The organism is Bartonella sp. B1099 (genome assembly GCF_944801835.1).
Classification (GTDB): Bacteria; Pseudomonadota; Alphaproteobacteria; order Rhizobiales; family Rhizobiaceae; genus Bartonella.
This window is the reverse complement of record NZ_CALYLN010000001.1, coordinates 115,343-173,013: the sequence shown is the minus strand read 5'-3', so window position 1 is coordinate 173,013 and position 57,671 is coordinate 115,343. Positions and strand designations below refer to the sequence as shown.

At 37.8% G+C, this 57,671-nt stretch carries 48 protein-coding genes (1 of these 48 cut by a window edge); 34 read left to right on the top strand and 14 right to left on the bottom strand.

What is annotated here, in order from left to right; translation table 11 throughout:
- Positions 1–534: 534 nt before the first annotated feature.
- On the top strand, positions 535–1,890 hold the full coding sequence (locus NNJ73_RS00765; RefSeq protein WP_254492277.1) for an L-cystine transporter: 1,356 nt from the start codon (positions 535–537) through the stop codon (positions 1,888–1,890).
- Positions 1,891–1,897: 7 nt separating this feature from the next.
- Here NNJ73_RS00765 and NNJ73_RS00760 read toward each other — a convergent pair whose 3' ends face one another.
- A complete protein-coding gene (locus tag NNJ73_RS00760) occupies positions 1,898–2,776 on the bottom strand; it encodes a methyltransferase domain-containing protein (RefSeq protein WP_254473027.1) in 879 nt (292 codons plus the stop codon).
- A 197-nt stretch (positions 2,777–2,973) separates the two neighbouring features.
- On the opposite strand from NNJ73_RS00760, the gene NNJ73_RS00755 reads away from it, so the two are divergent.
- On the top strand, positions 2,974–3,762 hold the full coding sequence (locus tag NNJ73_RS00755) for a ComF family protein (RefSeq protein WP_139412882.1): 789 nt from the start codon (positions 2,974–2,976) through the stop codon (positions 3,760–3,762).
- Between the two features lie 46 nt (positions 3,763–3,808).
- Entirely contained in the window at positions 3,809–4,063 is a 255-nt protein-coding gene (gene grxC / locus NNJ73_RS00750; RefSeq protein ID WP_254492276.1) for a glutaredoxin 3, read from the top strand.
- A 38-nt stretch (positions 4,064–4,101) separates the two neighbouring features.
- Here grxC and ubiG read toward each other — a convergent pair whose 3' ends face one another.
- On the bottom strand, positions 4,102–4,845 hold the full coding sequence (ubiG, locus tag NNJ73_RS00745) for a bifunctional 2-polyprenyl-6-hydroxyphenol methylase/3-demethylubiquinol 3-O-methyltransferase UbiG (RefSeq protein ID WP_254492275.1): 744 nt from the start codon (positions 4,843–4,845) through the stop codon (positions 4,102–4,104).
- Positions 4,846–5,034: 189 nt separating this feature from the next.
- Between ubiG and NNJ73_RS00740 the strand changes: the two genes are divergently transcribed.
- Positions 5,035–6,291: an aspartate kinase gene (locus NNJ73_RS00740; RefSeq protein WP_254492274.1), complete on the top strand. Its 1,257-nt coding sequence runs from the start codon at positions 5,035–5,037 to the stop codon at positions 6,289–6,291.
- 541 nt (positions 6,292–6,832) lie between these two features.
- Entirely contained in the window at positions 6,833–7,492 is a 660-nt protein-coding gene (tmk, locus tag NNJ73_RS00735; protein WP_254492273.1) for a dTMP kinase, read from the top strand.
- Positions 7,493–8,070: 578 nt separating this feature from the next.
- Here the strand turns inward: tmk and nhaA are convergent.
- Positions 8,071–9,432 (bottom strand): Na+/H+ antiporter NhaA, encoded by a 1,362-nt coding sequence (gene nhaA / locus NNJ73_RS00730; RefSeq protein WP_254492272.1) that lies wholly within the window; start codon positions 9,430–9,432, stop codon positions 8,071–8,073.
- A gap of 148 nt (positions 9,433–9,580) precedes the next feature.
- On the bottom strand, positions 9,581–11,287 hold the full coding sequence (locus tag NNJ73_RS00725; protein WP_254492271.1) for a hypothetical protein: 1,707 nt from the start codon (positions 11,285–11,287) through the stop codon (positions 9,581–9,583).
- Between the two features lie 355 nt (positions 11,288–11,642).
- Here NNJ73_RS00725 and NNJ73_RS00720 point away from each other — a divergent pair, with 355 nt between their 5' ends.
- The 8 genes from NNJ73_RS00720 (at position 11,643) to NNJ73_RS00685 (ending at position 20,117) form a co-directional block, all read left to right on the top strand.
- On the top strand, positions 11,643–13,415 hold the full coding sequence (locus NNJ73_RS00720) for an SLC13 family permease (RefSeq protein WP_254492270.1): 1,773 nt from the start codon (positions 11,643–11,645) through the stop codon (positions 13,413–13,415).
- A 577-nt stretch (positions 13,416–13,992) separates the two neighbouring features.
- Positions 13,993–14,664: a tetratricopeptide repeat protein gene (locus NNJ73_RS00715; protein ID WP_254492269.1), complete on the top strand. Its 672-nt coding sequence runs from the start codon at positions 13,993–13,995 to the stop codon at positions 14,662–14,664.
- 4 nt (positions 14,665–14,668) lie between these two features.
- On the top strand, positions 14,669–16,093 hold the full coding sequence (der, locus tag NNJ73_RS00710; protein ID WP_254492268.1) for a ribosome biogenesis GTPase Der: 1,425 nt from the start codon (positions 14,669–14,671) through the stop codon (positions 16,091–16,093).
- Positions 16,094–17,431: 1,338 nt separating this feature from the next.
- Entirely contained in the window at positions 17,432–17,866 is a 435-nt protein-coding gene (locus tag NNJ73_RS00705; protein ID WP_254492267.1) for an AtpZ/AtpI family protein, read from the top strand.
- 7 nt (positions 17,867–17,873) lie between these two features.
- Positions 17,874–18,632 (top strand): F0F1 ATP synthase subunit A, encoded by a 759-nt coding sequence (locus NNJ73_RS00700; protein WP_254493181.1) that lies wholly within the window; start codon positions 17,874–17,876, stop codon positions 18,630–18,632.
- Positions 18,633–18,686: 54 nt separating this feature from the next.
- A complete protein-coding gene (locus NNJ73_RS00695; RefSeq protein WP_005773968.1) occupies positions 18,687–18,917 on the top strand; it encodes a F0F1 ATP synthase subunit C in 231 nt (76 codons plus the stop codon).
- Positions 18,918–19,044: 127 nt separating this feature from the next.
- Positions 19,045–19,611 carry a F0F1 ATP synthase subunit B gene (locus NNJ73_RS00690; RefSeq protein ID WP_254492266.1) on the top strand — a complete coding sequence of 189 codons (567 nt, stop codon included), beginning with the start codon at positions 19,045–19,047 and terminating at the stop codon, positions 19,609–19,611.
- An 11-nt stretch (positions 19,612–19,622) separates the two neighbouring features.
- Positions 19,623–20,117 (top strand): F0F1 ATP synthase subunit B, encoded by a 495-nt coding sequence (locus tag NNJ73_RS00685; RefSeq protein ID WP_254492265.1) that lies wholly within the window; start codon positions 19,623–19,625, stop codon positions 20,115–20,117.
- Between the two features lie 774 nt (positions 20,118–20,891).
- Here the strand turns inward: NNJ73_RS00685 and glyS are convergent.
- From glyS to NNJ73_RS00665, 4 genes are all read right to left on the bottom strand, one after another.
- A complete protein-coding gene (glyS, locus tag NNJ73_RS00680) occupies positions 20,892–23,114 on the bottom strand; it encodes a glycine--tRNA ligase subunit beta (protein WP_254492264.1) in 2,223 nt (740 codons plus the stop codon).
- On the bottom strand, positions 23,114–24,055 hold the full coding sequence (locus tag NNJ73_RS00675; RefSeq protein ID WP_254492263.1) for a glycine--tRNA ligase subunit alpha: 942 nt from the start codon (positions 24,053–24,055) through the stop codon (positions 23,114–23,116). Before NNJ73_RS00675 ends, glyS begins: the two co-directional genes overlap by 1 nt.
- Before the next feature lie 97 nt (positions 24,056–24,152).
- Positions 24,153–25,847, bottom strand: coding sequence for a tetratricopeptide repeat protein (locus tag NNJ73_RS00670; protein WP_254492262.1), 1,695 nt, complete (start codon positions 25,845–25,847; stop codon positions 24,153–24,155).
- Between the two features lie 94 nt (positions 25,848–25,941).
- A complete protein-coding gene (locus tag NNJ73_RS00665) occupies positions 25,942–26,958 on the bottom strand; it encodes a polyprenyl synthetase family protein (RefSeq protein ID WP_254492261.1) in 1,017 nt (338 codons plus the stop codon).
- Between the two features lie 205 nt (positions 26,959–27,163).
- Between NNJ73_RS00665 and NNJ73_RS00660 the strand changes: the two genes are divergently transcribed.
- The 7 genes from NNJ73_RS00660 to NNJ73_RS00630 all read left to right on the top strand — a co-directional run bounded on the left by NNJ73_RS00660 (position 27,164) and on the right by NNJ73_RS00630 (position 34,103).
- Entirely contained in the window at positions 27,164–27,952 is a 789-nt protein-coding gene (locus NNJ73_RS00660) for a tRNA1(Val) (adenine(37)-N6)-methyltransferase (RefSeq protein WP_254492260.1), read from the top strand.
- A gap of 190 nt (positions 27,953–28,142) precedes the next feature.
- On the top strand, positions 28,143–28,988 hold the full coding sequence (locus tag NNJ73_RS00655; protein WP_254473000.1) for a S49 family peptidase: 846 nt from the start codon (positions 28,143–28,145) through the stop codon (positions 28,986–28,988).
- A gap of 242 nt (positions 28,989–29,230) precedes the next feature.
- A complete protein-coding gene (locus tag NNJ73_RS00650) occupies positions 29,231–30,139 on the top strand; it encodes a 4-(cytidine 5'-diphospho)-2-C-methyl-D-erythritol kinase (protein WP_254492259.1) in 909 nt (302 codons plus the stop codon).
- Between the two features lie 247 nt (positions 30,140–30,386).
- Positions 30,387–31,061: a ribonuclease HII gene (locus NNJ73_RS00645; RefSeq protein ID WP_371923227.1), complete on the top strand. Its 675-nt coding sequence runs from the start codon at positions 30,387–30,389 to the stop codon at positions 31,059–31,061.
- Positions 31,058–32,020 carry an L-threonylcarbamoyladenylate synthase gene (locus NNJ73_RS00640; RefSeq protein ID WP_254492258.1) on the top strand — a complete coding sequence of 321 codons (963 nt, stop codon included), beginning with the start codon at positions 31,058–31,060 and terminating at the stop codon, positions 32,018–32,020. The genes NNJ73_RS00645 and NNJ73_RS00640 overlap by 4 nt, the downstream gene beginning before the upstream one ends.
- Positions 32,021–32,022: 2 nt before the next feature.
- Positions 32,023–33,432, top strand: coding sequence for an FAD-binding oxidoreductase (locus NNJ73_RS00635; protein ID WP_254492257.1), 1,410 nt, complete (start codon positions 32,023–32,025; stop codon positions 33,430–33,432).
- Positions 33,433–33,575: 143 nt separating this feature from the next.
- Positions 33,576–34,103 (top strand): DUF6101 family protein, encoded by a 528-nt coding sequence (locus NNJ73_RS00630; RefSeq protein WP_254492256.1) that lies wholly within the window; start codon positions 33,576–33,578, stop codon positions 34,101–34,103.
- A gap of 914 nt (positions 34,104–35,017) precedes the next feature.
- On the opposite strand, the gene purD is transcribed toward NNJ73_RS00630, so the two are convergent.
- A complete protein-coding gene (purD, locus tag NNJ73_RS00625) occupies positions 35,018–36,292 on the bottom strand; it encodes a phosphoribosylamine--glycine ligase (RefSeq protein ID WP_254492255.1) in 1,275 nt (424 codons plus the stop codon).
- Between the two features lie 90 nt (positions 36,293–36,382).
- On the opposite strand from purD, the gene ubiA reads away from it, so the two are divergent.
- On the top strand, positions 36,383–37,387 hold the full coding sequence (gene ubiA / locus NNJ73_RS00620) for a 4-hydroxybenzoate octaprenyltransferase (RefSeq protein ID WP_254492254.1): 1,005 nt from the start codon (positions 36,383–36,385) through the stop codon (positions 37,385–37,387).
- Positions 37,388–37,930: 543 nt separating this feature from the next.
- Here ubiA and pdxH read toward each other — a convergent pair.
- Positions 37,931–38,554, bottom strand: a complete 624-nt coding sequence (gene pdxH, locus NNJ73_RS00615; RefSeq protein ID WP_254492253.1) for a pyridoxamine 5'-phosphate oxidase — start codon at positions 38,552–38,554, stop codon at positions 37,931–37,933.
- 330 nt (positions 38,555–38,884) lie between these two features.
- Here pdxH and NNJ73_RS00610 point away from each other — a divergent pair, with 330 nt between their 5' ends.
- The 8 genes from NNJ73_RS00610 to NNJ73_RS00575 all read left to right on the top strand — a co-directional run bounded on the left by NNJ73_RS00610 (position 38,885) and on the right by NNJ73_RS00575 (position 47,513).
- Positions 38,885–39,787, top strand: a complete 903-nt coding sequence (locus tag NNJ73_RS00610; protein WP_254492252.1) for a DnaJ C-terminal domain-containing protein — start codon at positions 38,885–38,887, stop codon at positions 39,785–39,787.
- A 127-nt stretch (positions 39,788–39,914) separates the two neighbouring features.
- Positions 39,915–40,733 carry an enoyl-ACP reductase FabI gene (fabI, locus tag NNJ73_RS00605; RefSeq protein ID WP_254492251.1) on the top strand — a complete coding sequence of 273 codons (819 nt, stop codon included), beginning with the start codon at positions 39,915–39,917 and terminating at the stop codon, positions 40,731–40,733.
- A 147-nt stretch (positions 40,734–40,880) separates the two neighbouring features.
- Positions 40,881–41,969: a chorismate synthase gene (gene aroC / locus NNJ73_RS00600; protein WP_254492250.1), complete on the top strand. Its 1,089-nt coding sequence runs from the start codon at positions 40,881–40,883 to the stop codon at positions 41,967–41,969.
- Positions 41,970–41,984: 15 nt separating this feature from the next.
- The gene (gene ribB / locus NNJ73_RS00595; RefSeq protein WP_254492249.1) at positions 41,985–43,088 is read left to right on the top strand and encodes a 3,4-dihydroxy-2-butanone-4-phosphate synthase; all 1,104 of its coding nucleotides are present in this window, start codon (positions 41,985–41,987) and stop codon (positions 43,086–43,088) included.
- A gap of 7 nt (positions 43,089–43,095) precedes the next feature.
- Entirely contained in the window at positions 43,096–43,350 is a 255-nt protein-coding gene (locus tag NNJ73_RS00590) for an exodeoxyribonuclease VII small subunit (protein WP_254492248.1), read from the top strand.
- 245 nt (positions 43,351–43,595) lie between these two features.
- Positions 43,596–45,503: a 1-deoxy-D-xylulose-5-phosphate synthase gene (gene dxs / locus NNJ73_RS00585; protein WP_254492247.1), complete on the top strand. Its 1,908-nt coding sequence runs from the start codon at positions 43,596–43,598 to the stop codon at positions 45,501–45,503.
- A gap of 16 nt (positions 45,504–45,519) precedes the next feature.
- Entirely contained in the window at positions 45,520–46,263 is a 744-nt protein-coding gene (locus NNJ73_RS00580; protein WP_254492246.1) for a TlyA family RNA methyltransferase, read from the top strand.
- Positions 46,260–47,513, top strand: a complete 1,254-nt coding sequence (locus NNJ73_RS00575) for a class I SAM-dependent RNA methyltransferase (RefSeq protein ID WP_254492245.1) — start codon at positions 46,260–46,262, stop codon at positions 47,511–47,513. Before NNJ73_RS00580 ends, NNJ73_RS00575 begins: the two co-directional genes overlap by 4 nt.
- Before the next feature lie 551 nt (positions 47,514–48,064).
- Here the strand turns inward: NNJ73_RS00575 and tldD are convergent.
- The gene (tldD, locus tag NNJ73_RS00570) at positions 48,065–49,486 is read right to left on the bottom strand and encodes a metalloprotease TldD (protein ID WP_254492244.1); all 1,422 of its coding nucleotides are present in this window, start codon (positions 49,484–49,486) and stop codon (positions 48,065–48,067) included.
- A gap of 110 nt (positions 49,487–49,596) precedes the next feature.
- Positions 49,597–50,172 (bottom strand): invasion associated locus B family protein, encoded by a 576-nt coding sequence (locus NNJ73_RS00565; RefSeq protein ID WP_254492243.1) that lies wholly within the window; start codon positions 50,170–50,172, stop codon positions 49,597–49,599.
- A 402-nt stretch (positions 50,173–50,574) separates the two neighbouring features.
- Here NNJ73_RS00565 and cyoE point away from each other — a divergent pair, with 402 nt between their 5' ends.
- The 4 genes from cyoE to rnhA all read left to right on the top strand — a co-directional run bounded on the left by cyoE (position 50,575) and on the right by rnhA (position 54,178).
- Positions 50,575–51,510 carry a heme o synthase gene (gene cyoE / locus NNJ73_RS00560; protein WP_254492242.1) on the top strand — a complete coding sequence of 312 codons (936 nt, stop codon included), beginning with the start codon at positions 50,575–50,577 and terminating at the stop codon, positions 51,508–51,510.
- 180 nt (positions 51,511–51,690) lie between these two features.
- Positions 51,691–52,746, top strand: coding sequence for a 4-hydroxy-3-methylbut-2-enyl diphosphate reductase (gene ispH, locus NNJ73_RS00555; protein WP_254492241.1), 1,056 nt, complete (start codon positions 51,691–51,693; stop codon positions 52,744–52,746).
- On the top strand, positions 52,746–53,705 hold the full coding sequence (locus NNJ73_RS00550; RefSeq protein WP_254492240.1) for a homoserine kinase: 960 nt from the start codon (positions 52,746–52,748) through the stop codon (positions 53,703–53,705). The genes ispH and NNJ73_RS00550 overlap by 1 nt, the downstream gene beginning before the upstream one ends.
- A gap of 5 nt (positions 53,706–53,710) precedes the next feature.
- The gene (rnhA, locus tag NNJ73_RS00545) at positions 53,711–54,178 is read left to right on the top strand and encodes a ribonuclease HI (RefSeq protein WP_254492239.1); all 468 of its coding nucleotides are present in this window, start codon (positions 53,711–53,713) and stop codon (positions 54,176–54,178) included.
- Positions 54,179–54,206: 28 nt separating this feature from the next.
- Here the strand turns inward: rnhA and NNJ73_RS00540 are convergent, their stop codons facing one another.
- Positions 54,207–55,085: a protein-disulfide reductase DsbD domain-containing protein gene (locus NNJ73_RS00540; RefSeq protein ID WP_254492238.1), complete on the bottom strand. Its 879-nt coding sequence runs from the start codon at positions 55,083–55,085 to the stop codon at positions 54,207–54,209.
- A 71-nt stretch (positions 55,086–55,156) separates the two neighbouring features.
- Here NNJ73_RS00540 and NNJ73_RS00535 point away from each other — a divergent pair, with 71 nt between their 5' ends.
- Complete coding sequence (locus tag NNJ73_RS00535) at positions 55,157–55,741, top strand: YqgE/AlgH family protein (RefSeq protein ID WP_254492237.1); 585 nt, start codon at positions 55,157–55,159, stop codon at positions 55,739–55,741.
- 409 nt (positions 55,742–56,150) lie between these two features.
- Here NNJ73_RS00535 and NNJ73_RS00530 read toward each other — a convergent pair whose 3' ends face one another.
- Positions 56,151–57,671, bottom strand: the 3' portion of a protein-coding gene (locus NNJ73_RS00530) for an EAL domain-containing protein (RefSeq protein WP_254492236.1). It continues 1,365 nt past the right edge of the window; the window shows 1,521 of its 2,886 coding nt (coding positions 1,366–2,886); the start codon falls outside the window, past its right edge; it ends in the stop codon at positions 56,151–56,153.

Here is a 57,671-nt window from a genome sequence, read left to right as displayed (position 1 = left end):
TTCTCCAAAAGCTTTCATTGAGAGTAAAGAAAGAATGTCTTACAGGTATTTTCAATAAATAAATTATATTTGAAGGTGTGATAAAAGCTTTTGAGAGTGCTGTCCGTAAAATTGGCAAGAGGAGCTTGATAGTTTATTTTTCAGAAAATTCATGAATGTTCGTTTGTTAATGAATCATTTTTAAAGAAAGCTTTTCTTAATTCAGAAGGCAAAAGAGAGTGATAAGGACTTTGATAGAGTAAGCTAGGTTAGAATTATTCAATATTAAAATGTAATGAAGGGTTTATATTGTTCTTTTTAAACTATCTTATAAGCTCATCAATTTTAAAGAGTAGAGAAATAAATTTCTTTATTTTCTTTAAACAGTTATTCGTAGATAAAAAATTCTCTTTTAGTCTATAAATTAAAAAAATAATGAATTTTTAAAAGCCTTGTAAACTTTATACTTTAATTTTAAATATTATGTATTGATTTTGAATGATATATTATTCATTATCAATTATAAAAATAGTGGATATAGACTGGGCATAGACAATGACATTTAATTTTTTCATCAATTTATTTCTATTTGTTATTTTTTTATTGTGGATTGCCCAAAGTAAGAGAATGCAATGGAGTCTTTCACTCCGTGTCATGCTGGGGCTTATCTTTGGCTTGATTTTTGGTGGTGTTTTGCAGTTTTTTTATGGAGAAGGTGAAGTCACTTTGTTGAAATCCGTTGAATGGTTTAACATTGTTGGAAATGGTTATATCTTGTTACTCCAAATGATTGTTATGCCATTGGTTTTTATCTCTATCGTTTCAGCGGTTGCTCATTTGCATTCTGTTTATGCTGTTGGAAAAATGAGTATAATGACCATTTCAATATTACTCTTTACAACGGCTCTTTCAGCGTTGGTTGGCGTTTTAGTCGTGAATGCCTTTGGTTTAACCGCAAATGGTTTGGTGCATGAAGGGCAAAATGTTTCTACTGTTCTTGGAGATCGTATTTCTCAACTTGGAGATATGAATATTCCAAAGATGATTTTATCCTTGATTCCTAAAAACCCCTTTGCTGAGTTAAGTGGTTCCAAGCGTACATCAATTATCAGTGTTGTTATTTTTGCGTCATTTTTAGGGGCTGCGGTTCTTCTTTTGAAGAAAGATGAGCCAGAAAAAGGGGAAAAAGCACTTTTATTTATTCAAATAGCACAAGCTTGGATTATGCGGTTAGTTCGTCTTGTGATTGCTTTGACGCCTTATGGTATTTTTGCACTTATGACAAAAGTAGGTGCATCTTCGCATGTTGCAGATATTTTAAATTTACTCGTTTTTATCATTGCCTCTTATGTCGGTATTATTTTAATTTTTGGCATTCATGGTGTGTTGCTCGGCATTTTTGGGATTAATCCCTTCCGTTTTTTTAAAAAGGTTTTGCCGGTTTTAACATTTGCTTTTAGCAGTCGTTCAAGCGCTGCAACTATTCCTTTGAATATTGAAGCGCAAACACAGTGGGTCGGTGTACCGCAATCCATTGCGAGTTTTGCAGCTTCTTTTGGGGCAACAATTGGACAAAATGGGTGTGCAGGTCTTTATCCAGCGATGCTTGCGACCATGATTGCACCGACTATGGGGATTAATCCTCTTGATCCTACTTGGATTGCGACGCTTGTTGGGATTGTAACATTGAGTTCCATTGGTGTTGCTGGTGTGGGGGGAGGGGCTATTTTTTCAGCATTGATTGTGTTACCAATCATGGGGCTTCCTGTGACTTTGGTCGCTGTCCTTATCTCTATTGAGCCGCTGATTGATATGGGACGTACCGCTTTAAATGTGAGTGATTCAATGATAGCAGGAACAATCACCAGTCAAATATTACAAACAACGGATAAAAGTATTTTTGAAAAATAATTTTGGGTTATATTTTTTTGGGTTTTAAAACCTCTGTAAGAGATATTTGCCCAGAACCAGGGTGTAGAGGTTTTTGTTGGTTGGGGTGAGGAGCCCAACCAGAGAGCCAGATGAAAGAAAAATGGGCACGAATACGTCCATCAGGATCGCTAAATTTTTGTGCATAGATTTCAGCAGCGCGGAGAAAAAAGCGTTTGGAGACAGGGCGTCGTGAGCGATTGATGAGGGCATTTTGCATTCCCATTGCTTTAAGATCGTGCATAAGGTCAAACATTGTATTATAACGTATTGTAATCTCTTCAACGTCTGCTACAGGAAGAGCAAATCCAACACGCTGTAAAAGAGCGCCTGCATCACGAATGTCGACAAAAGGATAGATCCTAGGGCTTGCTCCACCATAAATTTCAATTTCAGCCTCTAGGAGACATTCACGTAATTCTTTGAGTGTCCCCGCTCCTGTCATAACAGCTAGAAATAAACCATCTGGTTTAAGGGTGTTTTTTATCTGGCTTAGAACACCTGGGGTATCATTCGTCAATTGTAATGAAAGAAGTGAAACAATAAGATCACAATAGTTTTGAGGGAAATCAAGAAATTCTCGATGACGTAAATGAAATTTTTTATCATGGCTTTGATAAAGCGTATCGGTTTCAATACGTTCTATAGAACAAACCCTTCCAGATTTTATGAGAGCTTGTGTGGCAAGATCTGTATGGCTGTGTAAATCAAGGGCTAATGTAAAGATACGTTCAACAGTGCTAAGACGTTGATAGAGATCTTCTGCCGTGAGAGAGAGTAAAAAGTCATATCCTTTTTTTGCTTTTTGGAAGGCGCGTTTGCGGAATTGTTCAATGCAGTTATGATCAAAAATTAAAGGATACGGCATATTATGGAACACTTTCGATCTATGAAAGAATATATTTTGAAAAGGTTCATGTTTGTGCGCGCTCTGTCAAGTTTATAATGTGAAAGAAAAATAAGTTTATAGAAGCTTAAGAGTTTTTAAAGAAATTAAATTTATAAATTGAGGAAATACAAAGGAACTTTTGTTCTACGGGGAACTTGTAAAAGCCTAAATTTATAATGTTTTACTTTCGAGAAGCGGCTTTAAATAGCGGGGATGTACTCAGTCAATTCATTGAGCGCTTTAAAACGATGCTTTATCCACCAATTTGTCCTGGATGTAAGCAAAATGTCTCTACTTATGGTACGATTTGCTCTGAATGTTGGAAAGACCTCCAATTTATTACGAAACCTTATTGTCCTGTTATGGGGACACCTTTTGTTTGTGATATGGGGGATGGTTTTCTCAGTGGTGAAGCGCTGCGTAATTCTTACCCTTTTTCACGTGTTCGCTCAGTCATTGTTCATAAAGGTCTTGCACGCACTTTGGTAACGCGCTTAAAATATGGTGATCATATAGAATTGGCCTCTTTTATGGCAAATTGGATGATATCTGCTGGACGTGAGGTTATCGATGAGTGTGATGTTATTATTCCCATTCCATTGCATTTTCGTCGTTTTTGGGAGAGGCGTTATAATCAATCTGCTGAGCTTGCGCGTTATATTGCAGCATCACAAAAAAAGCTTTTAAAACCCAGTTGGCTTGTTCGTTGTCGGCATACGCGCCCGCAGGTTAGTCTTTCTTCAAGAGAAAGAAAACTTAACGTAAAAAATGCTTTTAAGGTTTCGCATAAAGTTAAAAAATATCTCAAAGGATGTTCCGTTTTACTGATTGATGATGTATTTACAACGGGTGCAACAGTTACGGCAGCTGCTGCTGCACTAAAATATGCAGGTGCACGACGGGTTGATGTGCTAACATTTTCGCGTGTCCTTAAAGAAGATTCTATATTTCCTTCTTCTCAATAGGAATTTAAAGTGGATATTATTAAAAAATACTTGGAGGATAATACTTATGAAAGAGATAATTATTTATACACGTCCTAATTGTCCTTATTGCACAAAAGCACGTAATTTGCTTGATAAAAAAGGCGTAAAATATACAGATATTGATGCCTCCACGTCCCTTCGTCAAGAAATGGTACAGCGTGCGAATGGACGTAATACGTTTCCACAAATTTTTATAGGTGATTATCACGTTGGTGGTTGTGATGATCTTTACGCTTTAGAAGGTGAGGGAAAACTCAATTCTTTATTGCAAGGCATATAATCGCTGTAAATGACATACCCTTAAGATTCTTATATCCCTTAAGAGCGTTTTGCGAGAAGGAGATAGTTAACATCCATGTCTTTTGAGCGATTCCAGCTGTCGTTTAATGGATTATAAGTGATCCCTATCTCATCAATGACAGACAGAGCGTTTTTTGATAAGAAATTTTTAAGCTCTTGAGGTTTTAGGAATTTTTTATAATCATGGGTTCCTTTAGGGAGCCAACGGAGGATATATTCAGCGCCTACAATAGCAAGCCCCCATGCTTTCCACGTGCGGTTGAGTGTTGCAACAAACATCAACCCTTGTGGTTTTAGCATTTTTGCTGTTGCTTTTATGAAGAGATTAACGTCAGCGACATGTTCAACAACTTCCATATTAAGGATGATATCAAATTTTTCTCCTTCATTGGCGAGTGCTTCTGCCGTTGTCGTGCGATAATCAATTGAAAGGTTATTTTGGGCTGCATGGATTTTTGCAACTTCAATATTCGTTTGTGAGGCATCAACGCCCACAACAATAGCGCCAAGACGTGCCATGGGTTCACACAACAAGCCTCCCCCACAGCCAATATCAAGAATTTTCAAATTATCAAAAGGCGTCAGTGAAACAGGGTCACGATTAAATTCTAAACAGATTTTTTCTCTGATGTAAGCAAGACGTGTTGGATTAAATTGATGAAGAGGTCGAAATTTTCCTTGTGGATTCCACCATTCTGTAGCAATACGTGAGAAGTGATCAATTTCACTTTGATCAATAGTTGTTTGTGCTTCATCTATCATGTTGCTTTCCTTTTATTTTTAATGATCAAGTCCAGTAGATTTTATACAAAGTCAAGAAAAATTAATATAATCATAATGCAACTTGCACAAATGATAGATATTCGCTATGTCGAGAAAATGGTTAGTTGATAGAGCATCTTATTCTCATTATCGTTTGAGATAAAAGATGTAAAGGTAAGAGTGTTATTAATGGCGCGCATTGTCATGAAATTTGGTGGAACGTCTGTCGCAAACATTGAATGTATTCATAATGTTGCTCGGCATGTTAAAAGAGAGGTTGATGCAGGCCATGAAGTTGCCGTTGTAGTCTCTGCGATGGCTGGTAAAACCAATGAACTTGTTCAGTGGACGCGTGATGCTTCGCCTATCCATAGAGATGCTCGTGAATATGATGTTGTGGTTGCTTCTGGTGAACAGGTTACTTCAGGTTTGCTGGCTTTAACTCTTCAAGAAATGGGTGTTGATGCACGTTCATGGCTTGGCTGGCAGATCCCTATTCATACAGACAATGCGCATGGTCGTGCACGTATTACTGATATTGATGGATTTTTTTTAATAGAGCGTTTTCAGAAAGGTCAGGTTGCCGTTATTGCTGGTTTTCAGGGGTTAGCTCCGGATAATCGGATTTCTACCTTAGGACGTGGGGGATCAGATACAAGTGCTGTTGCTATAGCAGCGGCTGTACAAGCTGATCGCTGTGATATTTATACCGATGTGGATGGTGTTTATACAACGGATCCACGTATAGAACCAAAAGCCCGCCGCTTACCAAAAGTAGCTTTTGAAGAAATGCTGGAAATGGCTTCTCTTGGAGCAAAAGTTTTACAGGTTCGTTCTGTTGAATTGGCCATGGTTCATAAAGTTCGTACTTTTGTACGTTCAAGTTTTGAGGATCTTGATGCATTAGGCATGGAGGATCCAATGAGTTCTTCTGGAACACTTATTTGCGATGAGGATGAAATCGTGGAACAACAAAATGTTACGGGTATTGCTTTTGCTAAGGATGAAGCACAAATTTCGCTGCGTCGGCTTGCCGACCGTCCAGGGATTTCGGCAGCAATTTTTGGTCCCTTGGCTGAAGAGTGCATTAATGTTGATATGATTGTGCAAAATATTTCTGAAGATGGCTCAAAAACGGATATGACTTTTACGGTCCCATCAGCCGATGTAGAAAAAGCCGTTGCACTTCTTGAGAAAAATCGGAAAGAAATTGGATTTGATGTTCTCCAATTTGAAAGTGATCTTGCCAAAATATCTGTGATTGGTATTGGAATGCGCAGCCATGCAGGTGTTGCGGCGACAGCTTTTAAGGCTTTAGCTGAAAAGGGTATTAATATTCAAGCAATCACGACTTCTGAGATTAAGATTTCTGTTTTGATTGATAGCGCTTATACTGAACTTGCGGTGAGAACATTACATGCTGTTTATGGACTGGATAAGAGTTAAGTATTTTTAAACGCTCAGTTTCAGGAACATAAAGTTTTCATATGTATGAATGATTAGCTTTATAAGTATAATTTATATTTTTAATTTAATAAGAATAATGAATACAGTGAAGTTCTTTCATTGAAAATTTTCTTATGATGAAGAAAAAAACTATTTTCATGCGTATTATAAACAAGATTAGCATAGTAATAAAAACAATTTAAGAGACGACATAAAATACTTCTATAAATCTTCTAAATATAATATAAAGGAGAGTTGCTTATAAGAGATGATTGAGAGAGAAGAAGAATGCACTTGTGTTATGAAAGTGGATTTATACTTTAGAATTAATAGTATAAAACTTGCAAAATTTTCTTTTTATTTGATTCAAAATTAAAAATATTATCCTAGCTACAAATAATTTATAAAAATTTCAAGCTCCTCCATTGAAGGGGAGGGGGCTCTTGATATCATACTTCTGATGTCAAGAGATAAAATTCCTTATCTGTAAACAAGAAGATTTTGGATGTAAAATGATGTAAATTATATGGATGGAGAGAAAATGTATCTTAATAAAGATGTTTATAATTCCATGTGGTCTCTAAAAAAATATTCTGGCTCTTTTATTGCTTTATGTGGATTTGATGGGAGTGGAAAAACAACTCAAACAAAAGAAATTTCTCGCCATTACTCACAAGAAAGACATATAATACAGACTTTTCAGCCTAGTAATTGGTATAGAAATAAACCAGAGGTTAGAGATTATTTAGAGAGTGGAAAACAGATTGATCCATTGCTTTTAGCTCTTTTAGCTGCAACAGATAGACGCAAACATACGCTTGAAATTATCGAACCTTCTTTAACTTCATCGCAAAATTTATTAATCAGTGATCGATATGTTTATTCTAGCCTTGCTTATTTCTATGCTAGAGGGCTTTCTGTTGAAAGTGTGATAAAATTAAATCAGTCTATTCTAAGGCCTAATATCACATTTTATCTTCATTTGCCGCCTGTTGCTCTTATCGAACGGTTGCAAAAAAGGGATAGTTTAGCCTTAAAATACGAAGAAAAACGCTCATTTATTGAAAAAGTTTATGAAGTATATCAACTTTTATCAGAAATAGACGAACGATTTATCGTCATTGATGGAACTGCCTCTGTTTCTTTAATCCATAATCAAATACGACACCATATAGACAAGGCTTGTTTTGATAATAAATAAAATATACCCATTTATGAATATCATTTAAAAATTTATCTGTGATCTATTCTCCTTTATGATCTAGTTTCTATGTGAGATCTAGAGTTTTAAAGGTTTTCTCACGATAATTTAAGAGTACTGAAAAAAATATTATATATCTTAATATTTTAATTGAGACGATTGGTAATCATTAAATTGTAACGTACTTTTTTAAAAAGTTTGGAAGAGGAAAACTCTTCCAAAAAGATTATTAATCTCTGCTGTGAAATGATATTTTCATTCTTGTAGAGACGAATATAGCGATATAAGAACGATCTGTAGAGATATATTCAAGCATGTTTGAGGGCAGCAAATAAGCTAAGGACAGAGGCGATAATAACAGCAACTTTTTTTGAGACTTTAATATTCTTATCTCTGATAAATGAAACAACAAAAAGCAATTTTTAACGTTTTTATGGAGTTTTTCAAATTGTTCATTTAACCAACAAGAACGTAAGATAAAAATATCTTATCAAGCAGATACGTCCATTTCAAGGACTGTAGACAAAATCTTGGTTATGCTCAAAAATCAGTTCAACAAAGCAGATGATTGTTTGGTTTTATTCGGAACTATGAGAGATGTCTTTATTGCGCTTAATATAAATAAAGCCATATCCCAGACCAATAAGAGCAGATAAACCAGAGCCACAAAGGACACCAATTTTTGCAGCATCAAGCAGGATAATATCTTTAAAGGCGAGCATTGAAACAAAGATAGACATTGTAAAGCCAATTCCTGCTAAAAAACCAATCAGTAAAATACCGGCCCATGTCATTTGAGGAGGAAGACGACATAGTCCTGATTTTACGGCTAGATAACTGGCAGTGATAATACCAAGAGGCTTTCCAACAAAAAGACCAATGACAACACCAAGAACAATTAAGAATGATTTGTCAGAAGAAAGGTCAAAGTTTGCAAAACTTACACCTGCATTTGCAAAGGCAAAAATCGGCATGATACCGTATGCAACCCATGGATGCAGCGCCTTTTGAACACGTGTTACCGGCGCAATCATGGCTCGTTGTCCTTTACGCATTTTTTTCAATGCAGTTGAAATATGATGGAGATCTGTTTTTGTATTTTTTTCTTGGAGAATTTGCATAGCGTTGCTGAGCATGGTCAGTGGCGCTACAAGAGTGCGTGTAGGAAAAACGGGAGTCATCATGCCTAAGATGACACCAGCAAGGGATGGATGAACGCCTGTTACCAATAAACCCCACCAGATGATTGCGCCAGGTAAAGTGTACAGCCATGCTGATGCAAGCCCGATCCATTGAAAAAAGAGTACCAGCGCAATACCCGCTCCTGCAATTATTAAACCACTAGGATCAATGTTTGTTGAATAGAAAAAAGCAATAATAAGAACAGCGATAATATCATCAATAATCGCTAATGAGAGAAGAATGATATGAAGATTAGAAGGAATTTTTTTTCCAAGAAGAGCCAGAATACCAAGAGCAAAGGCAATATCTGTTGCGGTTGGCACAGCCCAACCGCGGATATGCCCACCGTTAGAGTTGAAGATGAAATAAATAATTGCAGGGATACAAACGCCCCCTATTGCAGCAATAATTGGTAAAATTGCTTGTTTAAAATCGGCAAGAGCACCTTCATGAATTTCGCGTCGAATTTCCATTCCTGCAACGAGGAAGAAAATAGTCATAAGGGCATCATTAACCCAAAAATGTAAATCCCATGAAAGAGTGAAATGTCCCAAATTAAAGCCAAGAGGTGTATGCCAGAAAGCTTCATAGAGAGTAGCATATTGAGAATTAGCAAAAATGAGTGCAGAAGCAGCAGCAAGTAAAAGAACAATACCACTAAGAGCTTCAATATGGAGAAAACGCTCGATAGCGGAAAGCGCTTGATTGGTGACACGAGAAGCGCGATTAGGCAAGCGATTTGAAGATAAATCAGACATGAACAACTCCAACTATCGACAATTTTATGTTTCTATATTCTCTGTGTAAGCGACTCTATCATGATATTTTCTGTATCATATAAAAGCAAAAAGAGGAATAAAGTTCTTGATTTATAGACAAGATCATCATCTCTAAAACGCGATATGTTTAAGGCGATGCTTCATTTTTAATAGCGAGGTCTACTTTGCCTAAAGCCTTGGATAGATCATTTTGTAAAGCGGATTCGAGATCAACCATTGTGAGCCCTTTATTATCTTTTGCTTTAATCTTAACAATTAATGTTTGTGGATTTTTAGCAAATTCACCTAAGGATTTTGAAATTTTTTCTGCTTCGTCATGATTTTTTAGCAGCATTTTGGGGGTTTGCGTCATCATTAAATAGAAATCGTCATAGAGTTCTTTTTTAAGATCATGCTGGCTGTCATTAAGATTTTTTGCAAGATAAGAAAAAAGCTTATCAATAAAACCTGCATCCCGATATTGTATATCAATTTCATTGAAGCCAAGGTTTTGAGAAGCAGCTATCATGACATTTTGTTGACCAGAAAAAAGCTTTTCATCAACATCAATAACTTTAGCTGATATGTTACCAGATCCAACATCTTTCATATTGAAAGACATTGCGTCAAGAAAGAGCATATGTTTTTTTTCATCGTAAGAAATATCAAGTTTTCCTGAAAAATTAATTTGTTCAAATCCCATCTTTTTTAAAAGTTCTAAATCTTTTTCATTCATTTTTTTAGGTAAAACGGAAAAGTTATTGAGAGAAAGAAAAAGCTTTTTGGGGATAGGATGTTTCCACAAGCTTGGTTTAAATTGAAATGATTCAAGCGTTGCTTTCAATGGCGGGATATCAACGCTGACATTATCAACTTTGGCATCTGCTGAGGTAATAGCGAGCAATATGTTTAGAAGAAGACCATTTTGTGCTCTTTTTTCTGCGACTTTATTATTCTCTTTTCTTGCATTAAGATAAGCTTTGACCAATTTTTCAGGCGTTTGTTCAAGCGGTTTCATCTTTAGACCAGATGTTTTAAATTGGCCAAGGAAGAAAGAGCTATTTTTTTCTGCTTCTTCAAAAATATCGACACTTATATTATTCAGAGAAATAGGGCCAGTAACGGTTTTTCCTTGTTTGAGAATATTATTGTTTCCGAAAATGATAGAATAGGCATAATTGATGTCGATATCATGAGCTTTTATTGTATCACTTTTAGCCATTAGCTGCATCTGTTTATCACCATTGACTACAACCGTTTTAAGATCCATATTTTTGATACTAACAGAACGAATATGGCCGCCTTTAAAATCAGAAAGCTGAAAATTTTTAACTTCAACTGTTTCTGCTTGTTTATTTTTATTTTCTATAGAAAGCTGTATATTAGGCGCACTTATTGAGGCAAGATCAATACGCATCATTGATTGTAAAAGGCGTGATGTGATTGTTCTATCTTTGTCTTTTAAGGATACGCTTTTAAGAGAAATTTGGGGAATTTTTACATGAATATTATTATGCTTTAAATCAACATTATAAAATGTAAAAGTTCCAGGAATAAAGGAAAGAGGAGGACGAGCAGAAATGGCACCAATTTTAAGTGATATACCGGCTGGAACGGGGAGTGTAACATTCTTCAAATTGACTTTACCTAGAATGCTGACTTCAGATGACTCTGCTTTTATGGCACGACGGGCTATTTCTTGTTTTACAAAACTGTCAAGATAGGGCTTTGCGATATAAAATCCACCAACAACTATAATTGCCAAGATAGCAATAAATCCGATAATGCAAGTGAGCCAATATTTTAGGTGACTTTGATACCCACTGTTAAGCTTGACCATTCTTTTTTCTTTCATTTTTATCACTCTTTAAAATTGAGAGTGAAGATAAACTCTTTTAAGCAACGACAAAGGTTAAAATATAGCGTGTACCAGTTTCAACAGTCATCTACCCTCTATATTAGAGTTATTCTCATCTTTTTTGCAATATCACTTTATCAACTTTTATCGATTTTCTTTGGATTGAGCACGTTATAGAAAAGCACGCATAATGAAGGAGAGGTAAGTTTATGCGCATCATATTTTTTATGACTTTAAATTATCATAAAATATTCCTATGTCTGCTTTTATCTTACTGCTGTTTATAGGAATATTTAAAACATATAAAATTATGTTTTTGTTCATTATAATTTAATGGGGAGAGGTGAGTGTTATGACAGAAAATCAAATAATAGCCTTTTCGGTCATTGGTCTCATGATGGTTGTGTTTATTTGGGATCGATTTCGTTATGATCTTGTCGCTATTTGTACATTATTAATAGCGTGTGCTCTTGGTCTTGTCAGTCCAAAGGAAGCTTTCAGCGGTTTTAGTAATGATATTGTTATTATTGTGGGAAGTGTATTTGTTGTCAGTACGGCTGTATCACGCTCTGGTATAATGGAATTTATTATTCAGCGGATATGGCCAGATGTGAAATCGGTGCGTCTTCAATTAGCTTTTTTGGTTTTTTCTGTTGTCGTGTTATCAATGTTTGTTAAAAATATCGGTGCTTTGGCTATTATGCTTCCGATCGCTTTTCAGTTTGCTCGTCGTTCTCAGGTTTCTCCTTCTGTTTTTTTGATGCCCATGGCCTTTGGTTCTTTGTTGGGGGGGCTAATGACACAGATAGGAACATCTCCCAATGTTGTTATTTCAGCGATGCAAGAACGTTTAGCGGGAACACCTTTTACGATGTTTGATTTTACACCAGTTGGTGCGGTTATTGCAACGGTTGGTGTCTTATATTTGGTCTGTTTTTATTGGCTTTTGCCAGTGCGTGTGCGCTCAGGTGGATCGTTTGATGATGCCATTGATATTCGTAATTATGTTGTAGAAGTGCATATTCCAGTAAATTCACCCATTGTGGGGAAAAGTATTGTTGATTTGGTTAAGCCATCAAGTGGTGATGTTATGGTGATTCAAATCATCAGAAATAAAGTATCTATTTCGCCACTACCGGATTTTGTTTTGTCTGAAAACGATATTGTTTTGTTGGAAGGATCGCATACAGGAATAGATAGTGTGATGAACTCTGCGCGTTTAGAGTTTTCTAAGAAGCGAACTCTTTCTACAGGGGATAAGGACAGTGACATTGATATTATTGAAGCGGTCATCACGCATAATTCGCCTCTTATTGGCATTAGTGCGAAAGAGTTTTCCCTCTTTGATCGCTATAATGTCAATTTGCTTGCGTTAAGTCGTCAACATGAGAGGGTACGGGGAAGACTTGATGATATTATCTTTCATCTTGGAGATGTAATTGTTTTACAAGGACAAGATGCGGTTATTCCGAATTTATTAAGGGAACTGAAATGTTTGCCCTTAGCAAAACGAAATATTGTGTTTGGAAATTTACGACATGGTTTTATATCCTTAGCCATTTTATTTATAGCCATTATTTTTACGGCTTTTCATATTGTGCCAGTTGCTTTTTCTTTCTTTTCTGCTGCTGCTGCAATGGTTATTTTTCGCGTTTTACCCGCGCGTGATCTGTATCAAGCATTAGATGGCCCAATATTAGTCCTATTAGCGGCTCTTATTCCAGTGAGTGAAGCGTTAGAGAAAACGGGATGTACGGCTCTCATTGGTCAATGGTTGAGCCAACTGGCAATATTTTTTCCGCCATCTGGCGCTTTAGCTCTGATGTTGGTGACAGCCATGTTGGTCACGCCATTTTTAAATAATGCCGCGACGGTTATGATGGTCGCTCCCATCGCATCAAGTTTTGCTCATTCTCTTCATTATAAGCCTGAAGCTTTTTTGATGGCTGTTGCCATTGGTGCAGGTTGTGAGTTTCTTACACCTATTGGACATCAAAGCAATATGCTCGTGATGGCCCCAGGAGGATATCGTTTTAGTGATTATCCACGTTTGGGGGCTCCCTTGGCGGTGTTAATCATTATTGTGGCTGTTCCCATGCTTATGTGGGTTTGGCCATTACAATAGGATATTTTTTTAAAGCTTTAAGGATCAATTCCAAAAGATTATTAACCGTATGAAGATAAGTTGAAGGGATACCCTTTGTATAAAAATTTTTACTTAAAGCTTGGGGAGCGTACTTTTAATAACGCTCCAGTATTTTTTCTCCTGAGTGAAAATTTGTTTATTTGGTTTTAGGGAGGGAGATTGAGCTGTAGTTTTTTGTAAAGAGTTTGCATGTTTAATGCCATTCTACAACCGAAGATAAGGAACCAGTTGTTTCAAAGGACTTTGAAAGATTGTCTTTTGTATACATTGAATTAGGAAAGAATGGTTAACATTATAGACAAGCATGCATGACATTAAGGTCGTGGTCTTTTTTATAAATTCAAATTATATAAAAATTGTCATGTGAAACAAAAGGATATTTACATCATTTTTAATTGATATTGATACAGTTGCAAAAGCCTCATCGATTGGAATACATATTGCTTTGAAATGAATAAACGGAGCAATTTAAAGATTTTTCGTGAATGAGGGCTACCATCTTTGTTCATTTATGCGTAAAAGTGTAGAAAGTAAATTGTTTTACAAGGTATGTTATATGTCGTATGATAGTTTTATTGCTGAAGTTAATGCAGAATTTCGTCAGGAAAAAGCGCTTGCTTTTTGGAGACGGTATGGTTTTTTAATTATTGGGGCCGTGCTCCTTTTCATTCTCATGATAATTGCTTATCAAATTTATCATCATGGACAAATAAAGAAAGCCAGCCATATTGGAGATGCATTTGTAAAAAGCCTTAATTTTGCGGATACACGTCATTTTGATGAGGCGATAAAGCAATTGGAAAATGTTAAAGATTCCAACTTTGGGGGATATCCTTTTCTCGCTCGTTTGCGAGAGGCTTCTTTACGCATGGAGCAAGGTGATCTTATCAAGTCGGTAGAAATCTTTGATTCTGTTGCAGCGGATGAGAAAGCACCGCAGATTTTGCGGAAAGTTGCGAAAATTCGGGCAGCCTATATTTTGGTTGATACAGGGACCTTGGATGATGTCAAAAAGCGCGTTAAAGATATGGAAAGTGACCTTGATCCTATGCGTATGTCTGCGCGAGAGGCTTTAGGCTTAGCTGCTTATAAAACAGGGAAGACTGATGAGGCCGTTGACTATTTTCAGAAAATTTCTGCAGAAAGTGCGCTGGGATCAAAAATAACAGATCGGGCTCGAATGATGCTTGAGCTTATGCAAGCTGAGGGCAAGGCAAATAAGGAATAAATCGATGAGCCTTACCATTGCTATCGTTGGTCGCCCTAATGTTGGGAAATCAACACTTTTTAATCGTTTGGTTGGGCAAAAATTGGCTTTGGTTGATGATAAGCCTGGTGTGACGCGTGATCGGCGTATTCATGCGGCAAAACTTCAAGATCTACATTTTGATGTGATTGATACGGCTGGGCTGGAAGAAGCAGGAGATCACACCCTTGAGGGGCGTATGCGTTCTCAGACAAAAGCTGCGATTGATGAAGCAGATCTTGTTTTATTCGTATTTGATGCAAAGAGTGGAATAACACCGAGTGATTTAAATTTTGCTTCACTGGTTCGCAAATCAGGAAAGCCGATTGTGCTTGTTGCCAATAAGTCTGAGTCAAAAGCGGCAACAGGAGGAGAGTATGAGGCGTGGTCATTAGGTTTGGGAGAGCCGTGTCTCATATCGGCTGAGCATGGTTTGGGACTTAGCGATCTTCGAGATGCCATTATAGAGGCAGTTGGGGCAGAGCGCGCTTTGGGCAACAACAAAGAAGAAGATATGACGATACAGCCTGCATCTGTTGGTGATGATGTAAACAATTCGAAAGAAGAGGGGCTTATTTACGATGAAAGCAAGCCTATTCGGATTGCCATTGCGGGGCGTCCCAATACAGGAAAATCCACTCTTATCAATAGCATGCTGAAGCAAGATCGGTTGTTAACAGGACCAGAAGCAGGGTTGACCCGCGATTCTATTTCTGTTGATTGGGAATGGGGTGGTCGTCATATTAAACTTTTTGATACTGCAGGTTTACGTCGAAAATCGAAAATTCAAGAAAAATTAGAAAAGCTATCGGTCGCTGATACTTTGCGTGCGATTCGTTTTGCAGAAGTAGTGGTCATTGTTTTTGATGCAACGATGCCTTTTGAAAAGCAAGATTTACAAATTGCTGATCTTGTGATTCGTGAAGGGCGTGTTCCAGTTATTGCTTTCAATAAGTGGGACCTTATTGAAAATAGCCAGGTCACATTGATGGATTTGCATGAAAAATGTGCGAGATTTCTTCCTCAAGTTCGCGGTTTGAGAGCTGTTCCTTTATCAGGACAATATGGTCAAGGGATTGATAAACTCATGGAAAATGTCATGATGATGCACCGTGTATGGAATCGTCGCATTTCTACAGCTAAATTGAATCAATGGCTTGAAACTGTCGTGGCACATCATCCACCCCCTGCGATTTCGGGGCGTCGACTTAAGGTTAAATATATCACACAGGTGAAAACACGTCCTCCCGGATTTATGATTTCTTGCTCACGTCCCCAAGTCATGCCCCAATCGTATTTGCGTTATCTTGTCAATGGATTACGTGAAACATTTGATATGTCTGGTGTTCCAGTGCGCTTATCATTACGCGCATCTGACAATCCTTTTGCGACATGTTCTAAAAAGAAATGATAGCTCTTTATTTTAATGTATTCATAAATCAATAATCATTTATCATGCGTGCTATAGAACTTTCTCAGTTTAATTTTTCTTGATAAAGCTTCTTTATTTGTATGTTATGAGAAGAATTTAATAGGGAATATTGAAGAAAGAGCATACAATCCTTTTAAGAGTGTATTTTAATGTAAAAATAAAGGCAATATGAGGGGAGGGAATATAATGATGGTACTCATTTGAAGAGAAGCATTAAATTATATTTTCATAAAACTAAAGAGTATTCATAAGCACTTTTGCTTGCGATGATTTTTTTTAATAAAAAGTAAAAATATCCGCTGAATCTAACAATATTCACTTTTAAAGTGTGAGATTCAAAAATTAGATTTAAATTATATAAAACGGTATAGTGATCGTATTCGAGTTTTGTTGTACTCTATTTGAAATTGTAATTCATTATATCGCAGACTTAAAGAAAAATCTCTTTATGCTTCTAAGCTCATTTCACGATGGTGCCCGTAAATAGGTATTAACGTACAAGACCTAGCGAATGATTTCACATTATTTTCAACTTTCAATGGTATATCAATTTTCATGAACGCATGATGGGTAAAGCCTACGCAATTGATTCACAACCAGTGAAGAGGTGTTTAGTCTATTATGTTACCAAGAAGAAGACATCAATTATGTTTGTGCACTCTTATCAAAGTATTACACGATATATTTTATATGTTTTTGTGTATATGAATTCACATATGTTCAGAATATTTAAAGAATAGGAAGAAAAGATATGATTTTGATGGAAAATAAGACAGCATTCCATTTGTTTGCAAGCGAGAATGATGATGTGCAAGTGTGTTAATGTTTAACGTTCTAAATTTTATAATCTTTTGATTTATTATGATAAATCATCACTTTTTATATTGATTTAAGAACGTCGAAAATCATAAAATTCTTTCATATTTCAAACAAATTCATATTGAATGAATTAAAATGATGTTCTTACCATCATAAGTAGGTTTGATGTGTGAGTAAAAACGATTAAAGAAAACAAATGCTTTTTATGCTTTTTAAAAGACGCGGGTTGTTGCAACATTAGAGTTAAAAAAGTGTATAATGGTGCTTGCTTGTCTTTTCATAAGCATAAAGATGGTGGACCTATGAGTTTTATATTATTCATAGAAGCTTTTTAAAAAAGCATGTGAATTGAAAAATATGTTATTTAGGCGATAAAATTTATACGATAATTGGTGATAGATTTCTTTTAGTGTCTTGACGAATAAATTCGGGAACAATATGATGCACACGGTTTTATGAGATGCATTTTTATTTTGCTTTTTGATGAAGGAGCCAATGATGGCGATGGGCGAAAAACCCGTTATAAGCCGCAAGAAGGTTGAAGAGAAAAAGCAAAGAGAGTGTTTTCATTCAGAGGATTTGGAATATCGTAGTAAGGCCTTAAGCGTAGCTTTAGTGCGCAAGCAAGCATTAAGGAAGCGTGAGCATAAGGATAGGCGGGAAAAATCACAAGGAAGGATGGCGGATGCTATTAAGCTTTCCAGTGAGTTTCTGGCAAGTGTTATTGTGGGTGTTGTTTTGGGGGTGGGGTTTGACAAGTTAGCAGGTTCATGGCCGTGGGGATTGGTGTTTTTTCTCTTTCTTGGATTTGCTGCTGGTGTATTGAGTATTCTTCGGTCTGTGGGGTATGTTTCCTCCGGTCAATTAGGGCAAAAAGGCGTATTGCGCCAAGATAAACAAAATAAAGGGGCCAATGAGAGGTCCGATAAATGAGGTTGAAGTGACAGCGCACGCTCCAGATCCTATTCATCAGTTTGAGATTTCACGGCTGATTAAGATTTCCATAGGGAATATGGATTTATCATTTACAAATGTATCATTGTTTACCGTCATTACGGTTGTTATAACTTCTGTTTTTCTCTTTATTTCATCATCAAGCCGTGGATTGGTTCCAACACGGATGCAGTCTCTTTCAGAAATGGCCTATGAGTTTGTAGCGTCGACTCTGCGGGAATCATCTGGTGTGCAGGGAATGCAATTTTTCCCTTTAGTTTTTTCTCTGTTTACTTTTATTTTGGTTGCTAACTTTATCGGTCTCTTCCCCTATTTTTATACGGTGACCTCACAAATCATGATCACGTTTTCGTTGGCAATGGTGGTTATTTTGACGGTGATTGGTTATGGTTTTTATAAGCATGGGGTCAGTTTTTTGAAACTATTTGTTCCCAGTGGGGTTCCTGTCGTCGTTTTGCCACTCGTGACAATGATTGAGATTATTTCTTTTCTCTCCCGCCCCATCAGTCTTTCGCTTCGTCTTTTTGCGAATATGCTTGCTGGTCATATTACGCTCAAAGTGTTTTCAGGGTTTGTTGTTTCAATGATTGGGGTAGGAATCGTAGGTGTTGGTGGTTCGGTTTTACCCCTTATTATGACTGTAGCGATTACGGCTCTTGAGTTTTTGGTTGCATTTCTTCAAGCTTACGTCTTTACAGTTTTAACATGTATGTATCTTAATGATGCAATTCATCCAGGACATTAATAAAATTGGCGGTTTTCCGTCGAATAGTGCAATTTCGCTTTAAAGGAGAATAATATGGAAATGGTGCTTGCAGCAAAATATATTGGCGCTGGTCTTGCTTGCTTTGGTATGGCTGGAACAGCTTTAGGGCTTGGTAATATTTTTGGGAGCTATCTTTCTGGTGCATTACGTAATCCATCAGCCGCAGATAGTCAGTTTGGACGTCTCGTCTTTGGTTTTGCTGTGACAGAAGCTTTGGGTATTTTTTCATTGCTCATTGCTTTATTACTTCTTTTTGGGGTTTAATCATCATAAAAGGGTATGTTTGTTCTCGCTATGAGAAAAGATTTACCCTTTTAGCTCTTAATCAGAAAAATGTTCGTCAATGATCATTGGTTAGAGAGAGCTTAAGCTATTTAAAGGGTGAAAAAAGATGTTTGTTTCCAGCGCTTATGCACAGAACACTGAAACGTCGATAGAACATATCAAGAAAGTGGCAGAGCATGCAAATCGTGTGTTTCCGCCTTTTGATTTTGTTCATTTTAGTTCGCATTTTTTCTGGTTGGCAATTTCTTTCGGACTTTTTTATCTGTTTATCTCTCGTGTGATTGCGCCGCGTATTGGTGGTGTTATTGAAACACGTCGAGATCGAATTGCATCTGATTTAGATCAGGCAATGCGCATGAAGCAGGAAGCAGATACTGTTGTTGAAACTTATGAACGTGAATTAGCAGAAGCGCGTTTGAAAGCGCATACCATAGCACAGGCTGCTGGTGAAGAATTAAAACAAAAGGCGGAGCTTGAACGGAAGGAAATTGAAGAGCGTTTAGAGAAAAAGCTTGCAGAGGCTGAGAAACAGATAGCAAAAATTCGCGATAAAGCGATGCAAAATGTTGGTTCTATCGCTGAAGAAGTCGCCCTTGAAATTGTGAAAAAATTGATTGATGTTGATATCAGCAAAGAGGCTGTTCGTTCAGTTGTTAAAACTGCGGATTATTGAGGAAGACAAAGATGAGTGATACTTTTTGGGCTTTTGTTGGATTAGTTCTTTTTGTGGCTCTTTTAGTCTATTTCGAGATTCCGCAGAAAGTTTTGCATCATCTTGATGCACGTGCGAAGCGTATCAAAGATGAGCTGGATGAGGCTCTACGTCTTCGTGAAGAGGCACAGGAAATATTAGCTGAATATCAACGCAAACACGCGGAAGCAGAAAAAGATGCGCAAGAGATTATTGCAGCGGCAAAGCATGAAGTTGAATCCGTGATTGCTGAGGCTCGTACAAAAGCAGAAGAATATGTAAAAAACCGCAATAAACTGGCAGAGCAAAAAATTGCTCAAGCAGAAGCGGATGCAATACGCATGGTTTCTTCATCAGCTATTGATTTGGCAATTTCTACAGCACGTATCCTTATTGCAAAGGAATTAGATTCTAACAGAGCAGACGAACTTGTTAAAGAAGCTCTTTCGAAAGAATCATTGGGGAAAATGAAAAAGTATCTTAATTAATGGCATTTTAGAGATAAAAAATTGCTTTTTTAGGTGCATAATTTTTTCCATATCAAATTCTTTATCTATTATGTGGTGATGCCAGTCTTGAGTTGGCTGTGCATTGAGTTTGAAGGGCTGTGTTCCCTAGTTTAGGTTCATTTTTTGATTCTCTTCATGAAGATTATAATGAGGTGCGCTATTGTCTTTATGTTTATGAAGCGATAAGCGAGCACTGTTATTATATTATCAGTTAAGATATTGTGACGATTTTTGTATTGAGCAACTGCTTTTATGTTGAGGGGTTTTAGGGGAGAAACATTTCTCAACGTATATTACTCCTTCATTTTACGACGACATCTATGAAAACTAGCGGCCCCGTAAAGTGTATAAATCTACGGAGCATGATCCTCTTTTTATTTTAATAAGAGTGCAAACCAATCGTACCGATATTACTTGAGCAATTCTCCTAATTGTACAATAGTACTTAGCACCGTTCATGAGGAGCACTTTTACTCTTTTCTTCGATATGTTATTCACACACTAACTTAACTTGTGTGTGCACAAAAGAGTGACTCCAATCATTTTAATACGAAAGGAGAAGATTTGTGATGATAAAAATTTACGATATTCAGTGTTATGATTCAGTATGAAGTATCATTGACGATAAAAAGTTCTACTGCTTTTTAAAGTTAGAGTGAATTCCACGGGGAAATTCTTTATAATATTCTAAAATATTCATTAATAAAAAAATTTATCTCTATTATTTTTATCAGTTCATAGGACATTTTAGTTTTAAAGGACAAGTTTTGAGAAGTCTGCAACCGCTTGTGTAATTGTGTGAGTACGTTTGAGAAGAGCTAGGCGGTTCGCACGAACACTAGGGTTTTCATCGTTCACCAATACCTTTTCAAAAAAGAGATCAATCAATTTTCCAAGCGGCGCTAAAATATCGAGTGCAAACGATAAATCTGTTGTATTGATGGGCGCAAGAACTTTTCTTTCTACTTCACAGATTGCATGATAGAGCTGCTTTTCTTCTTTCTCAATAAAAAGCTCAGGAGTAATTTCATTTATTATTGTTGTGCTTTTTTGAAATTCATTTTCAAGAATATTGGCAGTACGCTTTACAGAGGCTACAAAGTGCATTCCATCGTGGGTATTGATAAAAGCGATAAGAGACTCGACATGACGTGCAACCAATAAAAAATCATCAGAATCTTTATTTAAAATGGCTTCAAGAGCATCGTAGCGAGCTCCTTCCTCTTTTAGATGGATTTTTAAACGATCATGAAAAAAGAATAACAGATCTGATAAAATATACTCTGTTTTTTCTGGAAGAAAATTCTGCAATTGTGGATTTTCTTGTTGAGAGCTTTCATATTTATTTTTCTGTTGTACGAAAAGATTCGTTGCCAACTGAAACAGTGGCATAAGATTGATTTTCCAGTCCCGAGAAAGGACAAGCCTAATAATTCCTAAGGCTGCTCGTCTTAATGCATAGGGATCTTTCGAACCCGTTGGTTTTTCATTAATGAGCCAAAAGCCAACCAGCATGTCAATTTTGTCGGCGAGCATAATGGTTATAGCAAGTGGTTCTTGCGGAAGTCGATCTGTTGGTCCTTGAGGTTTATAATGCTCTTCAATTGCGACAGCTACACAAGGATCTTCTCCTTGAAGAAGGGCATATTTTTGCCCCATAATCCCTTGTAGTTCAGGAAATTCTCCGACAATTTCCGTTTGTAAATCAGCTTTTGCAAGAATTGCTGCACGTTTTGCTAAAAGAGGATCTGCGTGTATCAAAGGTGCAATTTTTTGTGCGAGTTTAGCGATGCGTTCTACTCTTGCACCTTGCGTCCCTAATTTGGTGTGAAAAGTTACATTCAAATGATCAAGTCGCGCCATTCTTTGATCGAGAGGTTTCTTTATATCAAGATCAAATTTTTTGACAGAAGATTCCAATTGTTGAATATCGGGCAAATCACGCTGATCTGTTTGCCAAAAATAAAGGGCATCCGAAAGACGGGCACAGACAACCTTACTATTTCCTTTCGAAATTTCTTTGCCTTCATCATTTGCAAGAATATTAGAAACAAGAATAAAATGATGAGAAAGTTTTACTTTTTCTCCTTGTTTACGGGTGACAAAACATTTTTGATTGGCTCGAATGGTCAAGCGAATAATTTCTGGAGGAATATCAAGGAATGATTTGTCAAAATAACCTATAAGGACAACAGGCCATTCAACAAGACCAGCAACTTCTTCTAGGAGAGCGTTGTCTTGAATCAGTTCTAAACCGTTTGCAAAGCAAAGATTTTGGGCATCTGCTAAAATAATATTTTTTCGTCTTTCGGTATCCAGAATGACTTTATGGGCTTCAAGTTGCATCACATAATCATCAAAGCGGCGCACTTGGAATGGCTTTCCGTTACTTAAGAAACGATGACCATAAGTGAGATTGTTACTTTCAAGAGGGCCAATTGTAAACGGAATAACATGCGTTTCACCAATTTCTGGTCCGAAGACGCAAAGAATATTTTGTAAAGGTCGAATCCACTTTAGAGCACCACTTTTTGCGGAATCTTTTCCCCAACGCATAGATTTTGGCCACGGAAAGTTGCGAATAACATCTGGTAAAATATCGGCAATAATTTCTTCTGCTGCCCTACCTTTTTTTACAATTTTAGCAATATAAAAATCACCTTTTTTATCATCATGTCCAATCTGCGCTTCAGAAATATCGTTGAGCCCCGTTGCACGGAGAAAACCATCAATTGCGTGCTGTGGTGATTTTGTACTGGGACCTTTGCGTTCCTCATAGATATCTTTTGAGCGTATAGAAAGCCCACGTATGTCCAATGTTAGTCGACGGGGCGTCCAATATTCACGAGCAACTTTATAGGACAAACCAGCATTCACAAGTTGATCTGTAACAGCTTTTTTAAGATCAGCAGCAGCTTTTCGTTGCATACGTGCAGGGATTTCTTCACTGAAAAGTTCAAGAAGAAGATCAGACATTAGGCTTCTCCAGTATATATTTGTCCAGCTTCTGTGAGTAAGAAAGCTTCCCCACAACGGCGTGCGAGATCACGAACGCGAAGAATATAATTTTGTCGTTCAGTTACAGAAATAACGCCACGTGCTTGTAAAAGATTAAAAATATGGCTCGCTTTAATACATTGATCATAGGCAGGAAAAACACAGCGATGGAATGCATTTTCTTTATTGGGTTTTCCTGCATTAAGAAGTGCATTGCATTCGCGTTCGGCATCGATAAAATGTTGGTGGAGCAGTTTCGTATCAGCAAATTCGAAATTATAGTATGAATACTCCTGTTCTGCCTGTAGAAAAATATCTCTATAACTTATTTTATTTTCTTTCTCCAAACCATTAAAGTTAAGATCATAGACGTTATCAACCCCTTGGATATACATCGCTAGACGCTCAAGACCATATGTGAGCTCTCCTGAAACTGGGGCGCATTCAATGCCGCAAACTTGTTGAAAATAAGTAAATTGAGAGATTTCCATCCCATCGCACCAACATTCCCATCCGAGTCCCCAAGCGCCAAGGGTTGGGCTTTCCCAGTCATCTTCAACAAAACGAATATCATGCAGTTTTGTATCAAGCCCGATAGCTTGTAGCGACTTTATATAAAGTTCTTGTAGATTGAGCGGAGAGGGTTTGAGAAGCACTTGGAATTGATAATAATGTTGTAAACGATTTGGATTCTTACCATATCGGCCATCTGTTGGACGCCGAGAGGGTTGGACATAAGCAACTTTCCAAGGCCGTGGACCTAAAGAGCGTAGCGTTGTTGCTGGATGAAAAGTTCCAGCTCCGACTTCCATATCGTAAGGTTGCAAAATCGCACATCCATAGTGGGCCCAATAATTTTGCAAAGTTAAGATGAGTCCCTGAAAAGAACGTTTGGGGTTAAGATGCTCAGGCAGTTTCACGCTTTATACTCTTTAAATATTGAATGACATAGAGAGCACCTAAAGAAATTTTAGTCTCTCTGTTTATTATTTTATGTGGTTTACGGTTAAGCATTGTTTATTGCAAACCAAATTTCAATTTTTCTTGAATTTGTTTAGAATTTTCTGGTTTTCCGTCAATTGCGTGATTCCATTGAAATATTGCTTCACGTTTACGTCCAACTTTCCAATAGGCATCTCCTAAATGATCATTCAGCGTTGGGTCCTCAGGTTGTAATCTGACAGCATTTTCCAATATTTGGACTGCTTTGTTGTATTCTTTTAGTTTATAATAAGCCCATCCTAAAGAATCGAGAATATGACTGTTGTGCGCTTGCAAAGCAGAAGCTTTTTGTAGCATATGGAGTGATTCTTCAAGCTTCTCGCCTCGTTCTACAAGGGAATAGGCTAAATAATTCAGAACTTGCGGCTGGTTTGGGAAAAATTCAAGGGCTTTTCGCAAGTCAATTTCTGCTCTTGGCCACTGTTTTAGACGTTCAAAAGCAATACCACGCTGATAAAAAAGTTTCCAATCGTCCTGCTGAAAGTTTTTTATCTGAGCAATCGCATAGTCTAGAGTTTTAGTAGCTTCAAGAAATTTATGATCCTGCATATAAAAAGCAACGAGCGTTATCAAAATGTTACGATCATTGGGAAATTTTTTATTTAACAACGTCAGTAGTTTTATTGCTTCTTTGTAATTGTTGTTATTGGCAAGAAGGAATGCAAGATGGATTTGTCCATCTTTATAATAAGGAGATTTAGGAGATAAAGCGCGATAAAGTTTAATGGCTTGATGAAGATCATCCAGTTTAGCAGAAATATGTGCGAGTTGAAACAGTGTTGCGTCATTTTGAGGATATAAGGCGAAAGATAATTGTTTAAAAATACGTGCAATACGTCCTGAGTTTTTATGGTTGAGAGCTGTTCCAAAATTATACAACACTTCGGCTGCTCCTTGTTGAGGTGTTTTAATCAACCTTTCTAAGAAAGTATTTTTTTCAATTTTTTCTCGAAAGTTTTGGAAAACTTCTCGAGCTGACAACATTTGTTCGCCATGCTGGATTGTCTGAAGAGCTTGGTTACGCATATTATGGCGCAATTGGAATGAAGCATAGGCTATAATAATACGTTCATAGGTATTAGGAGCGATAAGAGTGCCCTGTTTGTTATTCAGTGCTTTAATGAAATATTTTTTTGCATCCTGTGGTCGTTCTGCAAGGTCGCTCATAAGTGCTAGATGATAAGATATAAAAAGCTCATACCAGACAGGACCTTTGAGCTTCTTAAGATCAGCAATTGCTTGAGATTTTTGCCCAGATCCAAATGTAATCCAAGCACCGATGAGTTCAGGTATTGGGTTATTGGCTGTGGGAGGTTCTTTTAATTGTAGAAGAAGCTTGGCATTCTTATAGTCTTTTTTAATGAGACTTTCTATTGACAACGTTAAGGAAACAAAGGGAGTTATAACATCTTGCTCTTTGAGTTTTTTAGCTTGTTGCACAGCTTCTTTAAAGTCTCCGACTGAGAGCATAGCTTCAAGGAGCTCTTTTTGTGTTTCAATGTTATCAGGTTGATAAACGAGTGCCTGTTTAAAATAATTGATCGCAAGATCTGTTTTATTTTCATGATTTGCAACCCTTCCAGCTAAATAAGCACCTGTAAATGAACTTGTATGAGTCACCGTGCTTATTTTACTGTAGGTAGGGGATGGCATCAGCATGATACCCACGATAAAGAAGGTAAAAAGTCGGGATACCGTTGCAGAGCACATGGAGCTAATCCTTTTTAAGATAATCAATCGATTGTGTCGTTTATAAATCATATCTCATTACTTTTTTAAGAAATACTGCGATTCTTGCAAAGAATCAGTTTACGCGGGCAATGCAAAACTCAATAGTTTCAACGAGAGCATTGTAAGCAAGATTTTCATGCATGGGAATAAGAGCATCAATTGCTTGTTTTCCATAGATGCGTGCTTGTTCTATGGTATCTGTGATACTATTATACTTCTCCATTAAGTGTTGCGCGTGTGCGAAGGCTTCATTACTATTGTTACCATCTTCAAGTGCTTCTTTCCAGAAAGCTTTTTCACCCATATTCCCACGCTCATATGCGAGAATCACAGGCATTGTGATCTTTCCTTCCCTAAAATCGTCCCCTATATTTTTTCCTAAGTTTTGAGCATTACCACTATAGTCAAGCGCATCATCAATCAATTGGAAAGCCAATCCTAAAGATGTTCCATAGTCACGTAATGCAGAACGCTCTTTATTTCCATAACCAGCAACAATGGGGCCTACTTCAGCAGCTGCCGAAAAAAGTGCCGCTGTTTTTGCATTGATGATTTTCAGATAGTCTGCAGGGCTGGTTTTGATATTTTTTGCGGCAGAAAGTTGCATAACTTCTCCTTCAGCAATAATTGCAGCAGCGTTTGCTAAGACAGAGAGCGCTTCTATAGAGCCAACATCAACCATCATTTTAAAAGCTTGTCCTAATAGGAAGTCTCCAACAAGAACACTTGCTTGATTTCCCCAAATCATTCGTGCTGTAGATTTTCCGCGTCGTAAATCACTTTCATCAATCACATCATCGTGTAACAAAGTCGCTGTATGCATAAACTCAACGGCTGTTGCAAGTCTTATATGCCCGTCATGTTGATAGCCGAACATATGAGCAGCAGCTAATGTGATCATTGGACGTAATCGCTTTCCACCTGATGAAATAAGATGGTTAGAAATTTCAGGGATCATCTCAACTTCTGATGTTGCCATAGAGAGAATAAATTGATTGACGCGCTCCATATCTTGTTGTGTAAGGCGAATGAGAGATTGAAGAGAAATTTGATTATTTCTTATTTGTTCTTGTTTGATAACGGCACTCAATATGTTGACTCCTAGAGTGTTGCAATGGACATATATAAATTTTATTTATTCGCTAGCATAAAGGGGGTTTTGTTTTGACTCAAGCTTTTGATGGCGCTTTGAAGTGTAAGCTTGGAATGATATGGGTAAGAAATGTTTTTTAACGCGTGTAATGTTGTTCTAAGGACCAAAGGGTTGTTGATAAAGGTGAACATTAGGCTTTTAAATGGATAAAACAACGAATCAGAGTGATGAAACAATAGACAGTTTTCATCGCGGGAAATTTTATTTGGTTCAACCCCATAAACATGGTCATCGTTCTGGAATGGATGCTATGTTATTAGCCAGTTTGGTTCCCACTGATTTAAAGGGCAAGGTTGTTGATTTAGGGGCGGGGGCTGGAGCAGCAGGGTTGGCTGTTGCTTCGCGTTGTCCGCAAGTTCATATTACATTAGTTGAGCGCTCATCTTTTATGGCATCTTATGCACAAAAAACACTTACGCTAAAGCAAAATGAAAAATTTTCTGAGCGAGTTTGTTTGTTAAAAGCAGATGTGACCCTCACAGGGAGTGCTCGTATAAAAGCAGGTTTGATAGATAATAGCTTTGATTTTGCCATTATGAATCCGCCTTTTAATAATCCTATGGATCGCAAGACACCTGATAAACAAAAATCTGAAGCACATGTTATGCCTGAAGCGATGTTTGATAACTGGCTACGCAGTGCAGCAGCTATCGTTAAGCCAGGTGGATATTTAGGGCTCATTGCGCGTCCACAATCACTAACGGATATCTTGCATGCTTTAGAAGGTCGCTTTGGTGGTATCTGTATCATTCCCATTCATGCGCGTGCATCAACTCCGGCAATTCGTCTTTTATTTTATGCAAAACGAGGGAGCAGAGCAGCTTTATCGATTTTACCAGCGTTGGTTATACATGAAGATGAAGGGCATGCTTTTTCATCACGGGTTGATGCAATCAATAATGGATGTATAAGTTTGTGGGAACTTTTGTAATGGTCTCTTGTGTTTTTCAGTTTATTATTTAAAGTCTAAACTTTATTATTAAGGAGACTTAACCTTTGGGTGAAATTATATTTCTAGTTGTCATGTGGGGATTGATTGGCGCTTTTGGATGGTATTACGTTCTTCCTTTTTTGTGTCCTTGCCTATTTAATTGTTCTTAAATTAAGGAGATTTTGTTTTGATGGATATTTTAAAAAATCTTATTCCACGCCGTTTTTCTTCCAATAAATTTGAAGTTCCTGTTGTTCGCCTTAAAGGGGCAATTATGGATTCATCGTCTATATCTCGTACGCTTTCTCTCAGTAGATGTGCCAATCTTTTAGAAAAAGCTTTTGCGTACAAAAAAGCACCAGCTGTTGCAATTGTTATTAATTCTCCTGGTGGCTCTCCAGTGCAATCACGTTTTATTTTCAAGCGTATCCGCGATTTAGCAGAAGAAAACAATAAAAAAGTTCTTGTGTTTATTGAAGATATCGCAGCATCTGGTGGTTATATGATTGCTTGTGCGGGAGATGAAATTTTTGCAGATCCTTCTTCGATTGTTGGTTCCATTGGGGTGGTTTCAGCTTCCTTTGGTTTTCCGGAACTTTTGAAGAAAATTGGTGTGGAACGTCGCGTTTACACAGCAGGAAAAAACAAAGTTACATTAGATCCATTTCAGCCAGAAAAAAAAGCTGATATTGAGCATTTGAAATCTCTCCAACTTGAAGTTCATCAAACTTTTATTGATTTGGTGAAAGAACGGCGTGCAGCGAAGTTATCAAGTGATCCAGATATTTTTACAGGAATGTTTTGGAGTGGAAAAAAAGGCGTGGAACTTGGTCTGGTTGACGGGTTGAATGATGTGCGTTCTGTTATTAAGGAACGCTTTGGTAATGATGCAAAAATTCGACTTATTACGCCTCCAAAAAGTTTTTTAGGACTTAAAACGCCCTCAGGAGTGACTGCTCATGCAGTTTATACGGTCGTTGACAGTGCTTTGATGGCCGCAGAAGAGCGGGCACTTTGGCAGCGTTATGGTTTGTGATAAAAAGGAACATTCAAGCGAAAGGGATTTTTATCTAAAAAACAGATGTTAGAAGAAAAAAGGCTTGAAATGATACGAATGAGAACATGTCGTTTGTTTTGTATGAGAGTTCTTCATAATATTTATTGTTTGTTTAGAAAAAAATTAAGAATATTTAGAACGGTTTATAGGGCTAATGGTAAAAGTGTGAATAAAAGGGGGATAGTTGTAAAAGAACCCTATAAAAGTGAATATTACGTCATATGACATCGGATGTACAAGTTTCATTCCAAAGACATTCTTATGTGTTTACACCCATTAAATTGAATTTAGCTCTGCATGTTGTCGGGCAACGTGCTGATGGTTATCATTTAATAGAAAGTTTGGTTTATTTTAGTCTTAGCGGTGATTATCTACACTATGCACCTTGTGAAAGTGATCAGTTTATTTTAACGGGACCGTTTGCAAAAGAGCTTGTGTTTCATTTAGACAATTTGGTTATTCGCGCACAGAACTTTATGCGTAAGACTTTCCCTGAAAGAGCTCAACCTGCTTTTTTTCGCCTTGTAAAAACACTCCCGATTGCTTCAGGTATTGGTGGTGGCTCAGGTGATGCTGCAGGGGTTATCAGCATATTGCGTCAACAATGGAATCTGGATTGCTCTTGTGAAAAATTAGCAAAAATGAGTTTAGTTCTTGGTGCTGATGTTCCTATGTGCCTTTTTGCATTGGAATATCAGCAGCCACTTTTAGTTAAAGGGATTGGCCAAGAGATTATACGACTAAAGGACGCTTGTTCTCTTGCGATAGTATTGGTTAATCATGGACAAGAGATTTCAACACAAGCTGTTTTTAAAGCGTTAGACAAGCGCCATCATTCTTCTTTAAAAATTGATCCAGTCGCTTTAAAGAGCGTTGATTCATTGGTTGAAACTTTACAAGAAACGCGTAATGATCTTTTTGCACCTGCTTTAAAAATGGCACCTCAATTAACACAAGTGTTATCTATATTAGATGAATGTGGCTCTCTTTTTTCTCGTATGTCTGGAACGGGAGCAACTTGTTTTGGCATTTTTAAAGATCAGCAAGCTGCTCAACAGGCAGCTCTTTTTATCAAATCAACGCACCCAAATTGGTTTGTAAAACCGATCATGACTTTGGGAACAATTTGAGAAATAAAAACTTCTATTTTGCCCTAATTCTATTATACATAATGAAGAGAGGATTAAAAAAATCTATTTTTTGTTTTTGGGATAAAATAAATACATACTAGAATAAGCTTTTAGAAGAGAAAATGGACGGTAGGATATTCTTTCATTTCACATTTTATTTCTATCTTTTGTGCAAGAATTCATGCAATGTTTGAAGAGCTATTTAAAACTGTAATGCTTTCAAAAAATAAGCAGGTTGCAGAAATAGATGGGTGTTTGTTGTATTTGTGATTTATCAAAGATGTTTAATTTGCCGCTTCAGCCAAATTTTTCGTGCGAATTGGATTTGCAAAACCAAGGTTTTTTGCATATAGCAGGGGTTGATGAAGTAGGACGGGGACCTCTTGCTGGGCCTGTGGTAACAGCGGCAGTCATCTTGGATAAAAATCATATTCCTGAAGGGTTAAATGATTCAAAAAAGCTTTCCTTTCTTCAACGCAGTAAACTTTATCATGAAATTTTGCAAAGTGCCTTAGCGGTTTCAGTCGCTAGTCTTTGCGCCCGTACAATTGATCAGTCTAATATTAGAAAAGCAACTTTGGAAGCAATGCGTCGCTGTATTACAGGATTAGCTGTTCCAGTTCATTATATCCTTGTTGATGGACGTGATATTCCCTCTCAGCTGCCCTGTCCCGCAACGGCATTAATTAAGGGTGATCAGCGTTCGGTTTCAATTGCAGCCGCATCTATTATTGCGAAAGTAACGCGTGATCGGATGATGGAATGTGCTGGACAAGTTTATAAAGGGTATGGTTTTGAGAAGCATGTAGGGTATGCAACACTAGCCCATCGTACAGCTCTTGATAAAAAGGGTCCAATTGTAGGATTACATCGTTATAGTTTTGCGCCACTCAAAGAGCGTTATAGGAATGATGTGTCATGACGATTCGACCACTTAATAGCGTTTCGATAAAAGAAGCAATAGTGCTCCTTGAACAAGGAAAGTTAGTAGCGGTACCAACGGAAACTGTTTATGGATTAGCGGGCGATGCAACCAATGGAAGGGCACTCTCTTCTATTTTTTCTACAAAAAAGCGTCCGCAATTTAACCCTCTTATTGCGCATGTCAACGGTATCGAAATGGCGGAGCGCTATGTTGAAATTGATTTTCTTTCACGCCAACTCATGGAAGCCTTTTGGCCCGGACCTTTGACATTGGTTTTACCCTTAAAAGCACAACATGATATCCATCCTTTAACGACTGCCGGTTTGAATACATTAGCTATTCGTTTTCCAGACAGTCGTTTTGCGGAAATTGTACAATATTTTGGCCGTCCACTTGCGGCTCCTAGTGCGAATCAATCGGGGCGTCTTAGTCCTACTTCGGCTGAGGCTGTTTTTGCATCTTTGGGAGAATCTGTTCCTTTGATATTGGATGGAGGACCAACTAGAATAGGGCTTGAATCAACAATTATTAAGATTTGTGGTGAAAATATTTATCTTTTGCGTCCAGGGGGGCTTGCAGCTGATAAAATTGAAGAAGTTGTAGGAAAGTCGCTAAAGCGGATAGATCAAAGGGCGGCGATTGAAGCTCCAGGGATGTTAAAGTCACATTATGCTCCCGATGCTGTGATTCGTTTGAATGTAGAAAAGGTAGAAAATGGTGAAGCGCTTTTAGCATTTGGTTCAAAGCGCGTTATGGGGGCTGAAAATGCCGTTTTTAGTTTAAACCTTAGCGAGGAAGGAAAGTTGGAAGAGGCAGCTTCTCATTTATTTCAATACATGAAGGAATTGGATTCATTGAAAGTGAGATGTATTGCCGTAGAACCTATTCCATCATATGGATTAGGGGAGGCTATCAATGATCGTCTTATACGGGCTGCAGCTCCAAGGGAGAAATGAATATGGAGCAAGAATTAATTGAGAGGTTTAGAGAAATTGTTGGAGCCAAGCATGCTATAACAGAGCAGGCGTTGATTGCACCGTATTTGCTTGAAGAGCGAGGACTTTTTCATGGAAAAACATCCTTACTTTTACGTCCATCTTCATCGCAAGAAATCTCATTGATTATGCAGTTAGCGAGCAAAACACGCACACCAATCGTGCCACAGGGTGGCAATACAGGACTCGTAGGGGGGCAACAACCAGATGAAAGAGGAGAGAGCATTCTTTTATCTATGGAGCGGTTAAATAAGATGAGAGAGATAAATCTTGAGGGGAATTTTGTTGTTGTAGAAGCTGGTGTTATTTTACAGGATTTACAAAAAAAAGTAGATGAATCAGGTCGTTTTTTTCCTCTTTCTTTGGCTTCTGAAGGTTCTTGCCAAATAGGGGGAAATCTTTCATCGAATGCTGGAGGGACGGCTGTTTTAGCCTATGGCAATATGCGTGATCTTTGCCTTGGTTTAGAAGTTGTTTTACCGGATGGTCGTCTTTTGAATGATTTGCGCTTTGTTAAAAAAGACAATAGCGGGTATGATTTGAAAAATCTTTTTATTGGTGCGGAAGGTACATTAGGCGTTATAACCGCAGCCGTTTTGAAGATTTTTCCAAAAATAAAAGCAAAAGCAATGGCTTTGGTAGGATTACATAGCCCAGAAAAGGCTCTTGAGTTTTTATCTTTGGCTCAAGAATATGGAGGAGGGATGGTAACGGGTTTTGAGCTCATGGGAAATCTCAGTTTTCAAATGGCTTTAGATTATAAGATGTGTGTGACGTCTCCTTTTGAGCAGAAACATGGATGGTATGTATTAATGAACATTTCATCGTTGCAAGGCAATGCTGAAGCATTATCCGTGTTGAGTATTATTTTAGAAAAAGCCTTAAAGAAGGCGGTGATAGAAGATGCAATTGTTGCGCAATCTTTAAAACAGCAAGATTTTTTCTGGCAATTGCGCGAAGCTATATCACCAGCACAGAAGTTAGCGGGAGGATCGATTAAGCACGATATTGCAGTACCACTTGCTTCCATTCCTGATTTTATTGCTAAGGCAGCACTTATTGTTGAAGATATCGCTCCAGGGGCAAGGGTGGTTTGTTTTGGACATATGGGAGATGGAAATTTGCATTATAATGTTACACAACCGATAGGCGCTGATACGGCAGCATTCTTGCAGTTATGGTCAAAAATGAACCATCGCATTCATAGGTTAGTGATGGACTATCAAGGTGCATTTTCTGCTGAGCATGGAATTGGTCAGCTTAAGCGCGAAGAACTTCGTTCTTTTAAATCGCCTGTCGCATTGGATATTATGCGAGGAATAAAGAAAACACTCGATCCTTTAGGGATCATGAATCCTGGAAAAGTATTATAATTCAAGAATGCTGATCTATATTTTTGTTTAGGTTTTAATAACCAAAAAAGAAACAAGTTGTTTTTTATTCAAACTTTTAATAATCCAATGAGGAAAAGTTGCTAAAAGGTGTATGTTATTTAAGATAAATTGGGACACTGTATATGGCTAATCAATGCTTTAATCAGGCAAAAGCGGTGCTTGAATTTCGGTTGGATCCGTGCCATTTGCCACAAACGACGACATATTTTTCATCCAAAACGGGTAATAAGGTCATTTGTTCATTAAATGAGCGCGGTGTTTTTTTTAAAACAGATAAACCTTCAAGCGTATCGCATTTAGTGCCCCCTTATCATTTCAAAGGAATTGCAGCACGTACTGTAAAAACACGTTCAGGAGAAAGAGCTGTTGCATTAGAGCTACTTCATGTAGATGAAGAATCTTGTATTCCACTTTTGGTTTCCAGAGATTTGAATAATGTTCTTCTGGATTGGCGATTATGGGCGGATACTTATGGCCTTCCCATGCTTATGATTAATGAAGATAATCGCATTGTGGTTGTAAAAGATCGTTCTGATTTACATCGATTTTTTTGTACAACGCCGTATTCTAAACAAAAGCGTTTTTTACTTCGTTATAGCAATCCGTTAGGTTTGCGTTTGGTGATTGCGAATAGAATTGCACTTCAGTAACATTCATGTGCATTCATTTTTATGCGACCATAAGCATCGATCTTATTGGGATGTAAATGCGGTTCTTTAGCGCCGTGATATAAGGCATGCGAGCTGCACACATGCGGTGTTTTTAGCGGATGAGGTGAATATTCTTCAATTTGTTTATCGAGCCTTACACCAGTAAAGCACATAAGTGGGCAGACAAGGGGAACCAACTCAATAAGAAATCTGACTGTTTAGAGATCGATTCTGGCAGGAGTTTTCGTTTTTTAAGGCAAAGAGGAAGCCAAGAATTGTAAATAAGAGTTTTTTTGACAATACATATTGGTAGCAGGAATCAATTATATTCAATGTTTTTTGTTGATGATGTAATTTTTGGTTTTGCTATATCGTTAAAGTACACGCAGATTATTGAGAGTGTCTTTTTACTTTCTTTTTTATAAAGCAAGTTATTAATTTATAAAATAATGATCATTTTGTCATAGTGAATGAGAGTGACAAATATAATATTCGCATTTCATTTTTTCTTCTAATCAAAATCATTGTCTTGCACGTCACCAGGAAGGCATGCTCATGTGGATGAATGCTATTAAAAAAGAGCAAAAACTCTTTGATAAATTTTCTAGATAACAAAGGTTATGGTAAGATTGATGTTTGATACAACGATGGTATCGGTTTTTGCCTTTATTCAATAAAGATGGTGGAATCGATTTATACTCTCCACGGTTAATATTGTGAAATGGGGCAAAGAGCGTGAGGAATATTGCTTTATGCGTGGATAACATGAAGTGCGTTCTTTTTAGGTATTTTATTTTTTAAAGGAAAATACACTTGTTTTTTCCAAAATTAGGACCAACGCACAACAATAAGAAAATTCGCGTGTCATGCTGTTAGGTGAAAGAATAAAATCGTCAAAAAGAATACCAAAAGATTTAGTTTTCTCGCGCAATGGCGCGCCATCCGATATCACGACGAAAAAAGCCTTCTGGCCAATCAATACAGTCAACCGCTTTATAAGCACGTTTTTGTGCGTTTGTAATGGTTTTTCCTGTTGCTGTTATATTGAGAACACGTCCACCATTTGCAATAAGTTCTCCATTGCGCAATACGGTACCAGCATGAAAAACTTTCACATCGGGAAGTTTGTTTACTTTATCAACGTTACGGATAACAGTCCCTTTTTGGGGAGAGCCTGGATAACCATTCGCAGCCATAACAACGGTGAGAGCAGCTTTTTCAGACCACTGAAGAGGTTTATTTTCAAGATTTCCTTGAGCTGCAGCAAGAAAAATCGGCAGAATATCGTCTTTGAGGCGCATCATTAAAACTTGACATTCAGGATCACCGAATCGTACGTTAAATTCAATGAGTTCGGGGCCTTTTTGCGTTATCATCAATCCAACGAAGAGAATGCCTTTAAAGGGGGCGCCCATTTCATGCATGCTTTTTAAAGCAGGTTCAACAATTTCTTTGAGGGTACGATTCACCATTTCTTCGGTCATGATGGGCGCTGGTGAATAAGCCCCCATACCACCGGTATTTGCTCCAGTATCCCCATCACCCACACGTTTATGATCTTGAGCAGATCCAAAGGGAAGGGCAATTTTACCATCACAAAGACAAAAGAAACTTGCTTCTTCACCTTCAAGAAAAGCTTCGATAACAATTTTGTTTCCTGCATCGCAGGAGGCATTTTTGAAGCAGACATCAACGGCGTTCAGTGCTTCTTCTATTGTTGTTGCAACCACGACACCTTTGCCAGCTGCTAAGCCATCCGCTTTAATGACAATGGGAACACTTTGTTGATGAATGTAAGCTTTGGCTTTAGCCGCATCATTAAAGCACTGGTAACTTCCTGTAGGAATGTTATTCTTACGACATAGATCTTTTGTAAAAGCTTTTGAACCTTCTAGTTGAGCAGCTTTTTGAGTGGGACCAAATACACAGATGTTGGCGCTATTAAGAGAGTCAGTTATACCTGCAACCAATGGTGCTTCTGGTCCTACAATCACAAGATCAATAGAATGTGCTTTACAAAAATCAATAACAAGGGGGTGGTTATCAATGTCTAAATTAATATTTTCACCAAATTCTGTTGTTGCAGAATTTCCAGGAGCACAATATAATTTTTTGAGTAGTGGTGATGCTGCTATTTTCCATGCTAAAGCATGTTCTCGTCCACCTGAGCCAATAAGAAGAATATTCATTGCTTGCTCCTCTCATAAAAGATGATTAATCTCATCCTCTTCTCATAAGAATGAAATGTCTCTATCGCAAGACTAAAGGTAAATCATTTGATGAAAAAAAATAAAAATATTCCTCATGTTCAGTCCTATGATAGCCAAGGACGGGTTATGGATGCATCTTCCAAACAATGGGTTTATAATTTTCTTCCCTGTTCTTTATGGTTTTATGCGCAATTGGCGCGTTGGGATCGGCCGATCGGATGGCAATTGTTGATGTGGCCTTGTTTTTGGTCAACAACAATGGCTTTTCTCTCTTATGACATGCGTTATGAGCCTCTTTTACCAATGCTTCTTCATTGGATTTGGTACCTTTTTCTTTTTTTTCTAGGATCCATCGCTATGCGAGGGGCAGGATGTACTTGGAATGATCTTATTGACCATAAAATTGATTCTCAGGTCGAGAGAACACGTTCTCGCCCATTACCGACAGGTCATGTGAGTCGGTTTCAAGCAAAAGTTTTTATACTTGTGCAATGTTTGGTTGGTTTAGGTGTTTTATCACAATTTAATAGGTTTAGTTTTTTTCTGGGCATTTCGTCTTTAATAGCTGTTGCATTGTATCCTTTTATGAAACGCGTAACCTATTGGCCACAGTTTTTTTTAGGTGTTGCATTTAATTGGGGAGCACTAATGGGGTGGGCCGTTGTGTTTGGAAGTTTAAGCTGGGCACCAATTTTACTTTATGTGGGATCAATCTTGTGGACCATAGGATACGATACCATCTACGCACATCAAGATAAAGAGGATGACGCTACTGTGGGGATCGGTTCTACGGCGCTTCTCTTTGGCAAAGGAACTAAGCGTGCTTTAGTCTTTTTGTATGGTGGTTTTGTCGTATTCGTGAGTTTAGCATTTTATTTGGCTAAAGTCCCTCTATTGAGTTTTTTGGGAATTTTTTTAGCAAGCATCCATATGTTGATTCAAATTAAAGTCATTGATATCGATGACAGTGCACAATGTCTTAAGCTTTTCAAATCTAATTCGCTTATTGGTTTTGTAATTTTTACTGGTTTAGTCTATGGTGGTTTATGGATGATATTTCGTCCTGCAGTTTAACAACACGTTAGATAAAATCATATGTTCTGTGATGATGGGAAGAGGAATGAAAATTCAAAGATACTTTCATTGATTTTAAAGTTTATAATTCTTTTGAATTTGTCAAAGTTTGTTTGTATTTTATAACGAGTTTTGTTCGAGATCTTTCTGGTTCGAAATAACGAGTCCGTCAAGTTTTATTGAAATAAAAATAGACTTGTAAGAGGAATGAACAACTTTTTTAATTATAAAGTGCACTTTCTGTTTATTCATCAGAATCAAAATATATATGATGATTGTATTATTTAGACTTCCTTTGAATATCACTGTTTCTCTTACCAGAAGTTCAAAAGTAAAATCATTGTTTTGGTGAATGCAGTATTTTTTCTTCAATAAGCTTGTCGCTAATCTAGCGTCAAGCGATGAAGAATATTATCAACCAACGTTTATAGAAAAATAAAATTCTTCTTGAAATGAAATAAATCACCTCTTTTTAGAATTTAGCAAATAGAAAGTCATCATTTAACTGTGAAAAAAAACTTTGTAACGATGAAGCTTGAAGGATTAAGGGTAAAGTTTTTGTTTTTTCCAATTGTTGTTTTCAACACAATCGCGTGTAAAAAGCAAACGATCATGTAAACGAAATGGGCGATCACACCAGAACTCTATAGAAAGGGGTTTAACACGAAACCCAGACCAATAAGGTGGTCGTGGAATATTGCCTAGAGCATAACGTGCAGTATATTGAGCAATGGCTCTTTCGAGCACAAAACGATTTTCTAATGGTTGAGATTGTTTTGATGCCCATGCACCAATTCGACTCCCACGGGGGCGCGATTGGAAATAAGCATCGGCTTCTTGCTGAGTTACTTTTTCAACAATGCCTCTTATTCTGACCTGACGACGAAGCGATTTCCAATGAAACCCTAAGGATGCTTTCATTGATTTTAAAATTTCTTTTCCCTTTTGGCTTTCATAATTGGTATAGAAGATGAAGCCTTGAGGACTATAGTCTTTGAGGAGAACCATTCGAACATTAGGGAGACCTGTTTCGTCAACTGTCGCGAGTGCCATAGCATTTGGATCATTTATTTCGCTTATCGTTGCCTCTTCAAGCCACTTTGCAAAAAGTTCAAAAGGTTTTTGCATGTGCATAAAATGATCGTCTATTGGTATTTTATCGCTCATAGTATCTCCAAATGTTAGTGAGCATGGATATTTTTTCATTTACTTTTTCATCAAGAAGTAAAGTACCATTTTTTCTTATTTTCAAAAAGCCAATGCTTTCATATATTTTTAACAAGTATTTTTATGGTGGTTTCGTTATTTTTATCTTTAGCATAGACAACAATGAGCTATATTAAATAAATATCTCATTTTATCTGGTATTTTACTTTCTTGATAGACATATAAAGAAAAGGAGAAATTATTCTCTAGAATAGACAGATGAAGCTATGAGGAATATTGAGCAACATATCCGTGATATTTTGAAAACGAAAAAATTGAAAAGAGGGCAATATGCGTGATCCCTACACGATTCTAGGTGTGGCACGTACCGCAAAACCGCAAGAGATTAAATCGGCATTTAGAAGATTAGCAAAGAAGTATCATCCAGACCACAATAAAGATGATGCAAAGGCTAAAGAAAAGTTTGCTGAAATTAATCAAGCTTATGAGATTATAGGTGATAAAGATAAAAAGGCACAATTTGACCGCGGTGAAATTGATATGGAAGGCAAACCACTTTATCAAGCCTATGGTGCTGGTGAAAATTTTAGCAATAAACAAAATCCTTTTTCAGGAAGAGCAAAAGGATTTGACTTTTCCTCTTCAGGGGGGGTGGGTTTTGATGCGAGTGATATTTTTCGCGATCTGTTTGGAGGAGCTGGTAGCTTCTCGAATTCCACACACTATAATCGCCCTCAACAAGGAGCCCATATTCGCGCTAATCTTACCATAACATTAGAGCAGATGCTTGGTGCAGAAAAAGTGGAAGCTGTTTTTCCTCATGGAAAAAAGTTAAAAATTAAACTTCCAGATTATATTGAAGATGGGCAAACTATTCGTTTAAAAGGTCAGGGAGAAGAGGTTCCTCATGGTCAAGCAGGAGATGCGTTGATAACCATTCAAATTCAAAAACATCCTCGTTTTCGGGTTGATGGAAGGACGCTCCATCTTGATTTACCCGTTTCTCTTAAACATGCTGTTTTGGGAGCAAAAGAAGAAGTTGAGACATTGGAAGGACGTGTGGTCTTAACGATACCTGCTTGGTCAAGTTCTGATCGCGTTTTGCGGTTGAAAGGAAAAGGGCTTCGTTTGAAAAATGGTACAAGAGATGATCTTTATGTGCATGTTCGTGTTATGTTGCCGGAAGGTGGAAATGCTGCGCTAGAACAGTTTTTGCAAACGCAAAAGGATTAATTTTAAAAATTTTTATATATACAGTGTAGTTTTTGTTTGATTTTAAACCAATTACTTGAAGAAAAAGTTGACCTGTGTCATAGGCAGATAAATAATATTAATTTTAAGTAACAATGGGGCAGTGCTGATGGCTAAGGGTAATGGTTTATTGTATGGTAAGCGTGGTTTAATCTTGGGGTTGGCTAATAATCGCTCCATCGCTTGGGGAATTGCTAAAGCAGCAAGTGCTGCAGGAGCAGAGCTTGCTTTCACCTATCAGGGTGAAGCAATGAAAAAGCGTGTTGAGCCTTTGGCTGAAGAATTAAAGGGGTTTGTTTGTGGACATTGTGATGTTTCTGATAGTGCCTCTATTGATGAGGCCTTTAGAGCTGTAGAGAAGAAATGGGGCAGACTTGATTTTTTAGTTCATGCTATTGGTTTTTCTGATAAAGATGAATTAAGTGGTCGTTATATTGATATCAGCGAATCAAATTTTATGATGACCATGAATATTTCTGTTTATTCGCTAACAGCTCTAGCAAAACGTGCAGAAAAGTTAATGCGAGACGGTGGTTCAATTTTAACATTAACCTATTATGGGGCGGAAAAGGTTGTTCCCAATTATAATGTCATGGGGGTTGCCAAAGCTGCTCTTGAAGCGAGCGTGAAATATTTAGCAGTAGACTTAGGTCCCCAAAGTATTCGTGTTAATGCGATATCTGCTGGACCCATTAAAACGTTAGCGGCTTCAGGTATTGGTGATTTCCGTTATATTCTAAAATGGAATGAATATAATGCGCCCTTACGTCGTACGGTATCCATTGAAGAGGTGGGTGATTCTGCCCTTTATTTTCTTTCGGATTTGTCTCGTTCTGTTACCGGTGAAGTTCATCATGTCGATTCAGGTTATAATATCATCGGTATGAAAGCCGTTGATGCTCCAGATATTTCTGTCGTAAAAGAATAAGTTTGGTTTATAGGATTTATATTGGACAGCGATGATTTGAGCAAATTTAAAGTAGCCAAGAATATTTGGGAATAAAGAGCTGTTTTGTATATAGTTCAACATGCGTTGTCATTGCATATATTTTGACAGAGAAACGGATCTTTTTTGATGTCGCATAATACATTTGGTCATTTGTTTCGTGTAACAACATGGGGTGAAAGTCATGGTGCTGCTCTTGGTTGTGTCATTGATGGTTGTCCTCCCGGAATTATTTTTACGCGTGCAGAAATTCAAGCTTATCTCGATAAGCGTAGACCTGGGCAATCCTTATATACAACACAGCGTCGAGAACAAGATCAAGTAGAAATCCTTTCAGGAGCAATTGCTCAGGAAGACGGGGTAACATTCGTTACAACAGGCACACCAATTTCTCTATTGATTCGAAATACAGATCAACGCTCTCAAGATTATGGAGAAATTGCTCATCAATATCGTCCTGGTCATGCAGATTATACTTATGATGTTAAATATGGCATTCGCGATTTTCGAGGGGGAGGGCGTGCTTCAGCACGCGAAACAGCAGCGCGTGTTGCGGCTGGTGCATTTGCCCGTAAAGTTGTTCCTGGTTTGGTTGTACGAGGAGCCGTGATAGCCATTGGTTCCCATAAGATTAATCGTGATCGTTGGGATTGGTCGGAGGTTGAAAATAATCCTTTTTTTACAGCTGATGCAGAGATGGTTCAAATTTTTAGTGATTATATCCGTAAAATTCGTAAAGAGGGTACATCTGTTGGTGCGGTTATTGAGATCGTTGCAGAAAATGTTCCGGCAGGTTTAGGAGCTCCTATTTACGCAAAACTTGATCAAGACATTGCATCATACCTTATGTCAATTAATGCGGTAAAAGGGGTTGAAATTGGTGATGGTTTTGCGGCAGCCTGTTTGAGGGGAGAAGAAAATGCCGATGAAATGCGGATGGGAAATAACGGAAAACCACTTTTTTTATCCAATCATGCTGGTGGTATTTTAGGGGGAATATCGAGTGGACAGCCAATTGTTGCACGTTTTGCTGTGAAACCTACGTCATCCATTTTAACGCCTCGTCGTTCCATTGATGTTGATGGTCATGAAGTAGATGTTATAACAAAGGGGCGTCATGATCCATGTGTTGGAATTCGAGCTGTTCCTGTTGGTGAAGCGATGGTTGCTTGTGCACTTGCTGACCATTATTTAAGACATCGCGGTCAAGTTGGGTGATTGAGAAGGTGAATAATGGCGTATAATGAAGAAAAAATTATTTCTGCGCTTAAAGCTTTTGAATGCGGTGAAATTGTTGTGGTGACAGATGATAATGACCGTGAAAATGAAGGTGATTTAACGGTTGCTGCAGCTCATTGTACAGAAGAAAAGATGGCATTTATTCTTCGTCACACAACGGGTATTGTGTGTACACCTATGCCCAAAAAAGAAGCACAACGATTTAATCTTGCTCCTATGGTACAAGATAATAACTCTGCACACGGAACGCAATTTACGGTTACTGTTGATTTTAAACACGGCATAACAACAGGGATTTCAGCGCATGACCGTACATTAGCGGTGCGTAATCTTGCAAATTCGAATACAAGTGCGGATGATTTTGTTCGTCCAGGGCATGTTTTCCCTCTGATTGCGCATGAAGGGGGGGTTCTCATGCGTTCAGGTCACACGGAAGCCGCTGTTGATTTATGTAAATTAGTTGGTTTACCACCGGTTGGTGTTATTGGTGAGTTAGTCAATGATGATGGAAGTGTTAAACATGGCGATCAGATCACAAAATTTGCACAAAAACATCGGTTGCATATCATAACGGTTGCAGATTTAATTGCTTACCGCCAGCGTAAAGAAATATTGATCAAGCGTGTTGGAGAAATGCCGATTGAAACACCTGTAGGACCTGCTATTATTCAAAGTTATCAACTTCCTTGGGAAGCTGTTCAGCATAGTGCGATTATTTTTGGTGATATCCGTGAGGGTGAAAGTATTCCTGTACATTTACATCATGAAAACATTATAAATGACATTTTTTGTCAATCTTCAGATATCATGGTGATAATGCGGCGTATGATGGAAAAAGAAAAACGTGGCGTATTTATTTATTTGCGTGAAGGATCTATTATACAATCAACGATTGGCATTCAAAATGTGGCAAGAGACGGTTCAGAAAACCATGTGCAGGCGATTGAACGCGAAGAAGAATGGCGCAAAATTGGTTTAGGATCGCAAATTTTAAAATATTTAGGAATAGGCTCTGTTATTGTTTATGCTTCTAAAGAGCACCATTATCTAGGTTTAGAAGATTTTGGAATTCGTATATCTAGGACAGATATTTTTTGAGGATCATATGAAAAAAGAGATACAAGAGGGGGATATTACAGCCTTAAGCTTTGAGCAAGCGCTTAAGCAACTTGAAACTATTGTTGAAAATTTGGAACGTGGCGATGTGCCTTTGGAACAATCCATTGATATTTATGAACGTGGTGAAGCGCTGAAAAAACATTGTGAAAAACTCTTGAAGGTTGCTGAAGCCAAAGTTGAAAAAATTCAGCTTTCACAGACAGGTTCTCCAGAAGGCGTAGAGCCGCTTGACACTCAATAATATTAAATATTTGGGGATATTTATTGTGGGGCTTAAGAAATGCAATAATCTTCGTTGATAGAGAGTAAATTTTATTGATTTCTTTTTTATAAAATAAGTTAAAAATAGGAAAGATCATCAATCATCTCAAAGAGAGAAGAGTATTTTTTCAGTAAAAAAGATGTAAAACGCTCAATAAAAGAGTAGAAAAGATATATTTTTATTGTTGCTTTCTCTTGAGTTAAGATAAATAGGAAGGATTTTTTTTGTCTCAGGTCTTAACACCATTGCTTGACCGTGTTATTTTTCCGAAAGATTTGCGGGCATTACCTGAGTCTGATCTGGTACAGTTGGCTGATGAGTTGCGAGCTGAAACAATTGATGCGGTTTCTGTAACAGGTGGCCATCTTGGGGCGGGACTTGGTGTTGTTGAGCTTACGGTTGCGTTACATTATATTTTTAATACACCAGAGGATAGGATTATTTGGGATGTTGGTCATCAAACCTATCCGCACAAAATTTTAACGGGGCGTAGAGAAAAAATTCGCACATTACGTCAAGAGGGGGGGCTATCAGGTTTCACAAAACGTTCAGAAAGCGTGTATGATCCATTTGGAGCGGGGCATTCATCGACTTCTATTTCGGCGGGGCTTGGCATGGCGGTGGCAAGTGCTTTGAAAGCAGAGACAAGACGCAATATCATTGCTGTTATTGGTGATGGTGCAATGTCTGCAGGCATGGCTTATGAAGCAATGAATAACGCTGGTGCTTTGGATGCACGCTTGATTGTTGTTCTAAATGATAACGATATGTCTATCGCACCGCCTACAGGTGCTATGAGTGGGCATCTTGCACGATTAGTCTCTCGTCCTTCTTATCGTCATTTGCGTGAACGCGTAAAGATGTTGAGTGAAAAATTGCCAAAGTTTTTTTTGGATAAGGCACGTCGTTCAGAGGAATTTGCGCGTGGACTTTTGGTTGGAGGAACGTTATTTGATGAGCTTGGCTTTTATTATGTTGGCCCCATAGATGGGCATAATTTGGGGCATTTATTGCCTGTTTTAAAAAATGTTCGCCAATACCCTCATGGTCCTGTTTTGGTGCATGTTGTAACGCATAAGGGAAAGGGATATCCACCTGCAGAAGCTTCATCTGATAAATATCATGGTGTTAATCGTTTTGATGTCACGACAGGAAGACAGGTTAAAGCACCCAGTAATATTCTACCCTATACCAAGGTATTTTCTAAAGCTTTAATAGAAGAAGCTTGTCATGATGATAAGATTGTTGGCATAACGGCAGCGATGCCAACAGGGACAGGTCTTGATACTTTCGCAGAAAAGTTTCCTAAAAAGATGTTTGATGTTGGGATTGCTGAGCAACATGCCGTAACTTTTGCAGCAGGACTTGCTTGTGAAGGGTATAAACCTTTTGTTGCAATTTATTCTACTTTTTTACAGCGTGCTTATGATCAAATTATTCATGATGTATCAATTCAAAAATTACCGGTACGTTTTGCTATTGATAGAGCAGGTTTTGTGGGGGCAGATGGTGCAACGCACGCTGGTAGTTTTGATATTGTTTTTTTGTCCACGCTTCCTGAGTTTGTTGTTATGGCGCCTTCAGATGAACTTGAACTGATGCATATGGTGCGTACAGCTGCAGCTTATGATCAGGGTCCCATTTCTTTTCGTTATCCACGTGGTGAAGGTATTGGTATAGATTTACCGCAACGTGGTGAGATATTAGAGATTGGAAAAGGACGTGTTCTGCGTGAAGGAGATAGGATTGCTCTGGTTTGTTTTGGAACACGGATGTCAGAAGTATTGCGAGCTGCTGATATGTTGGGAGCCAAAGGGCTATCGACGACGGTTGCAGATGCACGATTTGCAAAACCTTTGGATAAAGATTTGATGCGTCGTTTAGCCCGTGAGCATGAAGTATTGGTGACCATTGAAGAAGGTGCAATCGGTGGATTTGGAGCACATTTATTACAATTTTTAGCACAAGAAGGGCTCTTAGAGCATGGCTTGAAAGTTCGTACACTCAAATTTCCTGATGAATATTTGAATCATGGTTCACCAGAAAAAGTTCTCTCAACGATTGGGCTTGGTGCTATGGGGATTGTCAACACGGTGTTGACGGCTTTGGGGCGCGAGATTCGAATGGAATAGAAAATTCGAGTATGAGATGGCTTCCAAAAAAAGGCTTGATATTCTTTTAGTTGAAAAAAACTTTTTTACGACACGTTCCCGCGCACGTGATGCTATTATGCGCCAAACTGTTAAAGTTAATGGTGAAATTGTTTTTAAAGCGGGGCAAACCTTTTTTGACAATGCAGAGATTTTCGTTTGTGATCCAGCGCAGAATTATGTTTCACGGGCAGCATTAAAATTGATTGCTGCACTTGATGCATTTTCGATTATAACGGATAAAGTAACGGCCATTGATGTTGGTGCATCAACAGGTGGTTTTACACAAGTTCTCTTAGAACGTGGAGCAGCACATGTCATTGCTGTTGAGGTTGGGCATCATCAATTTGATAAACGTTTATTGGGCAACAGTGCTATAACCTTATTAGAAGGCTTAAATGTTAGAGACCTTCAACAGGAACATTTAGGGGGGCGGAAAATTGATCTTATTGTTTCAGATGTTAGTTTTATTTCTCTCAAACTTGCATTGCCTCCCGTTTTGTCTTTAGCTAAAAAGGGAGCCCAAGCCGTTTTACTGGTAAAGCCTCAGTTTGAGGTTGGTCGTAAGCACCTTGGTAAGAGAGGAATATTAGATCCATCAAGGGCTAAAGAAACCGCTGAAGAGCTTTTTGTCTGGTTAAATACTCAAACAGGGTGGCGTGCAAAAGATTTACTCCCCTCCCCCATTACAGGGGGTGATGGCAATGTGGAATATTTACTATTTGGAGAAAAGCAACCGTGAGTGACAATGTCATAATCGAGCATATCGGAGCAAATGGTTATGGTGTTGCTAAGATACTGTACGGCTCTGTTTATGTTCCTTTTACTTTGCCAGGAGAGTGTGCAGAAATTACTGTTCATGGAAAATATGCGACATATAGAGCATTAAAAGAAAAATCACCAGAACGCGTTGATGCTCTTTGCCAGCATTTTGGAGAATGTGGAGGTTGTACTCTTCAACATTGGCGTGCTGATGCTTATCGCGTATGGAAACAACAATTGGTTGTTGATGCGCTTAAAAACTATGGAATTAAGAGCGTTGTTGCGCCTTTAATAGAATGTAAACCCTATAGCCGACGGCGGATAACTCTAACAGCATTCATGACTCCACAGGGCCAAAAAGTTGGTTTTAATCGTTATCTTTCTCATGAGATCGTGGCTATTGAGGAATGTCCGGTAAGCTGCCCAGAGCTCATTTCTCAGTTGTGTAATATCAGAGAGCTCTGTGCTTTTCTAAGCAGCTCTGTCAAACGGTTTCATGTTACGATTACCCACGTTGAAAATGGCTTAGATGTTTCTTTAAGCGGTTGCATTATACACCATGAATCACTTCGCCAGAAAATGATTAGTGCAGCTCTTTCCTATGGGATTATACGCTTATCTGTTGACGGTGAAATTTGGATTGAGCGAGAAAAACCTGTGATTTACTTTGGAGATGTCCGTGTTGAATTTCCTTCTGGTGGTTTTCTTCAAGCAACCTGTGAAGCTGAAAATATAATGGGCAATATTATTTTGGCTCATTTAAAAAGAACAAAGAATGCTCTTGATTTATTTTCAGGGGTAGGAACATTTACCTTGCGTATGGCAAAAAAGATGAATGTTCATGCAATAGAAAATAATGAGACAGCATTAGAAAATTTAGTTTCAGCAGCCCGTTTTGCGACGGGTTTAAAAACAGTTACTTGTGAAAGACGCGATCTTTTCCGCTATCCACTTTCTGTAAAGGAACTTGAGTGTTTTGAGAGTGTTGTTTTTGATCCTCCGCGTGCGGGTGCAGAGGAACAAGTCCGTGAATTGGCGAAGGCAACAATACCCCGTGTTGTGGCAATTTCATGTAATCCTGCTACATTTGCGCGTGATTTATCTCTTCTTGTTGCTGGGGGGTATGAAGTAGAAAAAATCACACCCATTGATCAATTTTTATGGTCAGCCCATGTTGAAATTGTTGCTGTTTTGAGCAAAAAGAAAAAGAAGAAGGGCTGGAAGCTTTAGCCTGAAATTTTTTTAACGCCATGAAAATTTTAAAAAAAATTTACTTGCGTATTATTACAAAAATCTCTCCAAAATTATCTATAATAATAATCTTTTTCTCATTGAATTAAGAGCATTGAATATAGGAAGCCTTCTTATTTGATTTGAGACTTTTTGATTATGAAATATAAAAGACAATGCTACTGCACACAAAAGACGAACATATTATGAAAAAGGTATGTTTGAGAGGATATCTGAACAAGCCGGCAGCACCGTTATGTTGACTATCTCCCAATGACATGACAGTCTTTGGCATTTGAGACGGTTCATGAGAGGTATGCCTTTCTTGTATAGTTTTACTCCACACGGATCTTGTAGTATACAAATCAATGTTTTTTATTGATTCAATATACATAGATTTAAAATAAGAGAATCCTACGATATAAAGGTTCTCATTCAAGTTGAGTGACGTTGGATTATCTTTAAAATCAATTTGCATACAAAAAATATCCCCCCTCATAAACTGTTTGAATAGACGGGAAGGGGGCAATATTGGGCAGAAATGAGCAAATTTATTCTTTAAGCGCAGTTCCACCGATCGTCATATTATTGATTCGCAAATGAGGCTGTCCAACACCAACAGGAACATTTTGTCCTGCTTTTCCGCACATGCCAATACCATTATCCAGTTTACTATCATTTCCAATCATAGTGATACGTTTCATAGCATCTGGTCCATTTCCAATAAGAGTTGCACCTTTGATGGGGGCAGCAATTTTACCATTTTCTACTCGGTATGCTTCAGTACATTCAAAGACGAATTTGCCAGAAGTAATATCCACTTGTCCTCCCCCAAATGAAACAGCATAGATACCACTTTTAAGGGAAGAAATGATTTCTTCAGGTGTTTTATCGCCTCCTAGCATGATTGTATTGGTCATTCGTGGCATTGGGGCATAAGCATAGGATTCGCGCCGTCCATTTCCAGTTGATTTACTCCCCATAAGTCGTGCATTAAGCCTATCTTGCATAAAACCAACGAGTTTTCCATCTTCAATGAGAACGTTATATCCTGAAGGGGTCCCCTCATCATCAATAGTTAGAGAGCCTCGGCAATGAGGAATTGTTCCATCATCAACAACTGTTACTCCTTTTGCGGCAACTTGTTGTCCTAAAAGTCCAGCAAAAGCAGATGTTTTTTTGCGGTTAAAGTCACCTTCTAAACCATGACCTACGGCTTCATGGAGCATAACGCCAGGCCATCCATTGGCTAAGACAACATCAAATGTTCCAGCAGGTGCTGCTTCTGCTTCTAAATTTATTAAAGCCATACGTAAGGCTTCATCTGCGGCTTGTTTCCAATTGTCTTCACGAATAAATTGTTCAAATGCTTGTCGCCCCCCACATCCATAAAAACCATTTTCACGTCGATTCCCTTCAGCCGCAACCACAGATATAGAAAGCCGTACAAGAGGACGCACATCACGAACCAGATACCCATCCGCCCGTAAAATTTCAACATGTTGTAGTGAACCAGAAAGAGCAACAGTTACTTGATGCAATTTATCATTTTTTGCTCGTAAATAAGCATCAATTTTTTGCAAAAGAGCACTTTTTTCTTCAAATGACGGAGCATCAAGGGGATTATGCGGTTGATAAAGTCTTTTATTTGTTTGTTGAGGGGCTATGCTATAAGGTCCAGCATGATTATTATAGGTAACAGCTTTAGCTGCTTCACAAGCACGTTTGAGTGCAGCAGCTGATAATTCACTCGAATGTGCATATCCAGTCGCTTCTCCAGCAACAACACGCAGACCAAACCCCATATCTTGATGAAAAGAACCGTTTTTAAGTTGTCCATTATCAAATAAAAGAGTTTCGCTTTCTTTATACTCGAGGTAAAGCTCGCCATCATCCGCATGCTGAAGTGCTTCCTGTACAAGTGATTGTACTTTAGAGGAAGCAATATCAAAATGATCAATCAGCGATTTCATAAGAATTATCCTATTTTTATTGGGGACTTAGAAGATTTTTATTGATCTAATTTAAGACGTTCTCAAAATAGATGAGGAGATTTTAATCATCCCATGGGCGTTTATTTCATTCATGTAGGTAAAGTCGCATAGGCATCGCCAAGACCATGTAGGTCAACGAGACCTCCAATTCCTTGCTCAGGGGTTGTAAAGATAAAATAGGTTGCCACTTTTCCTTTTAAAAAGAGTTGTAATATATCGTCTTTAAGAAAAGCTTCAGCAACACAATTATCACCAAGACAACGACGATATTCCATTCGGCCCATATTTTTACCGTCAATTTTAATTCCAACGCCAGGACGTAATTCAACGCGAATCGGAACAAAAACACGCATTAAAGCCCCTTGCTTTTGAGGAAGTTTATAAAACGTAACGCGCAAGGTAATATCATGACGACCTTGTGTATGGACGTTTTGTACAACTTCACACTGCATATTAGGTGTCCCTGGTGGGAGAGTACAAACCTTTGTCCATGCACCATAGGTTTGCGGAGCAGGGACATTTTGCGCATAGGGTGTTTGTGCAAAAGCATGATTGATAAAACCATTATAAAGTGTGTAAAGAACAGCACCAATAAAAAAAGCTTTTTTGAGTAATTTATAAAGTATCACAGAAAATCCTATCCGACTCAACACACACACAACCATGCATAGATTTGTATAAAAAATGAATTCCCCACATAAAACCTATAACACAAAACCAATATTTACCAAATATAGTCACCTCTATGCAAGAAATAAAGGAAAATGAAAAGAAAGAGCATTTTATAGGAGATAAATTTTCAGCATGGCTTTATGATGTTTGGTAGGATACATTTTTATGATAAATTTGTAATAGTAAGAGAAAATGTTGATTGAAAAAATGTATTTTTGTTGCAAATATCTCTATCTATTTTTAGGGGATGTGTACAAGAAGGGTATGCCATATTTTCTTTTCTCAAAAATACAATTGGTCTTAATGGGGCATTCTCATACGCTAGATAGTAAGATAGTATTTGCTAAATAATATTTGTTTGTGAATGACGGAAATGAAAAAGGATTTTGAGTGGAATGTCTGTTTCAGGAGAGTTATCGGTTGCGAATGGTAAATCAATACCACCAAAGTCCAGTATCGGTGATTATATCACATTATTAAAGCCACGTGTTATGTCACTTGTGGTTTTTACAGCGCTGGTTGGTTTAATGGTATCTCCTGTCCCCATCAATCCGTGGTATGGTTTTTTAGCAATTTTATGTATTGCTGCTGGTGGCGGTGGTGCGGGAGCACTGAATATGTGGTATGATGCTGACATTGATGCCGTGATGGAACGGACCAAAAAGCGCCCCATTCCTATGGGTAAAATCAGCTCCCAAAAGGCATTTATTTTTGGCATGGCTCTGTCTCTGCTTTCGGTATTGGTTATGGGGAGCTTCATTAATTGGTTTGCGGCACTTTTTCTTGCTTTTACAATTTTCTTTTATGTCGTTATCTATACAATTTGGTTAAAGCGTATCACACCACAAAATATTGTTATTGGTGGTGCTTCTGGAGCTTTTCCACCAATGATTGGATGGGCTGTAACAACTGGGACAGTGAGTCTTGATAGTTTTTTATTATTTTTAATCATTTTTATGTGGACCCCCCCTCATTTTTGGGCTCTTTCTCTCTTTTCATCCCTTGATTATGAGGCTGCAGGCATCCCGATGATGCCTAATGTACGAGGTGAATACTCAACAAAAAAGCAAATCTTATTTTATACTATTTTGATGGTACTATGCGCTGCTGCTCCTTGTTTTACTGGGCTTGGTGGAATTTTTTATGGTATCTTTTCGACAATCTTGGGCATTACTTTTATTTATTTTGCCTATCGTTTGTGGAAAGCTGATACCCATGATGAAACTGTTTTGATGGCCAAAAAAACGTTTTTCTTTTCATTACTTTATTTAGCAGTTATCTTTGGAGTTCTTTTGATTGAATCTCTTGTTTGGCATTTTATCAACCTTTAAACAAATAAAATGAAAAAGCAAATTTTAAAAGAGCTTTTCTACAAGAAAATGCTGTAAGAAAACACTATAGAGTGTGTTCATGCGAAAGATGATATTGCACGTTTTTTTTACATTGCTTATTCATGTATAATGATAGGTCGTTTGAATATGAGACTAAAACTATAGGATTAAGGATGATTTATGTCTGGACTTCCCCCTTTAACGATACGTCTTTGTGGTCCGCGTGGATTTTGTGCAGGGGTTGATCGTGCTATCCAGATTGTTCTGCTTGCATTAAAAAAATATAGTGCTCCCGTATATGTTCGTCATGAAATTGTACACAACCGCTACGTGGTTGAGGGATTACAGCAAAGGGGAGCTGTTTTTGTTGAAGAGCTTGATGAGATTCCAGAAGAACATCGCAATCAACCGGTTGTTTTTTCTGCCCATGGTATCCCAAAATCTGTCTCAGAAGAGGCACGACGTTATAATTTGTTTTATCTCGATGCAACGTGTCCATTGGTCTCGAAAGTTCATAAACAAGCGATACGCCATCAACGTCACGGTCGTCATGTTATATTGATTGGTCATGCGGGTCATCCTGAAGTTATAGGGACAATGGGACAACTTGAAGATGGGGCTGTGACGCTTATTGAAACGATAGAAGATGCTTTGCATTATCAACCAGGTGATCCAGATAAATTAGGTTTTGTTACACAAACAACGCTTTCTGTTGAAGATACTGCAGGAATTCTCAATGTATTACAACAACGTTTTCCTACATTAGCAGCCCCAGCGGCTGAGTCAATTTGCTATGCTACAACGAATCGACAAGATGCGGTTAAGGCAGCAGCAAAGGGGAGTGATTTGTTTTTGATTGTTGGAGCGCCAAATTCTTCTAATTCACGACGTTTGGTAGAGGTTGCCGAAAAGTCTGGCGCGCGGCAAGCTATTTTAGTTCAGCGCGCTGATGAAATTAATTTTGAAAACCTAAAAGCTCTTTCTGTTGTTAGTCTTTCGGCAGGGGCTTCGGCACCTGAAATTATTATTGATGAAATTATTTCAGCGTTTCGTGCGCATTATGATGTGACAATAGAATTAGCTGAAACAGTGGTAGAAACAGAAAAATTTTTAGTGAGTCGCGAATTACGTGACGTCATTTTAACGCCTCAAGATATGGCATTTGTGAATGGTCAAACAAATAATGCAAAAAATGAAAATCAGAATACAGACATGTCTACAACGAAAGCAGAATAATGGCCGTTTATACAAATATTCATCCAAATGATTTAAAAGCGTTTTTAACACGTTACGCAATAGGGGCACTTTTGTCTTATCAAGGGATAGAGGAAGGGATTGAAAATTCTAATTTTATGCTAGAGACAACACAAGGGCGGTTTATTTTAACACTTTATGAAAAGCGTATTTCAAAAGATGATTTACCTTTTTTTTGTCGTTTGATGCAGCATTTGAGGCAACGTGGAATTCCTTGTCCACAACCGGTTCTTCAAAATGATGGAACGATGATCGGTAAACTAGCAGGACGCCCTGCTGCTATTATTACCTTTCTGGAAGGAGAATGGATCCGACAGCCTGATATAGGTCATTGTGGCGAAGTCGGTACAGGGTTAGCGCAATTGCATTTAGCAGGACAGGATTTTACATTCAGTCGTAAAAATACGCTTTCTATTATGGACTGGCAGGTATTGTGGCAACGTTGTCAAATCACAGAAAATACATTGTTAAAGGAGTTTGGACAAAAAATTGAGTCGGAATTGGCTTTTTTACAGGAAAATTGGCCGTTCAATTTACCAACAGGCATTATTCATGCAGATCTATTTAATGATAACGTCTTTTTTGTGAATCATCGTCTTTCTGGTATAATAGATTTCTATTTTGCTTGTAATGACTTTTTTTCTTATGATTTAGCGATTTGTTTAAATGCTTGGTGCTTTGAATCTGATCATTCCTATAATCTTAGAAAAGCACGTAAATTATTGGAAAATTATCAAAAAATAAGACCCTTGATCCCTTTAGAATTGGACAAGATTGTTTTATTGACTCGCGGTGCGTCTTTACGTTTTTTACTCACACGTCTTTATGATTGGTTTAATACGCCGCCTGATAGCTTTGTTATTAAGAAAGATCCATGGGAGTATTGGCACAAGCTTTGTTTTTTCAGTAACGTAAATTCGCTAAGTGAATTAGGTTTTTAAATTTTATGGCTCGTCAACAAAAAGTCGTTGAAATTTATACAGATGGTGCTTGCTCAGGAAACCCTGGAGTTGGAGGCTGGGGAGCAGTTTTACGCTGGAATGGTCATGAACGTGAGCTTTATGGCGGTAAGGCTCATACAACGAATAATCAAATGGAACTCATGGCGGCAATTTGTGCATTAAAGGCGCTTAAAGAGTCCTGTTTGGTCGATCTTTATACGGACTCAGTTTATGTGCGTAACGGTATATCTAAATGGATTGAAGGTTGGAAAAAGAATAATTGGCGCACTGCATCCAAAAGTCCTGTGAAAAATATGGAGCTATGGCAAGCTCTTGAGGATGCTTGTTCTTGTCATACAGTCAGATGGCACTGGGTCAAAGGGCATGCGGGACATCCAGAGAATGAACGCGCTGATACCCTTGCTCGTAAAGCAATTGCGCAGTATCGCGAAACTGGACGTTTTCCAACATAATGGCTGTTTGAGAAACTTTTCTCTTTTATCATGGGATAGCAAGAGGTATTGACTGTGTACGGAATATAAATGTTCCACTTAAGGCGTGATCTTTAAAGGAAACTGTATAAAAAATTTTTTGATTGGTTTTCTCTGGTACGAAATAGAGTGGAGCGCTAAAGAGTGTATATTCTGCATTCTCACTGATTTTTTTTGTTGCTCCAATTTGCATTTCTCCTCCATCTAAAAAGAGAGAGTAGGGCGTTTTTTTGTTATTATTTTGTATTTTTATAAGGAGGGTATTATTATTTTTTTCGGCGCTTATTTTTAGAGCATTTTGCGTCATGCGCGGCAAAGAATCTTGGGCATTTTTTAACAAGGAAGTGGGAAGGGATTCGTTTTTAAGAGCAGATGGCAAAAAATCAAAGTTAACCGTTAATGGAAGGCAGATTTTATGGCATAATCCAAGAGTGAAAGTACCACTTAAATGTTTGCTGGAAGAAGATAGATTAAAGGGCAATACCACTTTATCTTTATAGCCTAATGACCAATCATTTTCTGTTTCAAAAAGCTGTGGAGTAGGATAAAAGATTTCATAAGAAACCTGTTGGTTGAAATTAAAAAAGGGTGCCATTCCTGAATTACCTGGATTACGCCAGTACGTTTTCCATCCTGGTTTGAGGACAATTTCAATAAAGCCTTCTCTCACTTCAGAAAGAGAAGGTTCAGTGATTGCTAATCGAATACGCCCCCCCTCTGATTCATACCAAGAGGTTGAGAAAAGCTTGAGTTTTTGTTCTGTTTGAGCATTTACAGAAATGTTAAGTAATTCTAAAACTATCAATGTTAAGCTTAAAGTAACGAAAAGCTTTTTATAAAAGAAAGCTGGGATATTTTGTAAATTTGTAAATATGTGACTTTTTTTCATTGGAGTTTTATTTTCCTAGTGTACTAAATAGACAAACTTTTATCATGTAAATTATGGAGAATAACAGATTAATGAAGCAGTGTAATGGCTTTTTGGGTGGACAATTACTCATAGCAATGCCTGGGATGAATGACAAACGCTTTATTCGTTCTGTTATTTATATTTGTGCGCATTCTGATGCTGGTGCGATGGGCATTATTCTCAATCAATTACATCATATTGATTTTCCAGAGCTTTTGCTTCACCTTGGTGTAATAGACAGTGGCCAAAAAAAACAACTTTCTGAACCAATAAAACAGTTTCCAGTTCGCTATGGTGGTCCTGTTGATCCTTCGCGTGGTTTTGTCCTTCATTCAGATGATTATGCTTGTGAAGAAACTGTTTTTATTGCAGATAAGGTCTGTTTTACGGCGACAATTGATATACTAAAAGCGATCAGTTGTGAACAAGGTCCACAACATGCACTGGTAGCATTAGGTTATGCTGGATGGAAAGCAGGGCAACTTGAGGCAGAAATTTCTACAAACGGTTGGTTAATCAGTTCGACATCACCGGGTTTTCTCTTTGAAAGTGATTTAAGTTGCAAGTATGATAAAAGTTTAACACGCATGGGGATTGATCCAATCTATCTTGCTTCTGAAATGGGACACGCGTAGAGTTTTTTCTGAGCTTTTTAATTTTGCATGTTATTCGATTCCTTATGTTTTTATTTTAAAGAAATATTCCTCAGTACGCCCAAGCTCATTTCACGACGGCATTTGTAAGTGATCTTACGGTAAATCCATTAAGTCCCCCATCTTTACGCTTGTAAAGTAACAAGCTGGGCATTATCGTTATATTTGCCAGCCCTCAATGGTGCGACAGCGCTTGGCAGTTAAGACGATTCATGAAAAGGCATTTTCTCCCTTTTTTAATAGTTATTTCTCCACTTGTCCTCTCCCTATTTATGATAAGCCAAGCGAGTGGTTTTAATTGATTCAACATGAGAGGGATTTTGAAAGAAAAGAATCTTATGGTACTCAGAGTTTTAATTCAAGTTGAATAATACTAAATTATCATTATAAATCAGTATCTTGGCTTATAAGGGAAATGGCTTTGAACGAGAGTAATTAACTCTTCTATAGCAATTGGTTTCGTCACAAGTGTACTTTGAACATATTTACAGCCTTCTTGACGGAGAAAGATTGCTTCTTTTTCATTTTCAACACCTTCTGCGATAATTTGCAAGTTAAGATCTGTTGCCATATTAATGATAGACTTGAGAACGAGCTTCTTCTTGAGAGAGTCGATAGAGATCAGTGAACGATCAAGTTTAACCATATCAAATGGATAACGTACGAGATAGGTTAGGGACGAATAACCTGTTCCAAAATTATCGAGTGCGAGGTTCATTCCAAGTATTTTAATTTGTTCGAGAAAGTGGGCTGATTGTTCAGGATTGTTTCTTAAGACAAATTCCGATATTTCAATCATCAAACGCCCTTTATGGAGCGGGTGGCGAAGCAGAACGGCACGCAGTTGACTGATAAAACGAGGATGAATCATCTCTGCGCTTGGTAAATTAATTGAAATAAAGAAAGATTGTTGGGAAAATTTTTCTTCTACATTTATAAGATCGATAATAGCATTATCGATAATAAATTGTGACAAATCCATAACGATTTGTTCATTTTCTACGATTTTTATGAAATCAGAGACATTTAATTTTCCATAAGTTGGATGATGCCATTCCACAATTGTTTCAAAACCAATAATATGTCCGTCTGATAAATTAAGAATAGGATGGTAGAGAATTTTCATCTCATGACGCTTTATGGCATAATGAATATCTTTTTCCAGAGTATTCTGTTCGAGACCCAGGGTGCGAAAATTAGGACGAAAAGGTTCAATATGGTTTCCCCCCATTTGTTTTGCACGAATCATTGCTAATTCACTATCATTAAAAATATCTTTAGCTGTTGATCGGCTTTCACTCCATGTAACCAATCCGATAGATGTTGAAAGAATTATTTTATTTTCCGAAAGTGAAATAGGTGCTGAAATTGTTTTGTGCAAATGATCCGCAAATGCTGCAATTTTTTGTGGTTCAGTTTCACTGAGTAAAATGATTGCAAAACGGTCTGCTGAAAGGCGCGATAAGGTATCTTGAAAGTTAATAAGACGATTTAAACGACGGGCGATTATAAGGAGTACAGTATCCCCAACGGCTATGCCTAATTTGCGATTAATTTGACGAAAATTATCAAAATCAATCATAAAGACGGTCGGTTTAATTTTAATATTTGCTTTTGCCAAAGAGGTATAGTTTTGTAGCCGATCAAAGAAAATTTGTTGGTTAGGAAGGCCAGTTAAGCTGTCGTGAATTGCATCATGCAATAAGCGTTCTTCAGATTTTTTATGGTTCGTAATATTGACAATAGTTCCAATGACACGTGTGATTTTCCCATCTTTTTGCATCGCTGGACGCGCGCGAAGAGAAAACCAATGATAATATCCCCCCCCGGAAGAAAGCCGAAAAATTTGATCAATACGCCCTTTTTTATTTTTAAGAATGATATCCAATACGGCTTGGAAGCGTTCACGATC

What these genes read in the sequence shown, in the direction of transcription:
- NNJ73_RS00765 (WP_254492277.1), top strand. Translation starts at nt 535, where the DNA reads ATGACATTTAATTTTTTCATCAATTTATTTCTATTTGTTATTTTTTTA.
- NNJ73_RS00760 (WP_254473027.1), bottom strand. Translation starts at nt 2,776, where the DNA reads ATGCCGTATCCTTTAATTTTTGATCATAACTGCATTGAACAATTCCGC.
- NNJ73_RS00755 (WP_139412882.1), top strand. Translation starts at nt 2,974, where the DNA reads ATGTTTTACTTTCGAGAAGCGGCTTTAAATAGCGGGGATGTACTCAGT.
- grxC (WP_254492276.1), top strand. Translation starts at nt 3,809, where the DNA reads ATGAAAGAGATAATTATTTATACACGTCCTAATTGTCCTTATTGCACA.
- ubiG (WP_254492275.1), bottom strand. Translation starts at nt 4,845, where the DNA reads ATGATAGATGAAGCACAAACAACTATTGATCAAAGTGAAATTGATCAC.
- NNJ73_RS00740 (WP_254492274.1), top strand. Translation starts at nt 5,035, where the DNA reads ATGGCGCGCATTGTCATGAAATTTGGTGGAACGTCTGTCGCAAACATT.
- tmk (WP_254492273.1), top strand. Translation starts at nt 6,833, where the DNA reads ATGTATCTTAATAAAGATGTTTATAATTCCATGTGGTCTCTAAAAAAA.
- nhaA (WP_254492272.1), bottom strand. Translation starts at nt 9,432, where the DNA reads ATGTCTGATTTATCTTCAAATCGCTTGCCTAATCGCGCTTCTCGTGTC.
- NNJ73_RS00725 (WP_254492271.1), bottom strand. Translation starts at nt 11,287, where the DNA reads ATGAAAGAAAAAAGAATGGTCAAGCTTAACAGTGGGTATCAAAGTCAC.
- NNJ73_RS00720 (WP_254492270.1), top strand. Translation starts at nt 11,643, where the DNA reads ATGACAGAAAATCAAATAATAGCCTTTTCGGTCATTGGTCTCATGATG.
- NNJ73_RS00715 (WP_254492269.1), top strand. Translation starts at nt 13,993, where the DNA reads ATGTCGTATGATAGTTTTATTGCTGAAGTTAATGCAGAATTTCGTCAG.
- der (WP_254492268.1), top strand. Translation starts at nt 14,669, where the DNA reads ATGAGCCTTACCATTGCTATCGTTGGTCGCCCTAATGTTGGGAAATCA.
- NNJ73_RS00705 (WP_254492267.1), top strand. Translation starts at nt 17,432, where the DNA reads ATGGCGATGGGCGAAAAACCCGTTATAAGCCGCAAGAAGGTTGAAGAG.
- NNJ73_RS00695 (WP_005773968.1), top strand. Translation starts at nt 18,687, where the DNA reads ATGGAAATGGTGCTTGCAGCAAAATATATTGGCGCTGGTCTTGCTTGC.
- NNJ73_RS00690 (WP_254492266.1), top strand. Translation starts at nt 19,045, where the DNA reads ATGTTTGTTTCCAGCGCTTATGCACAGAACACTGAAACGTCGATAGAA.
- NNJ73_RS00685 (WP_254492265.1), top strand. Translation starts at nt 19,623, where the DNA reads ATGAGTGATACTTTTTGGGCTTTTGTTGGATTAGTTCTTTTTGTGGCT.
- glyS (WP_254492264.1), bottom strand. Translation starts at nt 23,114, where the DNA reads ATGTCTGATCTTCTTCTTGAACTTTTCAGTGAAGAAATCCCTGCACGT.
- NNJ73_RS00670 (WP_254492262.1), bottom strand. Translation starts at nt 25,847, where the DNA reads ATGTGCTCTGCAACGGTATCCCGACTTTTTACCTTCTTTATCGTGGGT.
- NNJ73_RS00660 (WP_254492260.1), top strand. Translation starts at nt 27,164, where the DNA reads ATGGATAAAACAACGAATCAGAGTGATGAAACAATAGACAGTTTTCAT.
- NNJ73_RS00655 (WP_254473000.1), top strand. Translation starts at nt 28,143, where the DNA reads ATGGATATTTTAAAAAATCTTATTCCACGCCGTTTTTCTTCCAATAAA.
- NNJ73_RS00650 (WP_254492259.1), top strand. Translation starts at nt 29,231, where the DNA reads ATGACATCGGATGTACAAGTTTCATTCCAAAGACATTCTTATGTGTTT.
- NNJ73_RS00645 (WP_371923227.1), top strand. Translation starts at nt 30,387, where the DNA reads ATGGGTGTTTGTTGTATTTGTGATTTATCAAAGATGTTTAATTTGCCG.
- NNJ73_RS00640 (WP_254492258.1), top strand. Translation starts at nt 31,058, where the DNA reads ATGACGATTCGACCACTTAATAGCGTTTCGATAAAAGAAGCAATAGTG.
- NNJ73_RS00635 (WP_254492257.1), top strand. Translation starts at nt 32,023, where the DNA reads ATGGAGCAAGAATTAATTGAGAGGTTTAGAGAAATTGTTGGAGCCAAG.
- NNJ73_RS00630 (WP_254492256.1), top strand. Translation starts at nt 33,576, where the DNA reads ATGGCTAATCAATGCTTTAATCAGGCAAAAGCGGTGCTTGAATTTCGG.
- purD (WP_254492255.1), bottom strand. Translation starts at nt 36,292, where the DNA reads ATGAATATTCTTCTTATTGGCTCAGGTGGACGAGAACATGCTTTAGCA.
- ubiA (WP_254492254.1), top strand. Translation starts at nt 36,383, where the DNA reads ATGAAAAAAAATAAAAATATTCCTCATGTTCAGTCCTATGATAGCCAA.
- pdxH (WP_254492253.1), bottom strand. Translation starts at nt 38,554, where the DNA reads ATGAGCGATAAAATACCAATAGACGATCATTTTATGCACATGCAAAAA.
- NNJ73_RS00610 (WP_254492252.1), top strand. Translation starts at nt 38,885, where the DNA reads ATGCGTGATCCCTACACGATTCTAGGTGTGGCACGTACCGCAAAACCG.
- fabI (WP_254492251.1), top strand. Translation starts at nt 39,915, where the DNA reads ATGGCTAAGGGTAATGGTTTATTGTATGGTAAGCGTGGTTTAATCTTG.
- aroC (WP_254492250.1), top strand. Translation starts at nt 40,881, where the DNA reads ATGTCGCATAATACATTTGGTCATTTGTTTCGTGTAACAACATGGGGT.
- ribB (WP_254492249.1), top strand. Translation starts at nt 41,985, where the DNA reads ATGGCGTATAATGAAGAAAAAATTATTTCTGCGCTTAAAGCTTTTGAA.
- NNJ73_RS00590 (WP_254492248.1), top strand. Translation starts at nt 43,096, where the DNA reads ATGAAAAAAGAGATACAAGAGGGGGATATTACAGCCTTAAGCTTTGAG.
- NNJ73_RS00580 (WP_254492246.1), top strand. Translation starts at nt 45,520, where the DNA reads ATGGCTTCCAAAAAAAGGCTTGATATTCTTTTAGTTGAAAAAAACTTT.
- tldD (WP_254492244.1), bottom strand. Translation starts at nt 49,486, where the DNA reads ATGAAATCGCTGATTGATCATTTTGATATTGCTTCCTCTAAAGTACAA.
- NNJ73_RS00565 (WP_254492243.1), bottom strand. Translation starts at nt 50,172, where the DNA reads ATGGTTGTGTGTGTGTTGAGTCGGATAGGATTTTCTGTGATACTTTAT.
- cyoE (WP_254492242.1), top strand. Translation starts at nt 50,575, where the DNA reads ATGTCTGTTTCAGGAGAGTTATCGGTTGCGAATGGTAAATCAATACCA.
- ispH (WP_254492241.1), top strand. Translation starts at nt 51,691, where the DNA reads ATGTCTGGACTTCCCCCTTTAACGATACGTCTTTGTGGTCCGCGTGGA.
- NNJ73_RS00550 (WP_254492240.1), top strand. Translation starts at nt 52,746, where the DNA reads ATGGCCGTTTATACAAATATTCATCCAAATGATTTAAAAGCGTTTTTA.
- rnhA (WP_254492239.1), top strand. Translation starts at nt 53,711, where the DNA reads ATGGCTCGTCAACAAAAAGTCGTTGAAATTTATACAGATGGTGCTTGC.
- NNJ73_RS00540 (WP_254492238.1), bottom strand. Translation starts at nt 55,085, where the DNA reads ATGAAAAAAAGTCACATATTTACAAATTTACAAAATATCCCAGCTTTC.
- NNJ73_RS00535 (WP_254492237.1), top strand. Translation starts at nt 55,157, where the DNA reads ATGAAGCAGTGTAATGGCTTTTTGGGTGGACAATTACTCATAGCAATG.